46 protein-coding genes (2 of these 46 cut by a window edge) are annotated in these 57,671 nt (G+C 72.8%); 34 read left to right on the top strand and 12 right to left on the bottom strand.

Going from position 1 to position 57,671, the window contains the following annotated elements; genetic code table 11:
• On the bottom strand, positions 1-798 hold the beginning of the coding sequence (locus tag DWB77_RS14175; RefSeq protein ID WP_120721620.1) for an FtsX-like permease family protein. It extends 1,140 nt beyond the left edge of the window; 798 of the gene's 1,938 nt are visible here — the first part of the coding sequence; its start codon is at positions 796-798; its stop codon lies beyond the left edge, outside the window.
• The gene (locus DWB77_RS14170; protein ID WP_120721619.1) at positions 798-1,595 is read right to left on the bottom strand and encodes an ABC transporter ATP-binding protein; all 798 of its coding nucleotides are present in this window, start codon (positions 1,593-1,595) and stop codon (positions 798-800) included. Before DWB77_RS14170 ends, DWB77_RS14175 begins: the two co-directional genes overlap by 1 nt.
• 445 nt (positions 1,596-2,040) lie before the next feature.
• Between DWB77_RS14170 and DWB77_RS14165 the strand changes: the two genes are divergently transcribed.
• The 22 genes from DWB77_RS14165 (at position 2,041) to DWB77_RS14060 (ending at position 34,905) form a co-directional block, all read left to right on the top strand.
• Complete coding sequence (locus tag DWB77_RS14165; protein WP_120721618.1) at positions 2,041-2,301, top strand: acyl carrier protein; 261 nt, start codon at positions 2,041-2,043, stop codon at positions 2,299-2,301.
• Positions 2,302-2,338: 37 nt separating this feature from the next.
• Positions 2,339-3,577 carry a beta-ketoacyl-[acyl-carrier-protein] synthase family protein gene (locus DWB77_RS14160; RefSeq protein WP_120721617.1) on the top strand — a complete coding sequence of 413 codons (1,239 nt, stop codon included), beginning with the start codon at positions 2,339-2,341 and terminating at the stop codon, positions 3,575-3,577.
• The gene (locus tag DWB77_RS14155) at positions 3,574-4,377 is read left to right on the top strand and encodes an alpha/beta fold hydrolase (protein WP_120721616.1); all 804 of its coding nucleotides are present in this window, start codon (positions 3,574-3,576) and stop codon (positions 4,375-4,377) included. Before DWB77_RS14160 ends, DWB77_RS14155 begins: the two co-directional genes overlap by 4 nt.
• On the top strand, positions 4,374-5,339 hold the full coding sequence (locus DWB77_RS14150) for a hypothetical protein (protein ID WP_120721615.1): 966 nt from the start codon (positions 4,374-4,376) through the stop codon (positions 5,337-5,339). Before DWB77_RS14155 ends, DWB77_RS14150 begins: the two co-directional genes overlap by 4 nt.
• Positions 5,336-6,457 (top strand): beta-ketoacyl synthase N-terminal-like domain-containing protein, encoded by a 1,122-nt coding sequence (locus DWB77_RS14145; protein ID WP_120721614.1) that lies wholly within the window; start codon positions 5,336-5,338, stop codon positions 6,455-6,457. Before DWB77_RS14150 ends, DWB77_RS14145 begins: the two co-directional genes overlap by 4 nt.
• A 13-nt stretch (positions 6,458-6,470) precedes the next feature.
• On the top strand, positions 6,471-6,884 hold the full coding sequence (locus DWB77_RS14140; protein ID WP_120721613.1) for a hypothetical protein: 414 nt from the start codon (positions 6,471-6,473) through the stop codon (positions 6,882-6,884).
• A complete protein-coding gene (locus DWB77_RS14135; RefSeq protein ID WP_120721612.1) occupies positions 6,881-7,378 on the top strand; it encodes a 3-hydroxyacyl-ACP dehydratase FabZ family protein in 498 nt (165 codons plus the stop codon). The genes DWB77_RS14140 and DWB77_RS14135 overlap by 4 nt, the downstream gene beginning before the upstream one ends.
• Before the next feature lie 22 nt (positions 7,379-7,400).
• On the top strand, positions 7,401-8,147 hold the full coding sequence (gene fabG / locus DWB77_RS14130) for a 3-oxoacyl-[acyl-carrier-protein] reductase (protein WP_120727770.1): 747 nt from the start codon (positions 7,401-7,403) through the stop codon (positions 8,145-8,147).
• A gap of 1 nt (position 8,148) precedes the next feature.
• Complete coding sequence (locus DWB77_RS14125) at positions 8,149-8,859, top strand: 2-hydroxychromene-2-carboxylate isomerase (RefSeq protein ID WP_120721611.1); 711 nt, start codon at positions 8,149-8,151, stop codon at positions 8,857-8,859.
• Between the two features lie 215 nt (positions 8,860-9,074).
• The gene (locus tag DWB77_RS14120) at positions 9,075-9,809 is read left to right on the top strand and encodes a DUF4097 family beta strand repeat-containing protein (RefSeq protein WP_120721610.1); all 735 of its coding nucleotides are present in this window, start codon (positions 9,075-9,077) and stop codon (positions 9,807-9,809) included.
• Between the two features lie 145 nt (positions 9,810-9,954).
• Positions 9,955-10,884 (top strand): 3-oxoacyl-[acyl-carrier-protein] synthase III C-terminal domain-containing protein, encoded by a 930-nt coding sequence (locus tag DWB77_RS14115; protein ID WP_120721609.1) that lies wholly within the window; start codon positions 9,955-9,957, stop codon positions 10,882-10,884.
• A gap of 159 nt (positions 10,885-11,043) precedes the next feature.
• The gene (locus DWB77_RS14110) at positions 11,044-12,336 is read left to right on the top strand and encodes an ATP-grasp domain-containing protein (RefSeq protein ID WP_246033524.1); all 1,293 of its coding nucleotides are present in this window, start codon (positions 11,044-11,046) and stop codon (positions 12,334-12,336) included.
• Positions 12,333-13,664, top strand: coding sequence for a type III PLP-dependent enzyme (locus tag DWB77_RS14105; protein WP_120721608.1), 1,332 nt, complete (start codon positions 12,333-12,335; stop codon positions 13,662-13,664). Before DWB77_RS14110 ends, DWB77_RS14105 begins: the two co-directional genes overlap by 4 nt.
• A gap of 65 nt (positions 13,665-13,729) precedes the next feature.
• Entirely contained in the window at positions 13,730-13,999 is a 270-nt protein-coding gene (locus DWB77_RS14100) for an acyl carrier protein (RefSeq protein ID WP_120721607.1), read from the top strand.
• A gap of 2 nt (positions 14,000-14,001) precedes the next feature.
• Positions 14,002-14,880, top strand: coding sequence for a hypothetical protein (locus DWB77_RS14095; protein WP_120721606.1), 879 nt, complete (start codon positions 14,002-14,004; stop codon positions 14,878-14,880).
• A complete protein-coding gene (locus DWB77_RS14090) occupies positions 14,877-15,575 on the top strand; it encodes a DUF2786 domain-containing protein (protein ID WP_120721605.1) in 699 nt (232 codons plus the stop codon). Before DWB77_RS14095 ends, DWB77_RS14090 begins: the two co-directional genes overlap by 4 nt.
• Positions 15,572-16,753, top strand: coding sequence for an acyl-CoA dehydrogenase family protein (locus DWB77_RS14085; RefSeq protein ID WP_120721604.1), 1,182 nt, complete (start codon positions 15,572-15,574; stop codon positions 16,751-16,753). Before DWB77_RS14090 ends, DWB77_RS14085 begins: the two co-directional genes overlap by 4 nt.
• A 152-nt stretch (positions 16,754-16,905) precedes the next feature.
• Positions 16,906-31,560 carry a non-ribosomal peptide synthetase gene (locus tag DWB77_RS14080; protein ID WP_120721603.1) on the top strand — a complete coding sequence of 4,885 codons (14,655 nt, stop codon included), beginning with the start codon at positions 16,906-16,908 and terminating at the stop codon, positions 31,558-31,560.
• Positions 31,554-32,375: an ABC transporter permease gene (locus DWB77_RS14075; RefSeq protein ID WP_120721602.1), complete on the top strand. Its 822-nt coding sequence runs from the start codon at positions 31,554-31,556 to the stop codon at positions 32,373-32,375. Before DWB77_RS14080 ends, DWB77_RS14075 begins: the two co-directional genes overlap by 7 nt.
• Positions 32,376-32,460: 85 nt before the next feature.
• Entirely contained in the window at positions 32,461-33,693 is a 1,233-nt protein-coding gene (locus tag DWB77_RS14070) for a cytochrome P450 (RefSeq protein ID WP_246033523.1), read from the top strand.
• Positions 33,694-33,726: 33 nt separating this feature from the next.
• The gene (locus tag DWB77_RS14065) at positions 33,727-33,945 is read left to right on the top strand and encodes an MbtH family protein (RefSeq protein WP_120721600.1); all 219 of its coding nucleotides are present in this window, start codon (positions 33,727-33,729) and stop codon (positions 33,943-33,945) included.
• 24 nt (positions 33,946-33,969) lie between these two features.
• Positions 33,970-34,905, top strand: a complete 936-nt coding sequence (locus DWB77_RS14060) for an ATP-binding cassette domain-containing protein (protein WP_120727768.1) — start codon at positions 33,970-33,972, stop codon at positions 34,903-34,905.
• An 82-nt stretch (positions 34,906-34,987) separates the two neighbouring features.
• Here the strand turns inward: DWB77_RS14060 and trpD are convergent, their stop codons facing one another.
• Positions 34,988-36,091: an anthranilate phosphoribosyltransferase gene (gene trpD / locus DWB77_RS14055; RefSeq protein WP_120721599.1), complete on the bottom strand. Its 1,104-nt coding sequence runs from the start codon at positions 36,089-36,091 to the stop codon at positions 34,988-34,990.
• A 79-nt stretch (positions 36,092-36,170) separates the two neighbouring features.
• Between trpD and DWB77_RS14050 the strand changes: the two genes are divergently transcribed.
• Entirely contained in the window at positions 36,171-37,586 is a 1,416-nt protein-coding gene (locus DWB77_RS14050) for a PLP-dependent aminotransferase family protein (protein ID WP_120721598.1), read from the top strand.
• A 6-nt stretch (positions 37,587-37,592) separates the two neighbouring features.
• Here the strand turns inward: DWB77_RS14050 and DWB77_RS14045 are convergent, their stop codons facing one another.
• Both DWB77_RS14045 and DWB77_RS14040 read right to left on the bottom strand, forming a co-directional pair.
• The gene (locus DWB77_RS14045) at positions 37,593-38,195 is read right to left on the bottom strand and encodes an anthranilate synthase component II (protein ID WP_120721597.1); all 603 of its coding nucleotides are present in this window, start codon (positions 38,193-38,195) and stop codon (positions 37,593-37,595) included.
• Positions 38,192-39,703, bottom strand: coding sequence for an anthranilate synthase component I family protein (locus DWB77_RS14040; RefSeq protein ID WP_120727766.1), 1,512 nt, complete (start codon positions 39,701-39,703; stop codon positions 38,192-38,194). The genes DWB77_RS14045 and DWB77_RS14040 overlap by 4 nt, the downstream gene beginning before the upstream one ends.
• Positions 39,704-39,965: 262 nt before the next feature.
• Between DWB77_RS14040 and DWB77_RS14035 the strand changes: the two genes are divergently transcribed.
• Complete coding sequence (locus tag DWB77_RS14035) at positions 39,966-41,369, top strand: class II 3-deoxy-7-phosphoheptulonate synthase (protein ID WP_120721596.1); 1,404 nt, start codon at positions 39,966-39,968, stop codon at positions 41,367-41,369.
• Here DWB77_RS14035 and DWB77_RS14030 read toward each other — a convergent pair.
• The 3 genes from DWB77_RS14030 to DWB77_RS14020 all read right to left on the bottom strand — a co-directional run bounded on the left by DWB77_RS14030 (position 41,341) and on the right by DWB77_RS14020 (position 43,627).
• Complete coding sequence (locus tag DWB77_RS14030) at positions 41,341-42,069, bottom strand: thioesterase II family protein (RefSeq protein ID WP_120721595.1); 729 nt, start codon at positions 42,067-42,069, stop codon at positions 41,341-41,343. The two genes, DWB77_RS14035 and DWB77_RS14030, sit on opposite strands and share 29 nt — an antisense overlap.
• A gap of 191 nt (positions 42,070-42,260) precedes the next feature.
• Positions 42,261-42,458 (bottom strand): hypothetical protein, encoded by a 198-nt coding sequence (locus tag DWB77_RS14025; RefSeq protein WP_120721594.1) that lies wholly within the window; start codon positions 42,456-42,458, stop codon positions 42,261-42,263.
• Positions 42,459-42,622: 164 nt separating this feature from the next.
• Positions 42,623-43,627, bottom strand: coding sequence for an SMP-30/gluconolactonase/LRE family protein (locus DWB77_RS14020; RefSeq protein ID WP_246033521.1), 1,005 nt, complete (start codon positions 43,625-43,627; stop codon positions 42,623-42,625).
• 131 nt (positions 43,628-43,758) lie between these two features.
• On the opposite strand from DWB77_RS14020, the gene DWB77_RS14015 reads away from it, so the two are divergent.
• From DWB77_RS14015 to DWB77_RS13975, 9 genes are all read left to right on the top strand, one after another.
• Positions 43,759-44,205, top strand: a complete 447-nt coding sequence (locus tag DWB77_RS14015) for a MarR family winged helix-turn-helix transcriptional regulator (RefSeq protein WP_174248554.1) — start codon at positions 43,759-43,761, stop codon at positions 44,203-44,205.
• 43 nt (positions 44,206-44,248) lie between these two features.
• On the top strand, positions 44,249-45,097 hold the full coding sequence (locus DWB77_RS14010) for a carbon-nitrogen hydrolase family protein (protein WP_120721593.1): 849 nt from the start codon (positions 44,249-44,251) through the stop codon (positions 45,095-45,097).
• A gap of 144 nt (positions 45,098-45,241) precedes the next feature.
• Positions 45,242-46,531 carry a DUF4190 domain-containing protein gene (locus tag DWB77_RS14005; protein ID WP_162952528.1) on the top strand — a complete coding sequence of 430 codons (1,290 nt, stop codon included), beginning with the start codon at positions 45,242-45,244 and terminating at the stop codon, positions 46,529-46,531.
• A 156-nt stretch (positions 46,532-46,687) separates the two neighbouring features.
• On the top strand, positions 46,688-47,440 hold the full coding sequence (locus DWB77_RS14000; protein ID WP_120721591.1) for a GntR family transcriptional regulator: 753 nt from the start codon (positions 46,688-46,690) through the stop codon (positions 47,438-47,440).
• A 198-nt stretch (positions 47,441-47,638) separates the two neighbouring features.
• Positions 47,639-47,821 carry an SPOR domain-containing protein gene (locus tag DWB77_RS13995; RefSeq protein ID WP_120721590.1) on the top strand — a complete coding sequence of 61 codons (183 nt, stop codon included), beginning with the start codon at positions 47,639-47,641 and terminating at the stop codon, positions 47,819-47,821.
• An 84-nt stretch (positions 47,822-47,905) separates the two neighbouring features.
• Positions 47,906-48,307, top strand: a complete 402-nt coding sequence (locus DWB77_RS13990; protein WP_120721589.1) for a (deoxy)nucleoside triphosphate pyrophosphohydrolase — start codon at positions 47,906-47,908, stop codon at positions 48,305-48,307.
• Between the two features lie 136 nt (positions 48,308-48,443).
• The gene (locus DWB77_RS13985; RefSeq protein ID WP_120727761.1) at positions 48,444-48,848 is read left to right on the top strand and encodes an ATP-binding protein; all 405 of its coding nucleotides are present in this window, start codon (positions 48,444-48,446) and stop codon (positions 48,846-48,848) included.
• Positions 48,849-49,014: 166 nt separating this feature from the next.
• Positions 49,015-51,552: a SpoIIE family protein phosphatase gene (locus DWB77_RS13980; protein WP_120721588.1), complete on the top strand. Its 2,538-nt coding sequence runs from the start codon at positions 49,015-49,017 to the stop codon at positions 51,550-51,552.
• Positions 51,553-52,059: 507 nt separating this feature from the next.
• Positions 52,060-53,085, top strand: coding sequence for a glycosyl hydrolase family 18 protein (locus DWB77_RS13975; protein WP_120721587.1), 1,026 nt, complete (start codon positions 52,060-52,062; stop codon positions 53,083-53,085).
• A gap of 7 nt (positions 53,086-53,092) precedes the next feature.
• Here DWB77_RS13975 and DWB77_RS13970 read toward each other — a convergent pair whose 3' ends face one another.
• The 4 genes from DWB77_RS13970 to DWB77_RS13955 are packed head-to-tail and all read right to left on the bottom strand — an operon-like array spanning position 53,093 to position 56,946.
• On the bottom strand, positions 53,093-53,863 hold the full coding sequence (locus tag DWB77_RS13970) for a succinate dehydrogenase/fumarate reductase iron-sulfur subunit (RefSeq protein ID WP_120721586.1): 771 nt from the start codon (positions 53,861-53,863) through the stop codon (positions 53,093-53,095).
• A complete protein-coding gene (locus DWB77_RS13965) occupies positions 53,860-55,788 on the bottom strand; it encodes a fumarate reductase/succinate dehydrogenase flavoprotein subunit (protein ID WP_120721585.1) in 1,929 nt (642 codons plus the stop codon). Before DWB77_RS13965 ends, DWB77_RS13970 begins: the two co-directional genes overlap by 4 nt.
• A 15-nt stretch (positions 55,789-55,803) precedes the next feature.
• Complete coding sequence (locus DWB77_RS13960) at positions 55,804-56,634, bottom strand: hypothetical protein (protein ID WP_120721584.1); 831 nt, start codon at positions 56,632-56,634, stop codon at positions 55,804-55,806.
• Positions 56,635-56,652: 18 nt separating this feature from the next.
• Complete coding sequence (locus DWB77_RS13955; RefSeq protein ID WP_120721583.1) at positions 56,653-56,946, bottom strand: hypothetical protein; 294 nt, start codon at positions 56,944-56,946, stop codon at positions 56,653-56,655.
• A gap of 332 nt (positions 56,947-57,278) precedes the next feature.
• Here DWB77_RS13955 and DWB77_RS13950 point away from each other — a divergent pair, with 332 nt between their 5' ends.
• Positions 57,279-57,671, top strand: partial view of an ABC transporter family substrate-binding protein gene (locus tag DWB77_RS13950; protein WP_120721582.1) — the beginning only. Its footprint extends 1,947 nt past the window's final position; only the first 393 of its 2,340 coding nucleotides appear in the window; the start codon lies at positions 57,279-57,281; its stop codon lies off the right edge, out of view.

The following is a 57,671-nucleotide window of genomic DNA, read 5'->3' as shown; positions in this document are numbered from 1 at the left end:
GGCGATCCCGCCGAACACGGCGGACATCGAGATCAGCGGGGACGCCCCGCCCTCGGAGTCGGGGAACTCGACGGTGCCCCGGTCCTCGCCGGTCACCGCCGTCACGTCCAGGCCGCGCAGCGCCGGAGCCAGGCTCTGCTTCAACTCCTCGGCGGACACGCCCGGTTGGGGCTGCACCGCGATGGCGTCCACCCGGTCCGGGGCGCCGCGCACCTGGCGCGCCTGTGCGTCGGTGACGTACAGGGCGGTGTCGGTCCCGGTCGCGGGGCGCACCAGGCCGCTCACCCGCACGGACAGCGACGCCCCGGAGACCGTCATCCGCAGCCGGTCGCCGACGTCCACGCCGAGCCGGGTGGCGAGCCGCGCGTCCAGGGCGGCCTGCCCGGCCGCGCGCGGCTCGGTGCCCCGGGCGAGCGGGGCGGCCGCCAGTACGGCGGAGGACCAGCCGTGGCCGACGAGGTCGGCGCCGGGGTCCGTGCCCCGGCCCTCGTCGAGTGCGGTGGCCGGGAACGACACATCGCCCAGCGCCCGCCGGACGCCGGGCGTGGCCGCGATCCGGGTGACGAGCGAGGCGTCGAGACGGTCGTAGGCGAGGACGAGCTCGCCGTCGTAGGACCGGCCGCGGGCGACCACCACGGGCGCGGCGGCGAACCGCTGGGGCGGCACGTCGGCGCGTACCCCGGTCTCCATGAGGCCGCCGCAGGCCGCGAGGATCAACGCGCCGAAGAACAGGGCGACGAAGGAGGCGAGGAAGCCGCCCTTGCGGAACCTGAGGGTTGCCAGAGCCAGGTGGAACATCACAGGGCTCCCTTGAGCGAGCGGCTGCCGGCGTCGGGCAGGTCGCCCCAGGCGCCGAGGTGGGTCATGCGTTCGGCGATCGTGTCGGCACCGGCGCCGTGCAGCTCGTCGACGACCAGGCCGTCGGCGAGGAAGACGACGCGGTCGGCGTGGGAGGCGGCCACCGGGTCGTGGGTGACCACGATGGCCGTCTGGCCGCCGTCGCGCACGGCCGAGCGCAGCAGCCGCAGCACTTCGAGCGCGGTGCGGGTGTCCAGGGCGCCGGTGGGCTCGTCGCCGAAGATGACGGCGGGGTCGGTGATCAGGGCGCGCGCGATGGCGACGCGCTGCTGCTGGCCGCCGGAGAGCTCGCCGGGCCGGTGCCGCGCCCGGTCGGCGAGGCCCACCCGCTCCAGGGCGTGGGCCACCGCCCCGTGCGCGGGTGTGCGCCCCGCCAGCCGCAGCGGCAGGGTCACGTTGTCCTCGACGGTGAGCGCGGGCAGCAGGTTGAAGGCCTGGAAGATGAAGCCGATGCGGTCGCGGCGCAGCTTGGTGAGCGCGCGTTCGCCGAGCCCGGACAGGTCGAGGCCGTCGAGGGTGACGGTGCCGGACGTCGGCCGGTCCAGGCCCGCCGCGCACTGGAGCAGCGTGGTCTTGCCGGAGCCGGAGGGGCCCATCACGGCGGTGAAGGTGCCGCGGCGGAAGACGACCGAGACGCCGTCGAGGGCGACGGTGCGGGCGCGTTCGGTGCCGTAGGCGCGGCGGACCTCGCTCAGCACGACGACGTCGTCCGGGCCGTGGGGCCCTGTGCGGTTCATCAGATCGACTCCCTGGTCGGGGTGAGTACTGCGGGTCGTGAGGACCGCGGGCGGCGCTCCGAGCGACGCCGAAGAGGTCAACTCCGCTGTGGCGATGGATAGTTGGCCGGCCCGGGTTCTGGTGCGGCGAGCGTCGCCGCGTACCCGACCACACTGACGCCGTCGCTCATGAACAGGTTGACGGTGGTGGCGAGGAATCCACTTTCGGGTGAGACCGCGTCGGCCCGGGTGACGCGTGGGCGTCCGGGCGCCCACGATGACGCCGCCCGGCGCCGGGGACCAGGTGTTTCAGTCAGGCCTGAACAACGCCGGTCACCCGCGCGGGGACGGGGGGTCGGGGGACGGCTCCGGGAGTCAGCCGTCCGTCAGGTTCGCGTCAGCGTCGGCGACAAGACTTCTCGCCATCCAGCCGGTACCCCACCACCGCATTCCCATGGGAGGCGCAATGCCCAGCACGGTTGCCATCACCGACGAACAGCGCGCTCAGATCCGGGACATCGTCTGCGAGATCCTGGAGATCGAGCCCGCCGAGGTCACCGACACGAGCCTGTTCAAGGAGGACCACAACGCGGACTCGCTCGGGGCGATCGAGATCCTCTCGTCCCTGGAGCGCACCTTCCAGATCGAGATCGACCAGGCCGAACTCGTCCGCATGGTCAACCTCGACGGCGTGGTCGACGTGGTCAGGGAGAGCCTGTCCAAGTAGGCCCGGCCGCTCGGATGCCGAGAGAGAGGAGACACCGGTGAGCAGTGAGCGCCGGCAGCCACACCGGGTCGTGGTCACGGGCCTGGGCACGGTCACCAGCATCGGCACCGGGCCGGCCGAATTCCTGGCCGGGCTCAGGACCGGCCGCAGCGGCGTCAAGCCGATCACCTCGTTCGACACCACCGGCTACGCCCACGCCAACGGGTGCGAGATCGAGGGCTTCGACGCGGCGCGGTGGATCGAGCACATCGATCCCGGCGAGCTCGGCCGGGCCAGCCAGTTCTGTGTCGCGGCGGCGAGAATGGCCGTGGACGACGCGCACCTGGAGCTCACGGCCCTGCGGGCCCGCCGCGTCCTGGTGTCCGTCGGCACCACCGACGGCGAATCGCACGACCTCGACGTCCTGATGGAACGTCAACTGTGGGACGGGCCCGAAAGCTTGGACCCCGTCGCCGCACGGCGCTCCACCGCCGGGCTGCTGTCCAGCAGCGTCGTGAGGGAGCTGGAGCTGGAGGACGTGGAGGCGGTCACCATTCCGACCGCCTGCGCCGCCGGCAACTACGCCATCGGCTCCGGCTTCGACGCGATCCGCTCCGGCGAGGTGGACATCGCCCTGGCGGGCGGGGCCGACGCGGTGTGCCGCAAGACGTTCACCGGGTTCTACCGCCTGGGCACCATCGCCCCCGAGGTGTGCCAGCCCTTCGACGTAGACCGCAAGGGCATCCTCACCGGCGAGGGGGCGGGCATCCTGTTCATGGAGAGCCTGGAGTCCGCCCTCGCCCGCGGCGCCCGCATCTACGCCGAGGTGCTCGGCTACGGCCTCAACTGCGACGCCCACCACCCGGTCGCCCCCGACCAGGACAGCCTCGCCGCCTGTATCGAACTGGCGCACCGCAACGCCGGGGTCAAGCCCGAGGACATCGACTTCATCTCGGCGCACGGCACCGGCACCAAGGCCAACGACGTCACCGAGGCCGGAGCGATCCGCCAGGTGTTCGCGGAGCCGCCGCCCACCATCTCCATCAAGTCCATGCTCGGCCACACCATGGGCGCCGCCAGCGCGCTCGCCTCGGCGGCCTGCGCCCTGGCCATCACCGAGGGCTTCATCCCGCCCACCATCAACCACCGGGCGACCGACCCGGAGTGCGCGCTCGACCCCGTACCCAACGAGGCGCGCCAGGCCGATGTGCGCATCGTGCAGAACAACGCGCTGGCCTTCGCCGGGAACAACGCGGTGGTGATCCTCGGCAGATACGAGGGGGAGCCGGCCGCATGAGCCGGGTCACCGCCCGGCTGCGCAGGCCCGCCGAGTCCGGTGAGCCGGTCCGGGTCCTGCTGCTGCACGGCCTCGGCGGCAAGCCCTCCGTCTGGGATCCGCTGGTGGCCCGCTCGGACGGGCGCCTGGAGCTGTGGGACGCGCACCTGCCCTGGCGGGCCATGACCGACGGCGCCGACTGGGGCGCGCTGCCCGACCCGGGCCGCTGCGTGAGGGACCTGGTGGACGAGGGGTACGACGCGGTCGTCGCCCACTCCTACGCTGCCAACCTGATCACCGAGGCCCTCGCGGCCGGACAACCGGCGCCCCGCCGCACCGTACTGATCAGCCCGTTCTACCGGCCGAACCCCGAGGACTTCGACTGGTCGGTGATCTCCTACTACCTCAACGACTTCCACCGCGCCTTCGAGGAGGCGCTCGCGGTCGGAGAGACCGCCCGGTTCGCCCGGGCCCACCGGGACTGGATGGCGCGCCGGCTGCGCGACCGGATCGGCCCCTACGGCTGGATGCGGTTCTTCGAGTCGTATCTGCGCACCCCTTTCCTCGATCTGACGGCGGTACGCACCGAGCTGCTCGTCCTGTCCGGCGCGCAGGACATCGCCGCCCGCGCCGAGGACGGCCGCGCGCTGGCAGGCGCCGTCCGCGGCGCCCGGTTCGAACTCCTCGAAGAGTGCGGCCACTTTCCGATGGTGGAGGCCGCCGATCGCGTCACCCGCCTGGTGTGCGACTTCCTCGCCGCCGACCCCTGCCCGGCGCGGCACGCCGCCGCGGCCCCCGTTTCCCTCCTGGAGAAGCCATGAGCGTCAGCACCGCCGCGACGGACGGCACCACCCGCGTGGAGATACGCCCCCGCTACGAGGGGTCCAACATCTGCACCTGGATCGGCTTCAAGCACGTCAACTACATGGTGGAGGAGGCCGTCTACGACCACCTGCGCCAACTCGGCTTCCCTGCGGGGCAGTTGTACGAGCGGTACGGCCTCGGCGTGGACATCACCGACATCGACACCAAGATCCTCACCGCGTTCCACATCGACGACGTGGCGAGCGCCGTCGTCGCCCCCGCGCCGGACAAGGGCGACGGGATGCGGCTCACCGTCGAGATGACGGTGCGGCGCGACGGCGAGATACAGCGGGCCGTCGTGTCCAAGGTCGCCGTGCAGTTCCGGTTCGACCCGCGCGGCCACGAGGCGGAGCAGCCGCCCGCCGCCCTGGAAGGCGCGGTCGTGGACCGCCTCGGCGCGGGCGCGGAGCCCATCGCGCTGCGGCCCGGCGCGGACCCCCTGGAGCAGCTCACCGAGGGCCGCAACGCCTTCGGCTGGGCCTGGCGGATGCCGTACTTCTACTGCCACTTCACCGAGCGCGTGCAGATGTCCGGCTATCTGCGGCAGATGGAGGAGGTCGTCGACCTGTTCCTGGCCGACCGGGGCGTCTCCATCAAGACCCTGCTCGACGAGCAGGACTGGATCCCGGTCGTCCCGCACTCGCGGATCACCGTCCTGGACGAGGCCCGGATGGAGGAGACGCTCTACACCGTCTTCACCGTCGAGAACGTCTTCAAGCGCTTCACCTACACCGCCCGCATGGACACCTACGTCCTGCGCGACGGCGTCCTCGTGCCCACCACCACCGGCCGCATCACCCACGGCTGGGCCGTGATCGAGAACCGCCGCGACTGGAGCCTGGTCAACTTCGACGACCGGCTGCTCAACGCCCTCAACGGCAAGCCGGGGCAGACGGCGGCCCGCGGGACCACGGCATGACCGGCGCCGCCACCCTCGACGACCCGGGCCCCACGGTCCGGCCCGCACCCGCGGGCGACCTCGTCTTCTCCGCCTGGTCCGCGCTCTCTCCCTACGGCGCGGGCCGCGAGGCCTACCGCGCGGGCCTCGCCGCCGGCGCGAACGCCCAGGCCCCGCTCGACCCCTCGCACCATCCCGGTCCCTACCAACAGGCCGCCCTGGTACGGGAGTTCAGCCCCGCCGGCGCGCTCGGCAAGAAGGGCACCCGCACCATGGACCGGCTGACCGCGCTCGCCGTCGCGGCGTACGGACAGCTGCTCCAGGAGTGCGGGCCCGACGTCGTCGAGCACCCCGAACGGCTCGCCCTGGTGCTCGGCACCGGCCACGGCAGCGTCCAGAGCATCATGGACTTCACCCGGGACTCGCTGACCGGGGAGCGCCCCTACCTCGTCGACCCGGCGCGCTTCCCCAACACCGTGATGAACCGGATGGCCGGCCAGAGCGCCATCTGGCACGGCATCAAGGGCCCCAACACCACCGTCGCGGGCGGCTGGCTGACCGGTCTGCTCGCCCTCGGCTACGCCGCCCGCCTCCACCGGGGCGGCCACTGCGACCGCGTCCTGTGCGGAGCGGCGGAGGAGTACTCGACGCAGCGCGCCTGGCTGGAGTGGCACGCCGCCGCCGAAGCCGAGCGGCCCCCGCTCGGCGAGGGCGCGGTGGTCTGGCTCCTGGAGCCGGCCGCGAGCGCCTCGGCCGCGGGCCGCACCCCGCTCGCCCGGCTCCTGGGCACCCGCTTCCGCGCCTACCATCGTCCCGCTGCGGCGGCCGACGCCCTCACCACCTGTGTACGCGCCGTCCTGGACGACGCCGGAGTGGACGCGGCGAGCGTACGCGTCGTCGCGCCACTCGGCGCCGAGGGCGAGGAGGACGCCGTCCTGCGGGCCCTGCCCGAGGGCGCCGACCCCCGCCTGATCCGGTGCCGCCCGCTGCTCGGGGACGCCTCGGCGGCGGCCACCGCCTTCCAGACGGGGGCGGTCCTGGCCCTCGCCGAAGAGGGCGGGCTGCCCCCCGGTGCGACGGCCCTGGTCACCGGGATCGACCGGGACGGCACCGTCGGTTGCGCCCTGCTGGGCGGATGAGGAGGACACGTCCATGATGCTCGAAGAGGCCCTCACCATCGCCGAGTTGGAGCCCTCGTGGCCCCACGAACCCACCGCCCCGCGGCCCGCCGAGGAGACCGTGCGCGGCAGCGTCACCGTGGCCCACGGCGCCCCCTTCCTCCAGGGCCACTGCCCCGGCTTCCCGCTGGTGCCGGGATTCGCCCTGGTGCAGTACGTCCACGACCTGGTCCGCGCCCACGGCGTCGGCGACGGAGGGGGGTTCGTGCTCAAGAAGGCGCGTTTTCTGAGCCCGGTGCGGCCGGGCGAGGAACTCGTCATCGAGGCCCGGATCGAACGCGGTGACCACGGGGTGCGGGCCACCGCCTCCGTGAGCGCGGACGCCCGGCCCGCCGCCCGCATCGCCCTGCACTTCCCGCAGGACCGCCCCGACCAGGAGGACGAGTGAACCCCGAATTCCGCATCACCTCCGTCATCCCGCACCGCCACCCGGCGCTGCTGGTGGACCGGCTCGGGGAGGTGGAACCGGGCAAGCATCTGACCGCGTACAAGGCGGTCAGCGTCGCCGAACCCGCCTACCGGGGCCTGGCCCAGGGAGCGGCGCAGGAGTACGCGTACCCGGCGAGCATGATGCTGGAGTCCTGGGCGCAGGCCGCGCTGCTGCTGGCGTGCTGGGAGCGGCCCAACCCCGATGTGCGCACCGGGCAGGTCACGCTGGGCGCCGGGGTGCGCGACGCCCGCGTCCTGGGGTCCGTCTACCCGGGGTCGGTCCTGGTGCACGAGGTCACCCTGGTCCGCGACCTCGGCGACACCGTCGTCACCCGCGGCTCCAGCTCCGTGGACGGACGGCGGGTCCTGGAGGTCGAACAGCTCACGTTCGCGCTGCGCCCGGCCGCGGAGCTGGAGTCGCTCGCCGAGGCCGCCGTCCTCGCGAGCCCGTGAAGACAACCCACGAGAGGTCATGATGTCCGCAGACAAACCCCGCGTCGCACTGGTCACCGGGGGCTCCCGGGGGATCGGTCGCAGCGTGGTGCGCCGGCTCGCCGCCGACGGCTTCGCCGTGGCGTTCTGCTACCGCTCGCGCGACGAGGAGGCCCAGGCCGTCGCCAAGGAGGCCGAGGAGGCGGGCGCGAGGGTGTTCGCCCGACGCGTGGACGTGGCGGACGGGGCCCAGGCCCAGGAGTTCGTCCGCGCGACCGAGCGGGAGCTCGGGCCCGTCCACGCGCTGGTCTCCTCGGCCGGGATCGTCCGGGACAACCCGCTGATCATGCTCAACGACCAGGCGTGGCAGGACGTGTTGCGGGTCAACCTCGACGGGACGTACCACATCTGCCGTGCGGCGGTCTTCGGGATGCTGAAGCGCCGGGCCGGCACCGTGGTCACCATGTCCTCCGTCGCCGGGGTGTACGGCAACGCCACCCAGACCAACTACTCGGCGTCCAAGGCCGGGATCATCGGCTTCTCCAAGGCCCTGGCCAAGGAGGTGGCGCCGCGCGGCATCCGTGTCAACACGGTGGCGCCGGGCTTCATCGAGACCGACATGACGGCGGCCCTGGGCGAGGACAGCGCCGACAAGCTCGCCGAACGCATCCCGCTGGGCCGCTTCGGCCGCCCCGACGAGGTCGCCGACCTGGTGTCCTTCCTGGTGTCGGAGCGGGCCTCGTACATCACGGGCCAGGTGCTCGGGGTCGACGGAGGCCTGGTGATCTGATGTGAGAGCCGACCCGAAGACCCCGAGGTTCTACTTCTCGCTGCGCAGCCCCTACTCCTGGCTCGCCCACCGCGACCTGATGGCCCGCTACCCGGAGGTGGCGGCCGCCGTCGAGTGGCGGCCCTTCTTCGAGCCGGACGCGGTCAGCGAGCGCCTGTTGACCGAGGCCGGCGGCACCTTCCCGTACACCGCCATGTCGCGCGCCAAGCACCTCTATGTGCTCCAGGACGTGAACCGGCTCGCCAAGTCCCGTGAGATCGCGTTGAGTTGGCCGGTCGACCGCGACCCGGTGTGGGAGATCCCGCATCTGGCCTATCTGGTGGCCCGGCGCGAAGGGCGCGGCCCGCAGTACGTCGCCGCCGCCTACCGTGCGCGCTGGGAGGAGGGCCGCGACATCTGCGACCGCCGCGTCGTCGCCGACATCGGCGCCCAACTGGGTCTCGATCCGGCCGAGTTGGCCGGGGCGAGCGACGACCCGGCACTGCGGGCGGAAGGGGTGCGCGTCCTGCTCGACGTCTGCGCGGACGGGGTGTTCGGCGTGCCCTTCTTCGTGCACGGCTTCACCCGCTTCTGGGGCCTGGACCGGCTGCCGGACTTCGTCCGCCACCTGCGCGAGCGCGAGCTCACCGCTCCCGCCCTGCCGCAGCCCGTCGGCGCGGTCGGACTCGGCCGAAGAGCCGTCGACGACGGGCACGCGGGAGGCTGCGGATGACCGGACGCAGGACCGTCGTACGGCGGTGAGTTCGGACGGGGGGCAGTCCTCAGGGGGTATCCGGGGGCCTGCCCCATGTTCGTGTCCCGACACTCTGCGTTAGCGTCGTGACACGCGAGGTCCCGGGGCGAAACCGGGCCACGGTTTTCCCCACGCCCGAGCGGGCGCCACGCCCGCACGGGCCCAGCCGCTTCTCCAGAACTGGGAGACATTTCATGCGTCAGCAGCTCCGCGCCCTGGGCATTCTCACCTCGATCGGCATCGCGGCCGGCGCACTGGCCGCGTGCGGCTCGATCAACCAGCAGTCCTTCGAGGACGACAGCGCGCTCTCCGGAAAGATCACCGCCGTGCGCCTCGAGAACGGCTCGGGCGGTGTCACCGTCAACGGCACCGACGGCGGCTCGGCGTCCTTACACCGCAAGGTCCAGTACAACAACGGCGACACCAAGCCGTCCGGCGCCACCCACCGGATCGAGGACGGCGTCCTGATCCTCGGCGGCTGCTCCGGCTCCTGCTCGGTCAAGTACACCGTGCAGGTGCCCGCCGGGATCCCCGTCAGCGGCGACGTCTCCTCCGGGGAGATCGGCCTGCACAAGGTGGGCGCGGTGAACGTGTCGGCGTCCTCCGGCGACATCACCCTTGAGGACATCAGCGGCGCGGTCAAGGTGAAGACCACCAGCGGCGAGATCTCCGGACGGGGCCTTGCGGGCGGCGGCATCGACACCCGCACCGGCTCCGGCGACATCCACCTCACCCCCAGCGCCCCGCAGAACGTCCAGGTGACCGCAGGCAGCGGCGACGTCAGCCTCACCGTGCCGCCGGCCACCTACAAGGTGACCGTCAAGACGGGCAACGGCGACAAGGACATCAAGATCCCCAACGACCCCTCGGGCAAGTACGAGATCGGTCTGAAGACCGGCAGCGGGGACGTCAGCGTCAAGGGCTCCTGAACACCCCCCCCGGGTCCCAACCCCCGTGTCGGCACGGGGGGTTGGGGCATCGGCATGCCCGGCCCGGTCAGCTGCGCGTCAGCCGCTCGTCAGCGGGCCCGGCAAGTCTTGAGTGGCTGCAAACCACTCAAGGAGGGCCCGGCGCATGACCTCACTGGAAGCGGTGTCGAGTTACCTGCCGCCCACCATCTCCGTGGCCGACCTGCGGGAACCGCTGGGCCTCGACGACCAGCAGGTGCGCAGGTTCACCCGGCTCTACGGCCTCGACCAGATCTGCCAGGCCCCCGACCAGTCCGAGGCCGAGATGCTGCTCGCGGCGGTCGGCAAACTGGACGCCCTGGCCGGCCAGGAGGACCGGGTGCGCCATGTGATCCGGGCCAAGGGCCTGCGGACCACGGCGCCCTACCCGGTCAGCCCCTTGCAGCAGGTGCGCGAGGTGCTCGGACTGCGCAACGCCAACGTCTTCTCGGTGGCCGACCACGGCTGTGCGACCGGCCTTCTCGCCGTCGACGTGGCGGGCACCCTGCTGGCCGGCGACGACGACCCCGACGCACTGGCCCTGGTGCTGGCCGGGGACAAGACCTTCACCCCGTTCTCGCAGTGGGTCGCGGACGTCTCCATCATGGGCGAGGGCATGACGGCCCTGCTCGTCAGCGCCGACGGCCCACGCGACCGGGTGCTCGGCTACCACGCGCGCATCGTCGGCCGCGAGGACGGCGTCATCGACCTGGACCCCGAGGGCGCCAGGGAAGCCAAGCGCATCTACCAGGACGTCATGTCCGACGTCGTCCACAGCGCGCTCGCCGACGCCGAGCTCACCATCGCCGACGTCGACCTGATCCTGCCGCACAACGTCAACCGCGTCTCGTGGACGGTCGCCGCCAAAGAACTGGGCATCCCCGCCGAGCGCATCTTCCTCGACAACATCGCGCGCACCGGCCACTGCTTCTGCGCGGACCCCTTCATCAACTACCAGTCCGCCCGCGAACTGGGCCTGCTGCGGCCCGGAGCCACCTATGTGATGACCTCCGCGGGCCTCGGCCAGTCCTTCGCGGCGATGGTGCTCCAGCACTGACGGCCACGGCACCGAGCCTCGCGCGGCCCGCCGCCCGCGAGCTCCCCAGACCCCGAGAGGACGGCACATGACCGGCACTTCGCCCGGCTTCCGCGAGCGACTCGCGACGGCACTCACCGGGACGCCCGAGACCCCCTGGTCTTCCTCGGCAACTTCGAGGTGGAACAGCAGTGGGCGCGCGGCGAACACACCCTGCCCCGCCTGTCGGCCCCGGCGGCCGACGCGGTGGTCAACCACATGGACGAGTTCGCGCTGCTGCTCGGCGACGCGGCAGACCACGTGGTCCTCAAGTCCCGCCCGGACGACGACCACCTCGCCTTCCTCGCGGAGCTCGGGGTGCGGCTGCCGCACCTCCACGTGGCCACCGCGCAGGACCCGGCCCGCACCGTCACCGAGGACGCGCTCGCCGACCCCGCGCTGCTCGCCGACCTGTCGGGCCTGGCCGCCCAGGGCTGCCGCATCGCCGCCCACGGCGTCTCCGCACAGGAGGAGGTGCTGGCCGCGGCGACCGGCCTCGGCGTCGCCGCCCCCTCCGCCGTCACCTGCAAGGCGGTCAACAGCAAGGTCTACAGCCGGCGCGTCGCCGACGAGCTCGGACTGCGCCAGCCCCGCGGCTGGGCCTGTGCCACCCTCGCCGAACTGGGCGCCGCCTTCGCGGCCGCGGCCGGCGACGAGGGGCGGCGGTATGTGGTCAAGGAGGCGTTCGGCGTCTCCGGCAAGGGCATCGCCGTCCTGGAGAGCAGGCGACGCGGCGAGCGGATCCTCGCGATGGTCACCCGCCAGGCCGAGCGCACGGGCCACGACGCGGTCAGCTTCGTCGTCGAGGAGTGGGTGGCCAAACAGGGCGATCTGAACTACCAGTTCACCGTCGCCCGCGACGGCACCACACACTTCGACTTCGTGAAGGAACAGCTCACCGAGGGCGGTGTGCACAAGGGCCACCGGATGCCCGCCCGGCTCACCGCGGCCCAGCTCGACGAGGTGCGCGGCACCGCCGAACGGCTCGGCAAACGGCTCGCCGCCGACGGCTACTTCGGCGTGGTCGGCGTGGACGCCATGGTGGACCCCGACGGCGAGCTCTACCCCGTCGTGGAGATCAACGCCCGCAACAACATGTCCACGTACCAGGTGCGCCTCCAGGAACAGTTCGTCGCCGACCGGCAGATCGCCGTCGCCCGCCACTACCCGCTGCGGCTGGCCGCGCCCCTGCCGTTCGCGGCCGCCCACCGGCTCCTGGACGGGCTCCTCTTCGACCGCGCGCGCGGCACGGGCCTGCTCGTCAACAACTACGCCACCGTCAACGCGGGCTTCCCCACCGGCGGCCGGGCGCCCGAGGGCCCTGTCGCGGGCCGCCTCTACGGCGTGCTGGTGGCGGACTCCGACGACGCCGTCGAAGCCCTCGACACCCGGATAGCGGCCCGTCTCGCGGCCGGAAGGGACACCGTCGCATGACCATCACCACGGGAGCAGACGTGCGGGAGGGCCCGGCCACCGTGCAGGGCATCCCCGTCGCCGAACTCGCCCGGACCTACGGCACCCCGCTGTTCGTGTACGACGGGGACGCGCTCGCGGGCCGGATGCGGGCGCTGCGCGAGGCGTTCGACGAACGGTTGCAGATCTTCTACTCCCTCAAGGCCAACCCCAACATCGCCGTCTGCGCCCTGCTGCACGCGCACGGCGCGCGCGCCGAGGTCTCCTCGATGACGGAGCTGCTCACCGCGCGCCGCGCGGGCGTCGCCCCCGAGGACATCCTCTTCCTCGGGCCCGGCAAGAGCCGCGCCGAGCTGGCCGCCTGTCTCGACGAGAACATCGCCGCCGTCGTGTGCGAGTCGCTCCAGGAGCTGGCGTGGATCGACGAGCTGGCCCGCGAACGCGGGGTGCGCGCCCCGGTCGTGCTGCGCGTCAACCCGGCCTTCTCCATCAAGGGCTCGGGCCTCACCATGGGCGGCAAACCCCGCCAGTTCGGCATGGACGAGGCCCAACTCCTGGCGGAGAAGGGCCTGGTGGAGCGCTATGAGCACGTACACATCAGGGGTGTCCAGGTCTACATGGGCACCCGGATCCTGACCGAGGCCACCATCGTGCGCAACACCGAGCAGATCTTCGAGCTCGCCGAGCGCCTGTCGGCCACGCTCGGTTTCGCACTGGAGCTCGTGGACATCGGCGGCGGCCTCGGCGTCGCCTACTTCGACGGCGAACACGACCTCGACCTGACCGCCCTGGCCGGGGACCTCAACCCGGTGATCGCCCGGTTCGCCGACGCCCACCCCGGCACCCGTCTGGTCATGGAGCTCGGCCGCTATCTGACCGCCGAGTCCGGCACGTACGTGGTGCGCGTGCGCTATGTGAAGACCTCGCTCGGCGAGCGGTTCGCGGTCACCGACGGCGGCACCCACCACCACATGGCGGCCGTCGGCATCGGCTCCTTCGTGAAGCGGAACTTCCCCCTGCGCCTGCTCAGCGGCAGCCTCGACGGTACGGGGCCCGAGCCGACGGAGGCCTGGAACGTGACGGGGCCGCTGTGCACCCCCAACGACACGCTGGCCAAGAAGGCCCAGCTGCCGCCGCTGCGGCCCGGGGACCTGCTCGGCGTGGAGCGCTCCGGCGCGTACGGGCCGACCGCCTCACCCGTGCACTTCCTCAGCCACGGCTACCCCGCCGAAGTGCTCGTCGCCGACGGCCGGGCGCATCTGATCCGCGAGGCGGACCGGCCCGACGACCTGCTGCGCAAACAGCACCTGCCGGCCGCGGCCGCGTTCCGCCGGGCCGCCACCCACTGACCGGGCCCACCGCACGACCCCGGTGCCCTTCTGTCCCCCGTGCCCCCTTCGAAAGGACCACCGCCATGGCCGGACTGACCGCCACCGACCGCGACGTGATCGTCTCCGCGATCTCCGCCGCGCTCTCGGAGGTACTCGACTACGAGCTGCCCCAACTCACCGAGGATTCCCGCCTGTTCGACGAGCTCGGGCTCGACTCGACGGGCGTCTTCGAGATGCTGATGCGGCTCGAAGAGGCGCTGGACATCGAGTTCGACACGGACTCCCTGGAGATGGCGCACTTCACCAGCGTGCGGACGCTCGCCGACTTCATCGCCGCGGAAATGGGCTCCTGACGATGGCCGCACACCCCGCCGGGGCCTCGCCCGCGCGGCGGGCACCGGTCAGGTTCCCGCTGCGGCTCGACAGGATCGTGCACCGGAGCTTCTCCGCCGGGACCACGCGGATCGACGACCCGTTCTCGCGAAGGCACTTCGCCGATCTGAGTGCCCTGTACGGCGTCGAACCCCGGCCCGAGGTGGCGGACGCGGCGGGCAACACCTTCGCCGCCATGTCCGCCGCCCTCCTCGCCGACCTCACGCCGGAGCCCGCCGACATCGGCCTCGCCGTCGTCGCCCACGCCACCCCGGACCTGGACTGCCGACGCGCCGCGGTCACCTGTCTCTCCGAGATCATCCCCGGCCGGCCCCTGGTGTTCACCGTCGCGGACTGCGGCTCGGCGGCGCCGTTCGCCGCCCTGGAGCTCGCGGACGCCTACATCCGGCGCCACGGGCACCGCACCGCCGCGGTCTTCGTCCTGGACCAGGCGCGGCTGCCGTACGAGACCGGGCGCCACCTCGCGGGCGACGCGGGGGCGGCGCTGCTGTTCACGGCCGCCGGACGGGCCGGCTCGCTGGCGATGCGCCGGATGTCGGGGGTGGCCGCGGAGGACGTTCCGGCCGCGGTGCGCACCGCCCTGGACGAGTTGGAGTGCGATCCGGAGGTGCCGGCCGTCCTCAGCCCCGGCCTTCGGGCCGCGCGCGATCTGCCCGGGCACACCGGGCTCACGGTCTCCGCCCCGGACGGGTTCCCGGCCTCGGGCGTGTTCGGCGCGCTGGCCGCGGAGGTCGGCTGCGTCACGCCGGCCGAGGGGCGTGACGCCCGGCGCGTCCTGGTGGACCACGACCCGGACTCGGCGGAGCTGAGCGTCTGCCTGCTCGACCGGGGAGCGCCATGACCACCCTGGTGTCCGACACCGCCGCACTCCTGGAGCGCTGTCACGACGCGGCCCGGCACGAGGGCCCGGCCCCCGCGCTCGCCGCGCTGGCCGACGGCGTCCTGCCCGGTCTGCTGCCGTGCGGGCCCGGCGGGCACGCCGTCGTCGCCGCGCCGACCCACGCCGGGGCCCACGCGCTCTGGCTGGACGGCGCGCGGCGGCCCCTGGACCCGGCGCGTACGAAGATACGGGCCGAACTCGACCTGCCGGGCGGCCGCGTGGTCCTGCTCGACACCGGGCACGCGGCGCCGGCGGACCGCGACGCGGGCGCCGGCGCCGAACCACGGGAGGTGTACGGCCTGGGGCTCGTATGGCTGCGCCTCGGGCTCGCCCAGGCGCTGCGCGCCGCCTGCTTCACCCGCCTCGCGCACCGGCGCGTCGGGGACTCCACCCTGCTCCAGCAGCAACTGGTGAAGGGCACGGTCGCCGACGTTCTGGCCGAACACCTGGAGATCCAGGCCGTGTTGAGCGGGGCGCGCCCCGGGGACCTTTCGCCCGGGATGCTCGACCATCTGCACGGGCGGATCACCGCCGCCGACCGGGAGCAGGTGCGGCTGCTGGGCGCGGCGGGCTATCTCACCGACAGCCCCGGTCTGACCGCCTATGTGTCGGAGCTGCTGGCCGAGGCGTACGCCGCGGCGAAGGAGGCACCGTGACCCACCTCGACGACCGTCTCCTCATCCTGCGCGGCCAGATCCGCGAATGGGGCGCCCAGGTGCGTCCGCTCGCCCTGGAGATCGACCGCGACCCGGAGGCCGTCCGCCACCACTTCGCGCTGCCCGCCGTGCGCCACCTCGCCACGATGGGCGTCCCCGAGGAGTACGGCCACGAACCCGAGAAGATCGGCGGCCACCGCTTCTACGGGGTCTCCGCCCTCGAACGGGCCGTCGTCATGGAGGAGTTGGCCTGCGCCGACGTCGGCACCCTGGTCGCCTCGCCCGGGCCGCTGCTGGCCGGCGTAGCCGTCGGCCTGTGCGCCGACGACCGGCAAAAACGCTGGTTCTACGGGCGGGTGCTCGCCGAGCCGCTGTGGACCTGCTTCGCCCTGACCGAACCGGAGGGCGGCTCGGACGCGGCGGCGATGCGCACCTCGCTGACCTCCACACCGGACGGGGGCGCCCTGCTGAGCGGCGAGAAGCGCTACGTCGGCAACGCCTGCCGCGCCCAGCTGGGCGTGGTGTTCGCGCGGGCCAGGCCCGGGCCGCTCGGCATCACGGCCGTGCTCGTCGACACCGCCGAGCCCGGCTTCGACGCCCGGCCGCTCGACATGATCGGGCTGCGCGGCGCCCGGATCAGCTCGGTCGTCATGGACCGGATGCCGATCCCCGAGGACCGCTTCCTCGGCCGCCATCTCACCGCGACCCGGCGCGGGGTGTGGGCGTTCGTGCAGACCTTCAACGTGCTGCGACCCGGTGTCGCGGCCATCGCCGTCGGCATCGCCCGCGCCGCCCTCGAATACGTCGCCGAGCACCGCTCCACGCTGAGCGGCGCCGAGCGCGAGCGCTACGAGGAGTTGGTCCGGCGCGTGGACGCCACCCGCCACCTGGTGCACCACGCGGCGGCCGCCGTGGACGCCCGCGGCACCGACGGCCATCTGGCCTCGGCCGCCAAACTGCGGGCCGCCCGGCTCGCCGAGGACGTCACCCTCGCGGCCGCCGCGTTCTTCGGGCCCGGGGCGCGCCTGTCCCACCCCTTCCTGGACAAGCTGGCCCGCGACGCCCGGGCGATGGAGTTCCTCGAAGGCACCGGCAACATGCAGCGGCTCAACCTCTTCCAGGGGCTGCTCGGCGGAAAGGTCGACCGCGACCGCCGCCGCGTCCCGGCCGACGCCTGAGCCGTCCGCTCCTTGCGCGCGTCAGCGGTGAGTCAGTCCGTCGTCAGGCCGCCCGACCAGGATGAACCCATCGTTTACGGCCCGCACCCGGCCCGGCCCCGCACCCCCTGCCCGATGGTGACCGCCGGCCCGACCTCTCCTGGGAGCCTGTGATGACTTCGACTCATGGCACCGTGCTGCCGCTGACCGCGGGCCAGGTGGAGATCTGGCTCGACGCACAGGGCGCCGGGCGCAACAACGCGTACAACTCCGCCGGTTACCTCGATCTGCGCGGCCCCCTGGACCGCAGGCGCTTGCGCGCCGCGCTGCGGCGCCTGTTCGAGGAGGCCCAGTGCCTGCGGGCCCGCTTCACCGACATCGACGGTGAGCCGCGCCAGCACATCGAGCAGCTCGACGAACTCCCCTTGTACGAACAGGACTTGAGGCGTTCCGAGGACCCGCGGGGCGCCGCGCTCGCCTGGATGTCCGCGGACCTGGACGTGCCCTTCGGCCTCGACGACTTCCCGCTGATGCGCACCGCGCTCCTGACCGTCGGCGACGAACGCTCCTACTTCTATCTCTGCGTCCACCACCTGCTGTGCGACGGTTTCAGTCAGACCGTCCTGTGGCGCCGGCTCGCCGAGCTGTACGAGGCGGACCCGGACGGCGCCGTGCCGGGCCGGGCGCTGCCCCCGCTGAGCGAGCTGACCGACGCCGAGAGCGCCTACCGGGAGTCCACCGGCGCCCGGCGCGACCAGGCGTTCTGGCGGGGCCGCTTCCCCGAGCCGCCCGAACTCGTCACCCTGTCCCGCCGGCCGGAGTCCCACGGGCTGCCGACCGGCTTCCTGCGCGTCTCCGCCGCGCTGTCCGCCGGGGCCGCGCGCCGGCTGCGCGACAGCGCACGCCGCGCCGACGTCACGCTGCCCACCGCGGCCGTGGCCGCGGTGGCCGTGCACACCCAGCGCACCGCGGGCACCGAGGAGGTCCTGCTGACGTTGGCCGCCTCCGCCCGGATGAGCGCCCGGCAGCGGGCCGTGCCCGGCATGATGGCCAACTACCTGCCGCTGCGGGTGCCCGTACGCCCCACCCTGACCAAGGCCGAACTGCTGCGCCGGGCCTCCCGGGAACTGGCCCAGGTGCTCAAGCACCAACGGCACCGGGTGAGCGCGATCCGCCGCGACATGGGGCTGCGCGCGGAGGACCGCAGACCGTTCGGCCCCTTCGTCAACCTCCTGCCCCAGCAGGCCTCCTTGGCGCTCGGCCCCTGCACCGCCGAGGTGAACAACCTGTCCACCGGGCTCGTCGACGACCTGATGATCACCGTCGTGGAGCGTGCCGACGACGGCATCGAACTCCACCTCAACGCCAACCCCGACCGCTACACGCCCGAGGAGGCGCGCGCCCACCTCGACCAACTCGCCGCCCTCACCGAGGAGTTCGCGGCCGCCGCCGACGACGAGCCGATCGGACGGGTGGGCACGGCCGGGGACACCGAGGAGGCCTGGCTGCGGACCGGCACCGGCCCGGTGCGCGCCGCGGACTTCGCCTGCGTCGTGGAGCGTGTCCGCGCCCAGGCCGCCCGGCGGCCCGAGGCGATCGCCGTCGAGGAGGACGGCGAGCGCCTCACCTACGCCGCCCTCGTGGGCCGGGCCAGCGCCCTGTCGCGCACGCTTCCCCGCACCGGTCTGGTCGGCGTTCTCGCGGCGCCCGGCGCCGGGTTCGTGACCGCGGTGCTCGCCGTCATGGGCGCAGGGGCCGCCTACGTACCCCTGGACCCGCACGCCCCCGTCGCCCGCACCACGGCGCTGCTCGCCGACAACGGCATCGACCATCTGCTGGCCGACGCCGAACACCGCGCCCTCGCCGAACGGGCCGCCTCCGCCGTGGGCCGGCCCGTGCGCCTGGTCACCCCCGACGGCTCCGAGGACCGGGCCGACGCCCTCGCCCCGCTCGCGGGAGACCCACAGGACCTGGCGTACGTCATCTTCACCTCCGGCTCCACCGGCAAGCCGAAGGGTGCCATGGTGCACCGGGCCGGCATGGTCAACCACCTGCTCGCCAAGGTCGACGACCTCGACCTCGGGGAACACGACACGCTGGTGCAGAACGCCCCGGTGACCTTCGACATCTCCGTCTGGCAGATGCTCGCGCCGCTCGTCGTGGGCGGCCGGGTGCGGGCCGTCGACCGGTACACCGCCGCCGACCCCGACCTGCTTTTCCCGCTGGCCGCCGCCGACGGCGTCACCGTCCTCGAAGTCGTCCCCTCGCTGCTGCGCGCCGCCCTGGACGTCTGGGACTTCGACGGCACCGAGATCCCCCTGCCGGGGCTGCGCCACCTCATGGTCACCGGCGAGGCACTCCCCGCCGACCTGTGCGCGCGCTGGCTCGCCCGCTACCCGGGTACTCCGCTGGTCAACGCGTACGGCCCCACCGAGTGCTCCGACGACGTGACCCACGCGCACATCGCGCAGGCCCCGCCCCAGGACCGCCCGGTGCCGATCGGCATCCCGGTCCGCAACACCCGCCTGTACGTACTCGGCGACGACCTGCGCCCCGTCCCGCACGGCACGCCCGGCGAGCTGTACGTCGCCGGGACCGGGGTGGGCCGGGGCTATCTGGGCGCCGCCGGCCGCACGGCGGCGACCTTCGTCGCCGACCCGTTCGGCGCGCCGGGCTCCCGCATGTACCGCACCGGCGACCGCGTCCGCTGGGACGAGAACGGCCAACTGACGTTCCTGGAACGCCGCGACGACCAGGTCAAGGTGCGCGGCCACCGCATCGAACTCGGCGAGATCGAGGCCGCGTTGCGCGGCCACCCCGCCGTGGCCGACGCGGCGGTCAAGGTCACCGACGACCCCAACGGCGGCAAGCAGCTCGTGGGGTACGCCGTCGGTCGCGACGGGGAGGCCCTCGACCTCGGCGCGGTCCGCGCCCATCTGAAGCAGACCCTGCCCTCCTACATGGTCCCCCAGCACCTGGTCGCCCTCGACCGTCTGCCGCTGACCGCGCACGGCAAGGTCGACCGCAAGGCGCTGCCGCTGCCCCGGCCGGACGCCGGCCCCGACAGCGTGGCCGCCGTGGCGGGCGCCCCGCGCTCACGCGAGGAGGAGATCCTCTGCGCCGTCTTCGCCGAGATCCTCGGCCTGCCCTCGGTCGGCGTCGACGACAACTTCTTCGCCCTGGGCGGCGACAGCATCAGCACCATCCTGGCGGTCAGCCGCGCCCGCAAGGCGGGCCTCTCGCTCACCCCGCTCCTGATCAGAGGACACGGCACGCCCCGCGCGATCGCCGCCCTGGCGACACCCGGGACCCCGGGCCCGGCCGCCGACGGTGGCGACGGGACCGGCGAGGTCGAACTCGCCCCGATCGCCGCCCAGTTGAGGGAGGACCTCGGGGCCCTGGACGAGCGTTCACGCCAGTACAGCCAGTACGTCGTGCTCACCACCCCCGCGGGCCTCGACCTCGACACGCTGCGCTCCGCGGCCGCCGCCGTCCTCGACCGGCACCCCGCCCTGCGGACGCGTCTTTCCGTCCCCGCCCCCGGGCTGTGGTCCCTGACCGCCCTGGAGCAGGGCGCGGTGGCCGCCGCCGACGTGGTGCACCGCCTCGACGTCTCCGCCCTGGCCGACGACCCGGCCGCGCTCGCCGCCGCCGTCCGCGACCAGATCGACCTCGCGCGCACCCGGCTCGCCCCCGAACGGGCCCTGGTGACCCAACTCGTGCTGCTCGACGCGGGGCCCGGGCGCCCCGGCCGGCTGGTGTGGCTGACCCACCACCTGTGCGTGGACGGCGTCTCGTGGCGCATCCTGGTGCCCGACCTCGCCGCCGCCGTCGCCGGAGCCGCACTCGACCCGGTGCCCACCTCCTACCGCCGGTGGACCCGGCTCCTGGGCGAACAGGCACGGACCGCCGAGCGGCTCGCCGAATTCCCGCTCTGGGCCGAGCAGTTGACGGGCGCCGCCACCCCGGTCGGATCCGGCCCGCTGGACCCGGCGCGGGACACCTACGGCAACGCCCACCGGCTCCGCCTGGAACTGCCCGCCGACACCACCGCCACCCTGCTGTCCGGCGCCCGGGACGGCGAGGTCAACGACCTGCTCCTGGCGGCCCTGGCGATCGCCGTCGACGACTGGCGGCGACGCCACGGCGACACCTCGCCCGCCGGAACCCTGGTCGAGCTGGAGGGCCACGGCCGCGAACAGTTCACCGACGACGTCGACCTCTCCCGTACGGTCGGCTGGTTCACCAGCGTCTACCCCGTCCTGCTCGCCCTCGGCGACACCGTCGACCGGGACGAGCCGTGGGCGGGCGGGCCCGGCGCGGGCGCCGCCGTGCGCGAGGTGCGCCGACTGCTGCGCCGGCTGCCCGACCACGGCCTCGGCTTCGGACTGCTGCGCCACCTCAACCCCCAGACCCTGCCCGCCCTGGCCCGCCACGGCACCCCGGCGATCGGCTTCAACTACCTCGGCCGGTTCCGCACCGACGAGCCGGCCGGCGACTGGTCCCTGGTCACCGACGACGGTGTCGTCGGCACCGGCACCCACCCCCGCATGCCGCTGCGGCACACCCTGGCCGTCACCCCGGTCACCGAGGACCGGGCGGACGGCCCCCACCTGGTCGCCGACTGGATCTGGGCGCCCGACGTGTTCGCCGACGACGACGCGCACGACATCGCCCACACCTGGTTCCGGGCGCTCGACGCCCTCGTACGCCACCGGGAGAGCGCGGCGGACGCCCCCGAGGTGCTGCCGCTCTCCCCGCTCCAGAAGGGCCTGCTCTTCCAGGCCGAACTGGACAAGCAGCACACCGACTCGTATCTGATGCAGGTCGTCCTCGACATCGAGGGGCTCTTCGACGCGGACACCTTCCGCGCCGCCGCCGACGCGCTGCTGGCCCGCCACGCGGGCCTGCGCGTCTGCTTCCCCACCACGCCCGGACAGGAGGAGCACCTCCAGACCGTGGCGCCGCACGCCCGCACCCCGTGGGCCGAGGCCGACCTCACCGCCCTGGGCGACGAGGCGGAGCGCACCGCCGAGATCGAGCGGCTGACCGACGCCGACTGGGAGCGGGGCTTCGACCTCGCCGCCGCCCCGCTGCTGCGGTTCACCGTGCTGCGGCTGCCCGGCGAGCGCGTACGCCTGCTGTGGACGCTGCACCACCTGCTGGTCGACGGCTGGTCGATGGGCGTCCTGGCCCGGGAGCTGTTCACCCTGTACGCGGCCGGAGGCGACCCCCGCGCGCTGCCGCCCGCCCCGCCGTACCGCGACTACTTCGACTGGCTCGCCGGGCAGGACCTGCCGGCGGCCCGGGACGCCTGGCGCGCCGCGCTGGAGGGGGTCACCGAACCCACCCGCCTCGGCACCGGCGACGGGGGCGACGCCTCCCGGCTCCCCGAGTCGGCGGTGTTCGAGCTGACCGAGGACCTCACCACGCGCCTCACGGCCTTCGCCCGCGAGCACAGTGTCACGCTCAACACCGTCCTCCAGGCGTGCTGGGCGGTCGTCCTCGGCCGGCGCACCGGCCGCTCCGACGTCGTGTTCGGCGCCGTCAGCTCGGCTCGGCCGCCCGAACTGCCGGGCGTGGACGGCATGGTGGGCCTCTTCATGAACATGCTGCCGGTACGGGTCACCCTCGACCCCGCGCAGCCCTTCGCCGACCTGGTCCGTCAGGTGCAGGCCCGCGGCACCGACCTCATGGAGCACCACCACCTCGGCCTGTCCGAGGTGCAGCGCGTCGCCGGCGTCGCCGACCTGATCGACACCGTGCTCAGCTTCCAGAACCAGCCCAGGGCCGACCTCACCGAACTGGGCGCGCTCGTACCCGAACTGCGCCTGACCAACGGCACCACCCGCCTCGCCGCCGAGCGCGGCCTCGCGGTCCTGGTGTACCCGGGCCGGCGCCTCGGCCTCAGCGTCCAGTACCGGCCCGCCGGATACGCCAAGGAGGCCGTCGAGGCGGCCCTCGACCAACTGGTCCAGGCCGTGCAGTCCCTGCTCGACAGCCCCGAGACCCCGCTCGGCGGCCTCGCGCTGCACCAGGAAGCCGAGTTCGGGCGCATCGTCGGCGCATGGGGCGGCCACGCCTCGGACACCCCGCGCCCGGTGATCCCCGACCTCTTCGCCTCCCATGTGGCGCGTGACCGGGACGCGATCGCCGTGATCGACGGGGACGACGAGCTCACCTACGGCCAACTCGACGCGCGTGCCAACCAGTTGGCGCGGCTGCTCATCGCCTGCGGGGCGGGGCCCGAGGGGATCGTCGCGCTCGCCCTCGCGGACCCCGTCGAGATGACGGTGGCCGTGTTCGCCGTCCTCAAGGCGGGCGCCGCCTATCTGCCGGTCGACCCCAAATACCCGGCGGACCGCATCGCGTTCATGCTCGCCGACAGCGCCCCCTCGCTCCTGGTCACCACGGCCGCACTGGCCGACCGGCTGCCCGAGCCCGGCTGCGGGACGCTCCTCCTCGACCTGCCCACCACCGCCGCCGAACTCGCCGCGCTCCCGGACCACGCGCCCGTGGACGCCGACCGGACCACCGCGCTCGACCCCCGCCACCCCGCGTACGTCATCTACACCTCGGGCTCCACCGGCCGCCCCAAGGGCGTCAGCGTGGATCACGCCGGGTTCGCCGCGATGGTGGCGAGTCTCGTCAGCAAGTTCGGCGTCGACTCCGGCACCCGGGTGCTGAAGTTCGCCTCGTTCAGCTTCGACGCCTCGGTGTGGGAGCTGAGCCTGTCCCTGCTGGCCGGCGGCACCCTCGTCATCGCCGACGAGGAGTGCCGGGTGCCGGGCCGCCCGCTGGTGGAGCTGATGCACCGCCACCGGGTGAACCTCGCCGGGCTGCCGCCCGTCGTCGTCGGCGCCCTGCCCGAGGAGTGCACGCTGCCCGACGACCTCACCCTGATCGTCGCGGGTGAGGCCTGCCCGCCGCACGTCATGGAGCGCTGGTCCCACCAGGTCCGGATGTTCAACGGCTACGGCCCCACCGAGGCCGTGCTCGCCTCCACCGTCAGCGACCCGCTGCACGGCGCGGGGCACCCGCCCATCGGCCGCCCCACCGAGGCCCACCGCGTGTACGTCCTCGACGAGGCGCTGCGCCCGGTCCCGGCCGGGGTGACGGGAGAGCTCTACGTCGGCGGCAACCTCGCCCGCGGCTATCTGCACCGGCCGGGCCTCACCGCCCAGCGCTTCGTCGCCGACCCCTACGGCCCGGCGGGTGCCCGCATGTACCGCACCGGCGACCTCGCCCAGTGGCTCCCGGACGGCCAGCTCCACTACACCGGACGCGCCGACGACCAGGTGCAACTGCGCGGATTCCGCATCGAACTCGGCGAGGTGGAGGCAGAACTTGCCGCGCAGCCCGAGGTGCGCCAGGCCGCCGCCCTGGTGCGGGGCGAGGACGAGCGCGGGGACCGGCTGGTGGCCTATGTGGTCGCGACCGAGCCGGGCGGCGCGGAGGCGGACCTGCTGCGCGAGCGGCTCGCCCGGTCGCTGCCCGAGTACATGGTGCCCGCGGTGATCGTCTTCCTCGACGAACTCCCGCTCACCCCGCAGGGCAAGCTGGACCGCCGCGCGCTGCCGGCCGCCGAGGAGGAGGCGCGTGCCCCGCGCGGCCGCGGCCCGCGAACCCCCGTCGAGGACATCCTCTGCGGCATCTTCGCCGACGTCCTCGGCAAGGACGCCGTCGGCATCGACGACGACTTCTTCGCCGTCGGCGGCGACTCGCTGCTCGGCACCCGGGTCGTCAGCCGGATCCGTACCGCCCTCTCCGTCGAGCTCCCCATCCGCACCCTGTTCGAGCAGCGCACCGTGGCCGGCGTCGCCGAGCAGCTCGGCACCGAGGAAGCGGTCCGCCCGCCCCTGCGCCGCACCGAGCGCGCCGACGGCGAACCCCTGCCGGTGTCGTTCACCCAGACCCGGCTGTGGTTCCTCAACCGGCTCGACCCGGACTCCGCGGCCGAGAACGTCTCCTTCGTGGCCCGCCTCTCGGGTCCGCTCGACGTGGTGGCCCTGGATGCGGCCCTTGGTGATGTGGTGGCGCGGCACGAGAGTCTGCGGACGGTGTTCCCGGAGGTGGACGGCGAGCCGCGCCAGGTCGTCCTCGACGCCGGGGTGTGGAGCGGACCGCGGGTCCGCGAGGTCGCGCCCGAGCAGCTCGCCGACGTCTGCCGCACCGAGGCCCGCCGCGGCTTCGACCTCACCTCCCAGGTCCCGCTGCGGGCCTTCCTCTACCGCACGGAACCCGGCACCCATGTGCTGCACCTCGTCGTGCACCACATCGCCTGGGACGGCTGGTCCGTCGCACCCCTCCTGCGCGATCTGTCGCGGGCGTATGGGGTGCGGTGTGGTGGGGGTGTGGGGGAGTGGCCGGGGTTGCCGGTGCAGTACGCGGATTTCGCGGTGTGGCAGCGGGAGTTGTTGGGGGAGGAGGGGGACGTGTCGAGTGTGGTGGCGCGTCAACTCGACTACTGGAAGGCACAGTTGGCGGGTGTGCCGGGGGAGCTGGTGTTGCCGTTTGATCGGGTGCGTCCGGTGGTGACGTCGCACCGTGGTGGTGTGGTGGCGTTCCGGGTGGGTTCGGTGGCGCATCGGGGTTTGGTGCGGTTGGCGCGTGAGTCGGGTGCGTCGTTGTTCATGGTGTTGCAGGCGGGGTTGGCGGCGTTGTTGTCGCGGTTGGGTGCGGGGGTGGATGTGCCGTTGGGTTCGCCGGTGGCGGGTCGTTTGGATGCGGCGTTGGATGAGTTGGTGGGGTGCTTCACCAATACGTTGGTGTTGCGGACGGATGTGTCGGGTGATCCGTCGTTCCGTGAGTTGGTGGGTCGGGCGCGGGAGACGGCGCTTGCGGCTTATGCGCATCAGGATGTGCCGTTCGAGCGGTTGGTGGAGGTTCTCGACCCGGAGCGGTCGATGGGGCGCAACCCGCTGTTCCAGGTGATGCTGATCCTCCAGAACAACGAACGCGCCGCACTCGAACTCCCCGGCCTCCAGGCCCAGTACGAGCCCCCGGCTGTCGAGGAGGTCAGCTTCGACCTGAACTTCTTCCTGCTGGAACAGCACGGCGCCGACGGAGCCCCCGCCGGGCTCGACGGATTCGTGGAGTACAGCAGGGAGCTGTTCGACGAGTCCACGGTCGCCTCGATGGCCGAGCGTCTGGTGCGACTGCTCGAACAGATCGCTCTGGAACCGGAGGTGAACGTCGGCGCGATCGAGGTGCTGTCCGAGGACGAGCGCCGGCGCACCCTCGTCGAGTCGAGCGGAACCCGGGCCGGCGACACCGCCACCACCGTGCCGACCCGCTTCGAGGCCCAGGTGGAGCGGACGCCGGACGCGGTGGCGGTGGTCTCCGGCGGTACGGAGCTGACCTACCGGGAGGTGAACGAGCGGGCCAACCGGCTCGCCCGGGAGCTGATCGCCCGGGGGGCCGGGCCCGAGCGTCTGGTGGCGCTCGCGCTGCCCCGTACCGAGACGATGGTGGTGGCCCTGCTCGCGGTCCTGAAGTCCGGCGCCGCCTATCTGCCCATCGACCCCGCGCTCACGACCGACGGCCTCACGACCGACGGCCTCACGTTCACGGCCGACCCCGCCCGCCCGGGCATCCCCGCGCTCCTGGTGACCGACGCGGCCACCGCCGGGACGCTCCCGGACGCCGGGGTCCCGCGCCTGGTCCTGGACGACCCCACGACGGCGGCGGCGCTGGCCGCCCACCGCGCGGACGACCCCGTCGACGCCGACCGGGCCGCGCCGCTGCGGCCGGGACACCTCGCGCATGTGCTGGCGGGTCCGGACTCCACGGCGGTCGCCGCAGAGCACGGCGCGCTGGTCAACCGGCTCACCTGGTACGCCGAGGAGTTCCCGGAGCACCGCACGGCGGCCGTCCTGGCCACCTCGTCACCGACCGGCATCGACGGTGTCGCCGAACTGCTCGCGCCGCTGCTCTCCGGCGGCTCGACCGTGGTCGTCGAACCGGAGGACACCCACAACGCCGTCGACCTCGCGGACACCGTCATCCGGCACGGCATCGCACGCCTCACCGTGGCCCCCGGTCACCTGGGCGCGCTCGCCGACAGCGACGACCTGCCCCGCATGACCGGTGCCACCGTCTGGATGTGCGGCGACCAGCCGCTGGACCCGGCCACCGTCGAGCGCTTCCGCACCAGCCTGCCCTCGGCGCGTCTGGTCACCTTCTACGGATCGGCGGCGGCCGACGGCATCTCGCTGCACGGGGAGCGTCCCGACGACGACGCGGGCCTCCCGATCGGGCACCCCATGGGCGGCACCGGCGCCCTGGTCCTCGACGAAAGCCTGCGCCCGGTGCCGACCGGCGTCACCGGCGAGCTGTATCTGACGGGCGCGGGTCTGGCCCGGGGCTACGCGGGCCGGCCGGACCTGACCGCGACGCGGTTCGTGGCCTGCCCGTTCGGGCCCGCCGGAGCCCGGATGTACCGCACCGGCGACCGGGCACGCTGGACGCCGGACGGCGGACTCGTCCTCACGGGACGCGCGGAAGACAGCCAACTGCCGGTTGCTACGCCCGAGTTGGCGGATGCCCCCACGGTCCCGCGTAAGCCCATGGATCCGGTGGAGGAAGCCCTGTGCGGGCTCTTCGCCCAGGTCCTCGGGGTGCGGTCGGTCGGCGTCGACGACAGCTTCTTCGACCTCGGCGGCCACTCCCTGCTCGCCACCAAGCTGGTCAGCCGGGCCCGCGCCGCGCTGCGCACCGCCCTGTCCGTACGGGACGTCTTCGAGGCGCCCACCGTCGCCGAACTCGCCCTGCGCGCCCGGACCGGCGGCCGGACCAGGCCCGCCCTCACCCCGGCACCCCGCACGGCCACCCTCCCGCTCTCCTCCGCACAGCGCCGGCTGTGGTTCCTCAACCGCCTCGACCCGGACTCCGCCGCCTACAACATGCCGCTCGCCGTGCGCCTCTCGGGTCCGCTCGACGTGGTGGCCCTGGACGCGGCCCTTGGTGATGTGGTGGCGCGGCACGAGAGTCTGCGCACGGTCTTCCCGGAGGTGGACGGCGAGCCGCGCCAAGTCGTCCTCGACGCCGGTGAGATGTGGAGCGGGCTGCGCGTCCAGGAGGTGACCGAGGAGCGGCTCGCCGAACTGATGCGGGCCGAGACGGACCGCGGCTTCGACCTGACCTCCCGGATCCCCCTGCGCGCCTTCCTCTACCGCACGGCGCCCGACGAGCACGTCCTGCTCCTGCTGCTGCACCACATCGCGGCCGACGGCTGGTCGCTCGCCCCGCTGGCCCGCGATCTGTCGCGGGCGTATGGGGTGCGGTGTGGTGGGGGTGTGGGGGAGTGGCCGGGGTTGCCGGTGCAGTACGCGGATTTCGCGGTGTGGCAGCGGGAGTTGTTGGGGGACGAGGGGGATGCGTCGAGTGTGGTGGCGCGTCAACTCGACTATTGGACTGAGCAGTTGGCGGGTGTGCCGGGGGAGTTGGTGTTGCCCTTCGATCGGGTGCGTCCGGTGGTGACGTCGCACCGGGGTGGTGTGGTGGCGTTCCGGGTGGGTTCGGTGGCGCATCGGGGTTTGGTGCGGTTGGCGCGTGAGTCGGGTGCGTCGTTGTTCATGGTGTTGCAGGCGGGGTTGGCGGCGTTGTTGTCGCGGTTGGGTGCGGGGGTGGATGTGCCGTTGGGTTCGCCGGTGGCGGGTCGTTTGGATGCGGCGTTGGATGAGTTGGTGGGGTGCTTCACCAATACGTTGGTGTTGCGGACGGATGTGTCGGGTGATCCGTCGTTCCGTGAGTTGGTGGGTCGGGCGCGGGAGACGGCGCTTGCGGCTTATGCGCATCAGGATGTGCCGTTCGAGCGGTTGGTGGAGGTTCTCGACCCGGAGCGGTCGATGGGGCGTAACCCGCTGTTCCAGGTGATGCTGATCCTCCAGAACAACGAACGCGCCGAACTCCGGATGCCGGGCCTGCGCGCCGTGCCGGAACACATCACCGCCGACGCCGCCAAGCTCGACCTCACGTTCAACATCATGGAGGACGGCGCCGACGGCGGGCTCGACGGATTCGTGGAGTACAGCGCGGACGTCTTCGACGCCTCCACCGCCACCTCCCTGGCCGAGCGTCTGGTGCGGCTGCTCGAACAGGTCGCGCTGGAGCCGGAGTTGAACGTCGGCGCGATCGAGGTGCTGTCCGAGGACGAGCGCCGGCGCGCGCTCGTCGAGTGGAACGACACCGCGATGCCGCTGCCCGCGACCACCCTGCCGCAGGAGTTCCAGCGCCAGGTGGAGCGGACGCCGGACGCGGTGGCGGTGGTGTCCGGCGGTACGGAGCTGACCTACCGGGAGGTGAACGAGCGGGCCAACCGGCTCGCCCGGGAGCTGATCGCCCGGGGGGCCGGGCCCGAGCGTCTGGTGGCGCTCGCGCTGCCCCGCAGCGAGACGATGGTGGTGGCCCTGCTCGCGGTCCTGAAGTCCGGCGCCGCCTATCTGCCCATCGACCCCGCCCACCCGGGCGAGCGCATCGCACTGATCCTCGGCGACGCGAACCCCGCGCTGTTCGTCACCGACTCGGCGACCGCCGGGGCCCTGCCCGAGACGGGTGTGCCGCGCCTGGTCCTGGACGAGCCGGCGACGCTCACCGCGCTGGCCGTCCGCAGCGCCGCCGACCCGCTCGACGGCGAGCGGAGCGCGCCCCTGCGGCCCGCCCACCCCGCCTATGTGCTGTACACCTCGGGCTCCACGGGACGGCCCAAGGGCGTCCTGATCGAGCACCGCAACCTGATGAACTTCCTGCTCTCCATGGGCGAACGCTTCACCCTGGACCCGGCCGACCGGCTGCTCGCCGTCACCACCTGGTCCTTCGACATCGCGGGCCTGGAGCTCTACCTCCCGCTGCTGTCCGGGGCCGGTGTCGTCATCGGCGGCGACGGCGTCGTCCTGGACCCGGCGGCCCTGACCGCGCTCATCCAACGGGCCGGCGTCACCGTCATGCAGGCGACCCCCGCCCTGTGGCAGGAGCTCGTCCTTCGCGACCCCGAGGCCGTCCGGGGGCTGCGCGTCCTGGTCGGCGGCGAAGCGCTCCCGCAGTCCCTCGCCGACACCCTGACCGCGCACGCCGCCGAGGTCACCAACCTCTACGGCCCGACCGAGACCACCATCTGGTCGACCGCCACCCACCTCGCCGCGGGCGACCCCGTCACGCTGGGCCGGCCCGTGTGGAACACCGGCGTCCTGGTCCTGGACGAGGCGCTGCGGCCCGTGCCGGTCGGCGTCGGGGGCGAGCTGTATCTGACGGGCGCGGGTCTGGCCCGGGGTTATGTGGGCCGGCCGGACCTGACCGCGACGCGGTTCCTGGCCTGCCCGTTCGGGCCCGCCGGAACTCGGATGTACCGCACCGGCGACGTGGTGCGGTGGACGGCCGAAGGGCGGCTGGTGTTCAAGGGCCGCGCCGACGACCAGATCAAGGTACGCGGCTTCCGCGTCGAGCCCGGCGAGATCGAGGCCGTGCTCCTCGCCCACCCCACGGTGGGCCGGGCCGTGGTGGTCGCCCGCTCCGACGGCGGGCGCGGCGGCGTCCTGGTGGCGTACGTCGTCGCGGCCGGGCCTGCGGGTGTGGACGCGGACGTCCTGCGGGAGTTCGTGGGCCGCTCCCTGCCCCCGTACATGGTGCCGGTGGTCGTGGAGCTTGACGCACTGCCGCTGTCGCCGAGCGGAAAGGTCGACCGACGGGCGCTGCCCGCCCCCGACTTCACGGCGGGCGCCTCCTCGCGGGCACCGCAGGACCCCGTCGAGGAGGCGCTGTGCGGTCTGTTCGCGCAGGTCCTCGGAGTCGACCGGGTCGGCGTCGACGACAGCTTCTTCGACCTCGGCGGCCACTCCCTGCTCGCCGTCCGCCTGGTCAGCCGCGCCCAGACCGCGGGCCTGCGGTTCACCGTCGCCGATGTGGTGCTGCACCGCACGGTGGCCGAACTCGCCGTCCGCACCGAGAAGGCGGCCCCGGTCGCGGACGGTCTGCTCGACCCGTTCGCCCCCGTCCTGCCGATCCGTCCCGGCGGCGACGCCCCGCCGGTCTTCCTCGTCCACAGCGGGCTCGGCTTCAGCCTTCCCTACGTCGGGCTCGCCGGACACCTCGACCGGCGCCATCCGCTCTACGGACTCCAGTCCACGGCGGCCGGCGGCGCGAGCCCCATGCCGAGCGACATCAAGGCGGTGGCTGCCGAGTACATCGGGCACATCAAGGAGCTGCGGCCGCACGGCCCCTACCGGCTGCTCGGCTGGTCCTACGGCGGCGTACTCGCCCACGAGATCGCCGTACAGCTCCAACAGGGCGGCGACCAGGTCGACTTCCTCGCCAACCTCGACGGCTATCCCGGCCGGACCGTACGGGAGGAAGGCGGCCAGGACGACCGCGAACTGCTGCTGCGGGCCCTTGAGGCACTGGGGCGCAGCCGCGAGGAGTTCGCCGGGCGGACGGTGACGCCGACCGAAGTCCTCGACGCGCTGCGGCGGATGAACCACCCGCTGGCCGAACTCGGCGAACAGGGCGTACCGCGTCTGCTGCGCCTGGCCCGCACCCACGGCGAGCTGATGGACCGCTTCACCGCGGGCCGCTTCGCCGGCGACATGCATCTGCTGCTTGCCACCCGCGAGTACGCGCCGGACGAGGCCGACGAGCTCACCGGCCGATGGGAGGCCCATGTGGAGGGCGAGCTGCGCGTCCACCGGATCGACTGCGGCCACGAATACCTGATGCACCCCGGACCGCAGGCCGTCGTCGGACGCGTCCTGGATGCCGCCCTGGACCGGCTCGACCACACCCCGGCCGCCCCGTCGGCCCACAACGCACCCGAGGAGGGCGAGCGGTCATGGTGACGCTGGTGGAGACAGGCAGGCCCGCGGCGCCCCTGGCGCTGGTCGTGGAGTCGCTGGCCGTGGCGGGCCGCCGGCTGCGCCGGCTGCGCCGGGCCCCCGGCCGGCTGGTCGGCATCATCATGAACCCGCTGGTGTCGATGATCGTGCTCGGCTACCTCTTCCGGGGATCCCTCTCCGTCACCGGAGGCGGCGGCTACCAGGAGTACATCTTCGCCGGGGTCGCGGCCCAGGCCGGGCTCGCCGGGATCGGACCGACCGCCGTGGCCGTCGCCGAGGATCTGCGCGGCGGGCTCGTCGCCCGGTTCCGCTCGCTGCCGATCTCCCGGCCGGCCGTCCTCATCGGGCACACGCTGGGCGATCTCGCCGTCGGGCTGATCGGCCTCGCCGTGGTGACGCTGCTCGGCGTGCTGTTCGGCTGGCGGCCCGACAACGGGCTGCTCCCGGTCCTCGCCGGGTTCGCCCTGCTCGCCCTGTTCATGTACGCGATGCTCTGGGTCGGCGTTCTGCTGGGCCTGTTCTCCCGCAACCTGGAGACCATCAACGTGGTCGCGGGCCTGGTGACCGTGTTGTTCTCGTTCCTCTCCAACGCCTTCCAGTCCGTGGACCGCCTGCCCTCGGGGCTGCGCGCCCTGGCCGAGTGGAACCCGGTCAGCGCCGTGGTCACCCGGACCCGTGAACTCTGGGGCAACCCCACCTCCACCGGCGGAAGCTTCCCCTCGGAACACGCCTCGCTCGCGCTCGCGGTCTCCCTCGGCACGGTGTTCGTCCTCACCGTCGTCCTGAGCCTGCGGCGCTACCGCACGGCCGCCCGGTGAGCCGGGACCGCGCCACCCCATGAGCCCGTTCGGCCTCAACTCGCCCGTGCCGCAAGGCAATTGACCAACGCCAAGGGGAGACGTCATGGCAGCACAGGCCATGTCCATCGCACCTGACCTGGACCGCATCGACCTCACCGACCCGGGGACCTTCGCCGGCACCGACCTGCGGGCCATGTGGGCCCGGTTCCGCGCCGAGCGGCCCGTCCATCTGCATCCGGCGACCGCGGGAGCGCCCCCGTTCTGGGTGCTCTCCCGGCATGCCGACGTCCTCGCCGTGTACCGCGACAACAAGCGGTTCACCTCCGAGCGCGGCAACGTCCTGGCCACCCTGCTCCAGGGCCAGGACTCGGCGTCCGGCAAGATGCTCGCCGTCACCGACGGACCGCGCCACCGCGACATCCGCAACCTGATGCTCAAGTCGTTCTCGCCGCGGGTCCTGGCGCCCGTCGTGGAAGGGGTGCGGCGGCGCACCGACGCGCTGCTCGACGAGGCCCTGGAGCGCGGCTCCTTCGACTTCGTCACCGACCTCGCCGACCACATCCCGATCAACACCATCGGCGACCTCATGGGCATCCCGGAGAAGGACCGCGAACAGCTCGTCCACTGGAACACCCAGACCCTGTCCCGGACCTCCTCGGAGCACGGCGCCGAGGAGGAGTGGCTGGCCCGCAACGAGATCCTGCTGTACTTCTCCGCGCTCGCCGCCGAGCGCCGCCGCCACCCCGGCGACGACGTGCTCAGCGCCCTGGCCACCGGCCTCGTCGACGGCCGCCCGCTGAGCGAGGACGAGATCGTCTTCAACTGCTACAGCCTGATCCTGGGCGGCGACGAGTCGAGCCGGATGTCGTCGGTCGGCGCCGTGCTGGCCCTGGCCGAACACCCCGAGCAGTGGCAGGCGTTGCGCGAAGACGTCGACCTGGAGACGGCCACCGAGGAAGTGCTGCGCTGGACCACCCCCGCCATGCACTTCGGCCGCCGCGCGCTGACCGACGTCGAGCTGCGGGGCCGCACCATCGCCGCCGGCGACGTGGTGACCCTGTGGAACAGCTCCGCCAACTTCGACGAGGACGCCTTCGTCGAGCCCGAGCGCTTCGACCTGGCGCGCACCCCCAACAAACACGTGGCCTTCGGGCACGGCCCGCACTTCTGCCTCGGCGCGTTCCTGGGCCGCACCCACGTCTCGGCGATGCTCGCCGCGCTGCGGACCAAGGTCGGCTCCATCGAGATCCTCGACGACCCCGAGACCCTCTACTCCAACTTCGTGTACGGCTACACCAGCCTGCCGGTCCGGCTCGGCCGGGCCCCCCGCGGCTGACGGCCCCCACCCCGAGAGAACGGAAGCGACGACATGGCGAACCCCTTCGACGACCAGGACGGCACCTTCCGCGTTCTGGTGAACGACGAGGCGCAGTACAGCATGTGGCCCGCCTTCGCGGCGGTCCCCGACGGCTGGACGGTGGTCCTCGAAGCGAGCCCGTACGCCACCGCCCTCGCCCATGTGGAGGAGCACTGGACGGACATGCGCCCGCGCGCTCTGCGGGAGCGGACCCAAGACCCGGCGCGCTGAGGGAACGGGGCGGCTGACGTGGAGATGGCCATCCGGGCGGAGGGCATCCGCAAGAAGTACCGGGGCGTCGAGGCGCTCTCGGGAATCGACCTGAACGTCCGGGCCGGCACCGTGCTCGGCCTACTCGGACCGAACGGGGCGGGCAAGACGACCACGGTGCAGGTGCTCACCACCCTGGTGCCGCCGGACGGCGGCCACGCCGAGGTGGCCGGCTACGACGTGGTGACCAGGCCCGCCGAGGTGCGCCGGCGGATCGGCCTCGCCGGGCAGTACGCCGCCGTGGACGAGGTGCTCACCGGGCACGAGAACCTGGTGCTCCTCGGAAGGCTGCTGCACCTCGGCCGCCGGGCCGCGCGGCGCCGGGCCGACGAGCTCCTGGAGCGCTTCGACCTGGCGGGCGCCGCGCACCGCCCCACCCACACCTACTCCGGAGGCATGCGCCGCCGCCTCGACCTGGCGAGCTGTCTGGTCACCTCGCCGCCCGTGCTGTTCCTGGACGAGCCCACCACGGGCCTCGACCCGGTGAGCCGGATCGCGCTGTGGGGTCTGGTCCGCGAGCTCGTGGACGGCGGAGTGACCCTGCTCCTGACGACCCAGTACCTGGAGGAGGCCGACCTTTTGGCCGACCAGATCGTGGTCGTGGACCGCGGCCGGGTCATCGCCGACGGCACGCCCGAGGAACTCAAGCGCAAAGTGGGCGGCGACCGCCTGGAGTTGACGGTTGCCTCACCGGGCGATGTCGGCGCGGTGCTCACCGCGCTCGGCCCCGCGCTCACGACCGCGCCGGTGGTGGACACCGAGAAGGGCCGGGTGTCCATCCTCCTCGACGACGGGCTCGGCGATGTCGCGGACGTGGCGGTCGCGCTGCGCGCGGCGGGCATCACGGTGTCCGACTTCGCGCTGCGCCGACCGACCCTCGACGACGTCTTCGCCGAGCTCACGGGAGGCCCGGCGGCATGAACACCCGAGGCGGGCCCGTCGGCGTCGACGCGCGCGACCTACTGGTGGCGGCGGGCCGGTGCGCGCCCGCCGCCTGACCCGCTCAGCCCTCGGCCGCGTACTTGGCGGTCACCGTCGTCCAGCGTTCCAGGAGGGCCGCCGCGGCGCCCGAGTCGAGCGCCTCGGCGCCCCGGGCCACGCCCTCGGCGAGCCGCTCCGCGACCGGGCGTCCGCTCGGGCGCAGAGCCGCGAGCCCCGCCGCCGCCGACAGCAGCACGGCATCCCTGACCGGTCCCCGAGCCCCGGCGAAGACCTCCCGGGCCACCCGCGCGTTGTGCGCCCGGTCCCCGCCGCGCAGGGCGCCGGGGGAGGCGTACGCGATGCCGAGGTCGCGCGGGTCGAACGTCTCGCGCCGCACCTCGGACCCGATGACCGACCAGATGGTGGAGGTAGTGGTGACCGTCAGCTCGTCCATCCCGTCGTCGCCCCGGAAGACCAGCGCCGACACCTCGCGGCGGGCCAGCACCTCGGCGAGCAGCGGCGCGAGCCGCGCGTCCGCGACGCCCACGGCCTGCGCGGTCGGGTCGGCCGGATGGGCGATCGGGCCCAACGCGTTGAAGACGGTACGGATGCCCAGTTCACGGCGGGGCGCGGCGGCGTGCCGCATCGCCGGGTGGAACAGCGAGGCGAAGCAGAAGGTGATGCCGGTCTCCTCGGCGACGGTGGCGACCACCTCGGGCTTCAGGTCGAGGGCCACCCCCAGCTCCTCCAGGACGTCGGCGGAGCCGCAGGCGGAGGAGGCCGAACGGTTGCCGTGCTTGACCACCCGGGCTCCCGCGGTGGCCGCCACGACCGCCGACATGGTGGACACGTTGACACTGTTCGAGCCGTCGCCCCCCGTCCCGACGATGTCGAGGGTGGGCCCGGGGACCTCCAGCGCAACCGCGTGCCGACGCATGGAGTCCACCAGGCCCTCGATCTCGCCGACGCTCTCGCCCTTGGCGCGCAGCGCCACCACAAAAGCGGCCAGGCGCGCCGGACCGACGCTTCCCGACATCACCTGGTCCATGGCCCAGGCGCATTCCTCGGTGCTCAAATCCCTTCGTTCCAGAAGCGAGTTCAGCAATTCCGGCCAGGTACGGCCCTGCGGCTCGGCAGTCACGGGGAATCTCCTCGAACGGCGCCAGTGGACGGGTGCACAAACCATTCTGTGCGGCGCGCACAGCGCCCTCCAGACCACTGGCCGACCACCCATACGGTCCAATTGGTGAAGGGGGGCGGGGCCGATGGCCCTGCACATGGCGGTGGAAGTGGTCCGGGATTCGTCGCACTCCCTGACCTCGCAGATCCAGGAATTCATCAAACGCGAAATAGCCCAGGGAATTCTGCACCCCGGCACCCGGCTGCCGTCCAGCCGCCGGCTCGCCGACGACCTGGACGTGTCCCGCAGCGTGGTCGTGGAGGCGTACGGCCAACTCGTCGCCGAGGGTTATCTGGAGGCGCTCCAGGGCGCGGGCACCCGTGTCGTGCGCCATCTCGGCGGTGAGCAGCCCGTGGTCCCCGCGCTCCTCGAAGAACCCGGCCGGGGCGGGCCGCGCGAGGGGGCGGCCCACCCGGTCCGCTGGGACCTCAGGCCCAGCGGCGGCAACCTGCCGGCCTTCCCGCGGCGCGAGTGGCTCGGCTGCTACCAGCGGGTCCTGCACCGGGCGGGCCCCGCCGAACACGACTACCCCTCGCTCGCGGGCGAGGCCGACCTGAGGCTCGAACTCGCCCGCTGCCTCGGCCGGTTGAGGGGGGTGCGCACCTCGCCCGCCCAGCTGATGGTGGTCGCGGGCTTCGCCCAGACGCTCGGTCTGATGTGCGCGGTGCTGCCGGTGATCGGCATCGACGCGCTCGCCGTCGAGGACCCGGGCCACCCGGGGCAGCGGCAGTTCGTGCGCGAGAGCGGGCTGCGGGCCGTGCCCGTGCCCGTCGACGCCGAGGGCATCGACGTCGCGGCCCTCGCCGCGTCGGGCGCCCGCGCCGTCCTGGTCACCCCCGGCCACCAGTTCCCGACCGGAGTCACGCTCTCCGCGCGCCGCCGCGAGGCCCTGGCCCGCTGGGCCCGCGATGTGGACGGCTGGATCATCGAGGACGACTACGACGGCGGCCTGTGGTACGAACACGGCCCCCGGCCACTCGCGTTGCAGCGCACCGACCCCGAGCGGGTCGTCTACGCCGGAACCGCGAGCAAGTCCCTCGCGCCGGGGCTGCGCCTCGGCTGGCTTGCGGCGCCCGCGCCCATGCTCGACCTCCTGCTGCGGGCCCGTGCCCGACAGGACCTCGGCACCGAGACCCTCACCCAGCTCGCCTTCGCCGAACTCCTGCGCACCGGCCTCTTCGACCGCCATCTGCGCCGCCTCAACTCCCTGGGCCGCAGCCGCCGGGAGGCCCTGGAGGAGGCGGTGCGCAGACATCTGCCCGGGGCCGCCGTGCTCGGCCGGGGCGCCGGCCTGCACGCCTATCTCCAGCTGCCCCGGGGCACCGACGAGGCGGCCCTGGTGGCCCGGGCCGGGCGCCGCCGCGTACTGGTGCGCGGCGCCGCGCCCTTCCACGCGGGACCCGGGCGCAGCGCCCCGGCCCTGGTGGTCGGCCACGCCCATCTGCCGCGCACCGGGGTCGCCGAGGCCGTGCGGGAGCTGGCGGCCGCGGCCCGCCGATGAGCCGGTTCAGGCCCGCGCGAGGGGCCGCTCGGAGCGCCAACGGGCGGCGCCGACAAGGAAGTTGTCCAGCATGGCGAGGCCGCCGGTGGTGGTGATGGACTCCGGGTGGAACTGCACGCCCTCGACCGGCAGGGTGCGGTGGCGCAGACCCATCACATAGCCGTGGTCGACGGCGACGGCCGTGGACACCAGCTCCTCGGGCAGCGGCTCCGCGACGATCAGCGAGTGGTAGCGGGTCACCTCCAGGGTGTGCCCGAGCCCCTCGAAGAGGCCGCCGCCGTCGTGCCGCACCGTGCTGGTGCGGCCGTGCATCACCTGGTCGGCGACCTCGATCCGGCCGCCGTGGGCCAGCGCGATCGCCTGGTGCCCCAGGCACACCCCGAGCAGCGGGACCCGCCCGGCGAACCGGTGTACCAGCTCCACATGGCCGGAGCGCGCCGGGTGTCCGGGGCCGGGCCCGAGCACCACCGCGTCCGGCTCGCGGGCGGCGAGCTCGTCGGGGCTGAGCGCGTGGGACCGTACGACCTCGGTGTCCGCGCCGAGGGTGCGCACGTACTGGTCGATGATGTGCACGAAACTGTCGTAGGCGTCGATCAACAGCACCTTCATGACGACAGCTCCTCACCGGTGAGCGCCCAGTAGGCGGCCCCCATCTTCGCCAGCGTCTCGCGCCACTCCGACTCGGGCTCCGACTGGGCCACCATGCCGGCCGAACTCTGGGTGGAGTACGTCAGGCCGTCGTACTCGACGGTGCGGATGGTCAGCGCCAGCTCGCTCCAGCCCCGCACGTCCACCAGGCCCACCGCGCCCGCGTAACCGCCCCGGGACTCCTGCTCCAGGGTGTCGATGATCTCCATCGCGCGGACCTTGGGGGCGCCCGTCATGGTGCCCGCCGGGAAGGTGGCGCGCAGCGCCTGCCAGGTGTCGACGCCCTCCTCCAGAGTGCCCGAGACCGTCGAGACGAGGTGGAAGACATGGGAGTACGTCTCCACCGCCATCAGCCGGTCCACCGGCTGGGTGCTGGGCCGGGTCACCCGCCCGATGTCGTTGCGGCACAGGTCGACCAGCATGATGTGCTCGGCCTGCTCCTTGGTGCTGGCGCGCATCTCCTTGACGCGGCGCTCGTTCTCCTCGTCGTCCGGGCCGCGCCGGGCGGTGCCGGCGATCGGCCGCATCGTGATCTCGTCGCCCTCGATCCGGTAGAACAGCTCGGGGCTCGCACCGATGAGGGTGCGCCCGGCGCGCGGCATCAGATACATGTACGGCGAGGGGTTGCGGGCTCGCAGCCGCCGGTAGACGTCCACCGGCTCCAACGCGGTCGTCACGTCGATGCGGTGGCCGATCTGGATCTGGTAGACGTCGCCGACCCTGATGTGCTCGAGGCACCGCTCGGCCCAGCCGAGGAAGGTCTCGCGGCTCACGTTGTCGCACACCGAGTTCGGCGCGGGCGCCTCGGGCACCGCGACCTCCTCGCCGTCGCGCCGCGCGCCCCAGGCGAAGCCCGCGGCGAGACAGACGTCCGCGCTGCGCGGCACGTCCACGAACGCCCGGCTCTCGGCGGCCAGTTGACGCACCGAGCCGTCGACCAGGTCGTACCAGACGGTGTCCCGGAAGAGCGTGAGTGTGATGTCCGGGCCGCCCGCCACCTTGGTGCGCCGGGGCAGCGTCTCCATGTGCCAGGCCGACTCGTAGGCGAACGTCGCCAGGAACCCGAAGGCGTACGACGTCGACGGGATGTCCGTCGCGACCTCGAACAGCTCCTGCGCCCCGGCCGTCACGTCCCACATCTGCTCGGCGCGGGCGAAGGTCAGCCGGTGCACCCCGCCCTCGACGGTGTGGTCCGCCATCCCGGCCGCCGCGGCCCGCCCGGCCAGCGCCCCGGCGATCCGCGCGGCGCCGTCGATCTCCAGGAAGCCGTCGTACACCCGGATCTCCGCGAGCCGCCCCGATCCGACGACGGCCCAGCGGCGGTCCGGATCGGCGCCGTCCACGCTCTCGAAAAGGAAGAGGTCGTCGGCGGCCAGGCTTTCCCGCAGCCGGACATAGAGATCGAGAGGGTCATGACGCGGCAGTGCCGTATCGGTGACCCGCACACCGATCGTGCTGAATTCCGGCATGGTGAACTCCTCCTGCATTCGGGACCCTGGGGGCTTTTCGCCGAAGCGGACCACTCGGCCACACCCAGCACATCAGCGGACCATCGGCGCTGCCAGACCAATTGGCGGCGCCCGGTACGGACCACTCGGGATTCGCTTGACCCCGATGGCCCGATGGGGCTGACCTGATATCGGCCCGGTTCCGGCGGGCCGTCCCGATCGTTTTCCCGTTCTCCGCTCGTCAGCCGCTCTCCCTCCTTTGTCCGCCCTTTCGGAGGCAGTCATGAGAAACAGCATCTGGGACCCCGCACCGCAGGCGTCCACCGACAGTGCCGCCGAATCCTGGCGCGGCCGGCCCGCGGCGCAGCAGCCCGACTGGCCCGACGCCGCCGAACTGCGCGCCGTCACCACCCAGTTGGAGAAGGCGCCGCCGCTGGTCTTCGCCGCCGAATGCGATCTGCTGCGCCGACGGATGGCGGCGGTCGCCCGGGGTGAGGCGGTCCTGCTGCAAGGGGGCGACTGCGCCGAGACGTTCGCGGGGACCACGAGCGACGCCATCCACGCCAAGCTCAAGACGCTGTTGCAGATGGCCGTCGTGCTGACCCATGCCACCGCCCTGCCCGTCGTCAAGATCGGCCGGATGGCCGGGCAGTACGCCAAGCCGCGCTCCCAGAACCAGGAGGCGCGCGACGGCGTGACCCTGCCCTCCTACCGGGGCGACGCGGTCAACGGCCCGGCGTTCACCGCCGACTCCCGCCGCCCCGACCCGGCGCGCCTTCGGACCATGTACGAGGCCTCGACCACCACCCTCAACCTGGTGCGCGCCCTGACCACCGGAGGCTTCGCGGACCTCGGTCAAGTGCACGCCTGGAACCGGGGGTTCGTGGCCGACTCGCACGTGGGTGAGCAGTACGAGGAGCTCGCCGACGAGATCGACCGCAGCCTCGCCTTCATGAAGGCGTGCGGGGTGGACACCCGGGAGCTGGGCACGGCCGAGTTCTTCGTCGGCCACGAGGGACTGCTCCTGGACTACGAGGCGGCCCTGACCCGCACCGAGGCCGAGTCGGGCCGCTCGTACGCCACCAGCGCTCACCTCCTGTGGATCGGCGAGCGCACCCGGGACCTGGACGGGGCGCACGTCGAGTACTTCTCCCGCATCGCCAACCCCATCGCGGTCAAGCTCGGCCCGAGCGCGGGACCCGACACGGTCCTCGGTCTGCTCGACCGCCTCGACCCGGAGCGCGAGGCCGGCCGGCTGACCTTCGTGGTGCGGGCGGGCGCCGAACGGATCCGGGACGTTCTGCCCACCCTGGTGGAGAAGGTGCAGGCGGAGGGGGCCCAGGTCTGCTGGGTCAGCGACCCGATGCACGGCAACACGATCACCGCCGCGAGCGGCCACAAGACCCGCCGGTTCGACGCGATCCTGGACGAGGTGCGCGGCTTCGTCGAGGTGCACGACGCGCTCGGCAGCCACCCCGGCGGCATCCATGTGGAGCTCACCGGCGACGACGTCACCGAGTGCGTGGGCGGCGGCAACGCGGTGCTCGCCGAAGAGCTGCACCACCGCTACGAGACGGCGTGCGACCCCCGGCTCAACCACACCCAGTCCCTGGACCTGGCGTTCCGGCTGGCCCGGATGTACCGCGAGCGGGGCCGGGTCAACACCCCGCCGCGGAGCCCTCGATGATGCCGAACGGCGGGTGGTGGGCCAGATAGAAGTGGTCCCCGGGCAGCGTCCGCACCGCGAAGGCGCCCCGGGTCGTCTCCCGCCAGGCGGACGCCTGGTCGAGGGTCACCCGGGGGTCGTCCTCGCCGACCAGCGCGGTGAGCGCGCACTCCAGCGGGGCCCGCGGCGCCGGCGCGTACGAGGAGAGCATCCGGAAGTCGGCCCCGATGTAGGGCAGGACGAACTCCACGAAGGCCGGGTTGTCGAGGAGTTCGGCGTCCGTGCCGCCGAGTTCGACCAGGGTCGCCGCGATGGAGGCGTCGTCCCAGCGCGCGTCCGGATCGGGCCGCATCAGATGCGGGGCCCGCGCCCCCGAGGCGAAGAGGTGGTGCGGGGCCAGGCGGTCGTCCGCGAGGGCCACGGCCGTCTCGTACGCGACGACCGCACCCATGCTGTGCCCGAAGAAGACGGTGGGCCGGTCGTCCTCGCGCATCAAGTCGGCGGCCTCGCGGGCTATTTCACGCGCCATCGGGATGAGCCGGCCCGCGGGCTCCTCCGCCATCCGCTCCGCCCGCCCGGGGTAGCACACCGCGTGCACCTCGAACCCGTCGAGCGCCTTGCCCCACTGCTGAAAGAAGTACGGCGACCCCCCGGCGTGCGGGAAGCAGACGACCCGCCGGGCCGCGAAGGGCCTCGGCGCGACGCGTTGTATCCAGACCATCGGGCCCCCAAGACCTGTGGCGCGTGCGGTCGCATACGCGCCGTCCATGATCCGATGCGGAGCTGACCGGGACCTGACCGGGGGCTGACGGGACTCTGACACAGGGCGCTCGGGCGCGTGGCGGGGGCGCGTGAAAGCGGCGCATCCGGTGCCGCGGATGCGCCGCTCACGTCTGGTCCGAGCGCGACGCGTCAGACGTCGTAGTCCTGGTCGAAGCGGTCCTGCTCCTCCTGCTGGGCGCGCCGGGTCTCTTCCTGGTCCCTGTCCTGGCCGGTCTCCTGGCCCGGACGGGCGCGGTCCCGCGCCTCGTCCTTCTTCGACCCCATCGCCTGGCCGGCTCGGTCCGCGAGATCCTGCGCCTTGTCCTGGAACTGGTCCTTGATGCCCATCCGGGTTCACTCCTACGGGGTGTGAGGGGCTGGGGGCCGGGGCTTCTCCCGCGGCTCCGCCGAGCCTCGACCAGCCTGGCACGGAGGGACATTCGCCGCATTTTCGGGCGTTACGGTCCGTGTTCGTCGGGCCCGGACGGCTCGGTGTCCGGGCTCGCCGGCGCTCAGAAACCGCGGACGTACGCCACGGTGAACGGCGTCCGCGGGGTGCCCGGGCCCATCGGGCCGCCCTTGTCGAACTGGGAGCGGACCACCAGGGCGCGGCCCCCGGTGTGCACCACGGTGGTGGGGATCTGGAGGGAGTCGTCCGTGATCCGGCGTTCGAGCCGCGCCGACGCACCGTCCGGGGAGAGGTGCCAGCGGGTGAGGGTGTTGCTCTTGTTGTGCACCGCCCACAGGGTTCCGTGGGCCAGCTCCAGGCCGTCCCCGTTCACCAAGTCGCCACCGTGGAGCGCCACTTGACGTACCGAACCGTCGTGGAGGTCGATGCGGTAGAGGCCGCCGCCGGTCATGTCGACGGTGAGCAGGAAGCGGCCCGCCGGGTCGGCGACGATGCCGTTGAGGGTCAAGCTGCCCGACGGGTGGGCGGGGACCGTGCCGGACAGGTCGTGGGCGACCCTCAGCTCGGCCCGGCGGCCGTGCGCCTCGGCGCGGGCCAGCTCGGCCGGGGTGACCCGGTAGACGACGGGCCTGGTGCTGTCGGTGACGTACGCGGTGCCGTCGGGCCCGATGGCCAGGTCGTTGAGGAAGTGGGCGTCGGTGGGGGCGTCGAAGCGGGCCAGCAGGGCGCGGGTCCGCGTGTCGTACACGGTGACGGCGGCCGTGGAGTCGATCACCCACAGCCGGCCCGCCCGGTCGACCTTCAGGCCGTTGGCTGTGTGCCGTCCGTCGACGCCCTCGGGCAGGAAGACCTGGGCGGCGCGGTGGCCGGGGAGGGCCCGGTAGATCGCGCCGGTCGTGTACGAGCCGACGTAGACGTCACCGGTGCGGGGGTCGGCGGCGATGCCCTCCGGGTAGGCACCCTCGCCGGGCAGCCGGAACGCGGTGGAGACCTGCGCGGCCCCGGCCGGCGCCGCCTGGGCCGTGCCGGTGAGGGGCAGGACGGCCAGCACGGCAGCGGCGGCGGTCAGGACGGCGGGGAGGGTGCGGCGCTGGATCGAACGGGACACGGTGGTGCCTCTCGGTCGGTGAAGCGAGTCGAATGGTCGAACGGGTATGAACGTAGGTTAGAGCTCTAACATTCGTCAACGGTCTTACCCTCGAATCGCTGCTCATCGTTGAAGGGTCGTAGCATGCGGAGATGACCTCCCTGCCCGCGGCCGAGCGGCTCGGCGCGCACCTCAAGCGGGCCGAGCAGGCCCTCAACGCGACCAAGCACGCGGTGCTCAAGCCCGCCGGGCTGACCGTGGCGCAGTACGCGGCGCTGCTGCACCTGGAGGAGAGCCCGGGCATCTCCGCGGCGGCGCTCGCCCGGCTGTGCGGGGTCACGCCGCCCACCATGAACACGGTCCTGAAGAACCTCCAGGAGCGCGGCCTGATCGAGCGCACCCCGCACACCTGGCACCGCAACGTCCTGGAGACCCGGCTCACCGAGGCCGGCCGCACCGTCATGGCGGACGCGGACGCGCGGGCGGTACGGGTCGAGCGGGCGCTGGCCGCCGAGTTCACCGACGCCGAACGGGAGGCCCTCATCGGCCTGTTGGGGCGCTGCGTCACCCTCCTGGAACAGGCCAGGCCGAGCGCCTGACCGGCGCCGGTCGCCGCGCGGACGCGCGATAGGGTCGAGGCCCGTGACCACCTTCGCCCTCCCCGAGGCGCCCCTTCGCGTCGCCGCCGCCCAGACCCGGTCCGTCCCCGGCGAGGTCGAGGCCAACGCCGCTGCCGCGGCCCGCACGGTGCGCGCGGCCACGGCTCGCGGCGCGCGGGTCGTGGTGTTCCCGGAGAAGTTCCTCAGCGGCTACGAGCCCGAACTGATCCGCGCGGACCCCGAGCGCTGTGCCGTACGCCCCGACGACTCCCGGCTCGCCCCGATCATCGGGGCCTGCCGGGACAGCGGGGTCACCGCCGTGGTCGGAGCGGCGGTGCGGGACGGCGGCGGCCTGTATGTGTCCGCGCTCGTCCTGGACGCGACCGGCTTCGCGGGACGCTACGACAAGCAGAACCTGTTCCAGCAGGAGCGGACGCTCTACCGGCCCGGAACGGCGGGCGCAACGCTCCAAGTGGGCGACTGGCGGCTCGGGTTGGGGGTCTGCTACGACTCCGGGTTCCCCGAGCACGCCCGCGCCGCGGCGCTCGACGGCTGCCACGCCTATGTGGTGGGCGCCCTGTTCGGCGAGGGCAACGGACACCACGAGTCCCGGATCTGGTTCCCGGCACGGGCGTTCGACAACACCATGTACGCGGTGCTCGCCAACCACGTCGGCGTGACCGGCGGTTGGCGCGCCTGCGGCGCCAGCGCGGTGTGGGGACCGGACGGGCGTCCGGTCGCCGAAGGCGGCCCCACCGACGAGGAGCTCGTCCTCGCCGACCTCCTCCCCGAGCGTCTGCGCGCGGCCCGCGAGGCGGAGCCGATGCTGCGCGACCTGCACCCCATGGCGGGCCGGCCGCGCACCCTGTTCGGGCCGGCCGCGACGGGCTGAGCCGGGGCCCGCCTCCGGGGCGGCGACGGCGGTCCGGGGAGGGGCCCATCCGGCGCGAGCCCGACGGCCGTTGCCCCGCGCGCACCCGCGTACGATGCGCATTCGCGCAACCGTTCGCACCGCCCGACGAGGAGCACCGCACCCGTGGAGATACCGCCGCCGCCCGCACCCGGGCAGCAGCCCCCCCAGCCGCAGCCGGGGCAGGGGTACGGCTCGCCCGCGCCGCACCACGCGCCGGGGGCACAGCCGGGTCCCTACTCGGGGCAGCCGATGAACACCGGCCAGCCGATGAACACCGGCCCCTGGTACCCGTATCCGGCCGCGCCGCAGCGCCCGCCGGTGAACGGCCTCGCGATCGGATCCCTCGTCGCGGGCATCGTGGGCTGCTGCATACCCCCGCTCGGTCTGATCCTGGGCGCGGTCGCGCTCGGGCAGATCAAGAAGAAGGGGCAGCGCGGCAAGGGCCTGGCCGTCACCGGCGTCGTGCTCTCGACGATCACCACGGTGCTGCTGGCCGTCACGATCGCGTCCGGCGGATTCGCCGACGGCTGGCGCGACTTCAAGGACGGCTGGAACGACTCCGTCGCCAACACCCGCGACACCGTCGACTTGCGCAAGGGCGACTGCTTCGACGTGCCGGGCGGCAAGCTGGAGCGCGAGGTGGCCTCGGTACGGATCGTGAGTTGCGCCGGCAAGCACGACGTCGAGGTCTCCGGATCGTTCCGTCTGAACAACACCTCCTACCCGGGCCAGAGCGCCATCGCGGCCCAGGCCGACACCAAGTGCCGGCAGCTGGGGCAGGCGTACGCCATGGACCGGTGGAAGGTGCCGGCCGAGGCGGAGACCTACTACTACACGCCGAGTTCGCGGAGCTGGGCGCAGGGCGACCACTCCGTCACCTGTGCCTTCGCCGCGGAGCACGGCAAGCTCACCGGCTCGGTCCGCAACGACGCCAGAACGCTCGACGCGGACCAGATGGCGTTCCTCGACGCCCTGAACGCCCTGGACCGCGTGATGGGCGAGGCCCCCGACGAGGACCGGGTCGAGGACGACCTGCCCGGGTTCAACAAGTGGGCGATCAAGGTCTCCGGCACCATGGACGCCTATGTCGGCATCCTGAGCAAGCACCCCTGGCCGTCCCGGGTCTCCGGCTCCGTACAGCCGTACATCGACGGCATGAGGACCGCGCAGAAGGAGTGGTTGAAGGCGGCTTCCGCCCTGGACGCGGACGGCTACTACCTGCACTCCGGGGCGGCGGACGCCGCGATGAAGCAGTCGGTCGAGATCGCCGCGCGCGGCGCCCTCGGCCTCGCCACCACTCCGCCCTCCACCGATGACCGCTCCGGCGGGGGCGGCACGGGCGGGGGCTCCGGCGGCAGTTCCGGCGGAAGCTCCGGTGGCAGTTCCGGAAGCGATGGTTCCAAAAGCGTCTGAGAGGGGCTCGGGAGGGGCAGAACGTACCCGCTGTACCGCGGGTACGCGCTGGGTAAGGGCGCTTCATCACTTCGGGTGATTGTTTGGCCTTTGCTTGCGGTCGCCAACCCACGGTTGCCACGCTGTTGCGGTCTGTCAACCTGATGGGAGTGGCCCGTGACTTTCGGTGAGCAGCCGGCCTATCTGCGTGTAGCCAGCGATCTGAGGCAGAAGATCGTGAGTGGTTCGCTGCCGCCGCACACCCGACTTCCCTCGCAGGCCAGGATCCGTGAGGAGTACGGGGTTTCGGACACCGTGGCCCTGGAGGCCCGCAAGGTGCTGATGGCCGAGGGCCTGGTCGAGGGCCGCTCGGGCTCCGGCACCTATGTCCGCGAGCGCCCGGTGCCGCGCCGGGTGGCCCGCTCCGGTTACCGCCCGACCAAGGGCGCGAGCCCGTTCCGGCAGGAGCAGGCCGAGGAGGACGCGCGCGGCACCTGGGAGTCGCGCAGCGAGCAGGAGGAGGCCAGCGCCGAGATCGCCAAACGGCTCGGCATCCGCCCCGGCGACCGGGTGATGCGCACCCGGTACGGATTCCGTGACGCGGGCGAGCAGATGATGCTCTCCACCTCGTGGGAGCCGCTGGCGGTCACCGGCCGCAGCCCGGTGATGCTGCCCGAGGAGGGCCCGCTGGGCGGTTGCGGCGTGGTCGAGCGGATGGCCGCGATCGACATCGTGGTGGACAACGTGGTCGAGGAGGTCGGCGCGCGCCCGGGGCTCGCGGAGGAACTCCTGGCGCTCGGCGGGGTCCCCGGCCATGTCGTCCTCGTCATCGAGCGGACGTACTACGCCTCGGGGCTCGCGGTCGAGACGGCCGACGTGGTCGTCCCGGCCGACCGCTACCGCGTCGCCTATCACCTGCCGGTCAAATAGCGGTCCCGGCCGACGGGACCAAAGGGGCGCGCCCACGGGGTGCGCCCCTTTTCGTATGTGCCGCCGTTGACCGAATTCGTATCTCTTTGTGTAAATCCATATCCGCTGAGTAAAGGTCAGGCGTAGGCTCGGGCATATGCGGATTGCGGTTTCCTGGGGACGGTTACTGACCTGCACGCCGATGCCGGGAGGGATGCGATGAACGACAGTGGCGCTGTGCTCAGCTGGCTGGTGATTCGTCAGGACGACAACGGCAACCAGTACCGCGTGGGCAAGTACGCCACCCAGGCCGAGGCCCAGCGCATCGCGGACAGCCTCGACGAGCGCGGCCACAAGCAGCTCTACTGGGTCGAGCGCATCGGCGCCCCCGCCCAGCAGTAGCCCCGCCCGGGCAGTAGCCGCCCGGCAGTAGCCCCGCCCGGCGGAATGCGGGCCCTCGGCGGCCCGCGCGTTACGCTCCGGCGCATGAACCAGACCGTGGTGGTGGCCGGGGCCGTGTACGACCGGGGGCGTCTGCTCGCCGCGCGGCGCAGCGCCCCGCCGGAGCTGGCCGGAGGCTGGGAGCTCCCCGGGGGCAAGGTGGAACCCGGCGAGAGCCCGCAGCAGGCCCTCGTACGTGAACTCCGCGAGGAACTCGGCATCGAGACCGAACCGCTGACCCGCATCGCGGGGGAGTGGCCGCTGGGGCCCGGCCTCGTCCTGCACGCCTGGACGGCTCGGCTGCTCCACGGCGAGGCCCGTCCGCTCCAGGACCACGACGCACTGCGCTGGCTCGCGCCCGAGGAGGCCGACGCCGTCGACTGGCTCCCCCAGGACCGCCCCGCCGTCGCCGAGGCCATGCGCATCCTCGCGGCCTGCCGTCCCTGACCTCCGCACAGTCGACGCCATGCCCGTTCCAGGGGGCGACAAGTGCCGCCATACGCCCCACTTGGGGATAGGGCGTACCAAATTCCGGGTATGTGCCTATTAATCGTTTTCAAACCCCCCGAACCATCGGATGCGGGTGATCGGCGTGATCGACACCTCGGGCGAGTGCGCCGAGTGGACCTTCCCTGCTGAACCGGGGGCCGTACGGACCGCCAGGCACGCCGTGCGAGGCGCCCTGCGCGACTGGGACCTGGACGCCGGGGCCGTGGACGTGGCGGTTCTCCTGGTCAGCGAGTTGGTGACCAACTCCCTGCGCTACGCCTCGGGGCCCATCGGGGTCCGGCTCGACCGGCTCGACGACGGCACGCTGTTGGTGGAGGTCTCCGATCCGCTTCCGGATCCCCCCATCGAACGCACCGCCGGAATCGAGGACGAAGGGGGCCGGGGCATCCAGCTCGTGGCCTGTTCCGCCCGGCGCTGGGGGACCCGCCGCGGCAGAACGGGCAAGACCGTGTGGTTCGAGCTCGCTCTGCATGGTTAGAAGGAGGGAGGGACGGACGATCACAACCGCGAACGGGAACCCGCCGAGAACGGCTGGAAAAGAACGAGACCGGGATGTGATCGTGAACGCCGTGTCGGTTGGGGCCGTAGTGCTGAATACTGCGGTCAAGGCCGGTCCGGTGCGGTGAGCTGGAGGGGACGGTCGTGTGAGCGAGATACCTGAGACGGCTGGCGATGTCGTGTGGCAGAGCAGCCCGCCTGGCTCGATCTATGACTACATCCGCGTCGCCTCGTTCTCGATCGGGCCGGACGGACTGATCGAGCAGTGGAGCCTGCGGGCCGAGGAGCAGTTCGGCCTGGCCGCGGCCACGGTCATCGGCCGCGACCCCGTCGAGGCCTTCATGCCCCCCGAGCTGCGCCCGCGCGGCCACCGCCGGGTCGCCGAGATCCTGGACGGCAAGGAGTGGACGGGCGTCGTCCCGTTCCGGATGCCGTCGCCCGAGGGCGGCGAACGCGCCCAAGGTCTCGCCGAGCTCTACGTCATGCCGAGCCGGACGGCCACCGACGAACGTGCCGCCCTCTGTATCGTCGTGGACGTACGCGCCCTGCGCGGCATCGAGACCGACCTGGCCGCCTCGCAGGCAATTTTTGGTCAATCTCCCTATGGCTTCCTGCTGTTCGGTACGGACCTCACCGTGCTGCGGGCCAACCGGCGTTTCGCCACCGTCTTCGGCGGCGCCCCCGAGGAACACCGCGGCCACACCGTCCACGACTACCTCAGCCGCCCCGAGGCCGACCGGATGGCCGCCGCGCTGCGCCGGGTCCTGGAGACCGGGGAGTCCGTCACCGATCTGCAAATCGTGGGCTCGGCGCCAGGCGGCTCCGACCACCGGCACTGGTCGATCAACCTCTACCGGGTGCACAGCGGCACCGGGCGGCCCATCGGCGTCGCGGGCCTGGGCACCGATGTGACCCGCCGTCACAACGCGGCCAGGGAAGCCGCCGACGCCCGCCGCAACCTCGCCCTCCTCAACGAGGCGGGCGCCCGCATGGGCAACTCCCTCGACCTGGAGACCACCGCCCGCGAACTCCTCGACATCACCGTCCCCGGCTTCTGCGACCTGGCCTCCGTCGACCTCTACCAGGCCCTGCTGGCGGGCGACGACCCCACGACCGGCAGCACCGACGGACGCGGCGAACTGCGCCGGGTCGCCTTCGCCAGCGCCGTCTCGGACGGCCCGCCCGCCGACGGCGAGGCCGAGGTGGGGGTGGGCGACGTCCACCGCTACCGGTTCCACTCCCCGTACGCGAGCGCCCTGCGCACCGCCCGGGTGCACACCGTGCGGGGCGCCGACGGCAGCCTCGTCCACACCACCCTCGCCGTCCCGATGGTCGCCCACGACACCGTCGTCGGCCTGGTGCAGTTCGCCCGGGCCAAGGGCAGCGAACCCTTCGGCGAACGCGACCGGGCGCTCGCCACCGAGCTCGCCTCGCGCGCCGCCGTCTGCATCGACAACGCCCGCCTCTACCGCAGGGAGCACGAGCGCGCGCTGATCCTCCAGCGCTCCCTGCTGCCGCCCGGCGACCCCGAGGCCGCCGGGCTCGACATCGCCTGCCGCTACCTTCCCGGCAGCGCCGAGTCCGAGGTCGGCGGCGACTGGTTCGACGTCATCGAGCTGCCGGGCCACCGCACCGCGCTCGTCATCGGCGACGTCATGGGGCGGGGGCTGCGCGCGGCCGTCGCCATGGGTGAACTGCGCACCGCCGTACGGACGTTGGCGCTGCTCGACCTCGAACCGGCGGAGGTCCTCTCGCACCTGGACGAGATCGCCCGGGGTCTTGGCGCGCCCGGCGGCAGCCAGCCCGCCTCCCGGGTCGCCCACAAGTCCCGCGACGCCGACCTGTCCGAGGTGTACCTCGCGACCTGTGTGTACGCGGTCTACGACCCGGTCACCCGGCGCTGTACGTTCGCCAACGCCGGGCACCTGCCGCCCCTCCTGGTCGAGCCCGGCGACGACCCGGGTGAGCCCGCGATGCTCCTCGACGTGCCGCCGGGGTTGCCGCTCGGGGTCGGCGGCGAACCCTTCGAGGAGGTCGAGGTCGACCTGCCCGAGGGGGCGCTGCTCGCCCTGTACACCGACGGCCTCGTCGAGTCCCGCGACCATCCGCTCGACGAAGGGCTCAACGCCTTCCGCAAGACCCTCACCGACCCCGACCGGCCCCTGGAGGACGTCTGCGACCAGGTGCTCGGCTCGCTCGACACCCGGCACGGCGAGGACGACATCGCGCTCCTCCTCGCCCGCATCCAGGGCCTGCCGGTGGACGCGGTCGGCGACTGGCGGCTGCCGCGCGAGCCCCGCTCGGTGGGCCGGGCCCGCGAACTCGCCCGTACGCAGCTGCTCGCCTGGGACCTCGGTGACCTCGTCGACACGACCGAGCTCCTGGTCAGCGAGCTCGTCACCAACGCGCTGCGCTACGGGGACGGGGAGATCCGGCTTCGGCTCCTGCGTGACCGCACGCTGGTGTGCGAGGTGTGGGACGCGGGGCTCGTCCAGCCGCGGCGGCGGCGGGCCCGCGACACGGATGAGGGTGGGCGGGGGCTTCAGCTTGTCGGGCTGCTCAGTGCGGCGTGGGGGGCGCGGCGGACGCCTCGGGGCAAGACGGTGTGGTTCGAGCTTGCCCTTCCGGACGGGTCAGCTCCGCCGGCCGAGCTGACGGAGGAACAACTCCTCAGCATGTTCTAACCCCGCCCGGCCCGACGCGGCTCCCCCTCGCCGGTGCGCACGCGACGTTCGCGCAGTTCCCCGCGCCCCTGGAAACCCGCTTTCGTCTGCGGCCCGCAGGTGGCTGGCCGCGCAGTTCCCCGCGCCCCTAAACCCTCTCGATCCTGCGGACCGTGCGGGCTTCTCGCGCAGTTCCCCGCGCCCCTAAACCCTCTCGATCCTGCGGACCGTGCTCGCTTCTCGCGCAGTTCCTCGCGCCCCTGGGTGGGCTGGTGGTGGGGGGCTGCCGTTGGTGCGGGGGACTGTTCGGTGGGCCGGCGGCGGTGCTGTTGGGGGCGCGGGGAACTGCGCGACCAGCCACCCGTGGCCTGCGGACGAAGGCGGGTTTTGGGGGCGCGGGGAACTGCGCGAGCGGCCACCCGCGGTCCGCGGACGAAGGCGGGGTTAGGGGCGCGGGGAACTGCGCGAGGGGGCAGGTGGGGGGGACGTAGCCTAGGGGGTGGACCTGGGGAGGGCATGGTGGGGCGGATGCGGCGGTGGTGGCAGGGCCGAGGGGGGCGCTGGACGAGGCGGAGCCTGACCGCGGGCACCCTCACCCTGGCCCTCCTGATCGCCGGCACCGGAGCCGCCCTGCGCGCCCAGTACGCCGGCGTCCCCGGCGAGGACACCAGAACCCGCGGCCGCGACGCGTACTGGCTCGGTCACGCCTGGGTCGACGGCCGCAAGACCGAGAAGGACCTCGACGCCTTCGCCGCCAAGGTGCGCGGCAGCGGCATCAAGGACCTGTTCGTCCACACCGGCCCGCTCGACCACGACGGCACCCTGCCCGCCGCCCGCTACCCGAGGGCCGCCTGGCTCGTGGCCGGCGTGCACCGCAGGCTGCCCGACGTCCGCGTACAGGCGTGGCTGGGCGACCAGTTGGCCAGTGAGGGCCCCGTCGGGCTGCGGCTCGGCGACGGCGCGACCCGCGCCGCCGTGGTCACCACCGCCCGCCAGGTTCTGGACCGCGCCCGCTTCGACGGCGTCCACTTCGATCTGGAGCCGCTGCCCTCGGGCGACCGGAACTACCTCGCCCTGCTCGACGCACTGCACGCACTGACCCGGCCGCGCGGCGCCCTGCTGTCCGTCGCCGCGCACCAGATAGACCCGCTGCCCGCCCTGCACGCGGCCGCGAGCGGACTCACCGGCCACGGCAAGTGGTGGTCGCAGGCGTACTTCGCCCAGGTCACCCGCCGCGTCGACCAGATCGCCGTGATGTCGTACGACACCGCCATGCCCGTGCAGAGCCTGTACGGCGGCTACGTCGCGCGCCAGACCGCCCTCGCCCTCCAGGTCACGCCCAAGGACACCGACCTGCTCATGGGGCTGCCGTTCTACGACGACGAGAGCATGAGCCACCACGGCTCGGCCGAGACCGTCGAGGCGGCCGTGCGCGGCGCCCGTCTGGGCCTGGCCCGCACCGACCGCCACCGCCGGACCTTCGGCCTCGCCCTGTACGTCGACTTCGCCGAGCGCGACGAGGACTGGGGGGCCTACCGCAGGGGCTGGAGCTAGGACACCGTCAGGAGTCCCGGCGCCGGATCCGGCTGCCCAGCCACACCAGGGGGTCGTACTTGCGGTCCACCGCCCGCTCCTTCAGCGGGATCAGCGCATTGTCCGTGATCTTGATGTGCTCGGGGCACACCTCCGTACAGCACTTGGTGATGTTGCAGTAGCCGAGCCCGTGCTCGTCCTGCGCGGTCCGCTTGCGGTCGAGGCCCTCGTCCCCGGCCGCGTCCAGCGGGTGCATGTCCAGCTCGGCCACCCGCATCAAGAAGCGCGGGCCCGCGAACGCCGCCTTGTTCTCCTCGTGGTCACGCACCACATGGCAGGTGTCCTGGCACAGGAAGCACTCGATGCACTTGCGGAACTCCTGCGAGCGCTCCACGTCGATCTGCGCCATCCGGTACTCGCCGGGGGCCACCCCCTTGGGCGGCACGAACGCCGGGACCTCGCGCGCCTTCGTGTAGTTGAAGGACACGTCCGTCACGAGGTCGCGTACAACGGGGAAGGCCCGCAAGGGAGTTACGGTGATGACCTCCGCCGGATCGAACACCGACATCCGCGTCATGCACAAAAGGCGTGGCCGCCCGTTGATCTCCGCGCTGCACGAACCGCACTTGCCCGCCTTGCAGTTCCAGCGCACCGCGAGATCGGGGGCCTGGGTGGCCTGGAGGCGGTGGATGACGTCGAGGACCACCTCGCCGTCGTTCACCGCGACCGTGAAGTCGGTGAGCTCACCGCCCCCGGTGTCGCCCCGCCAGACCCGGAAGCTCCCCTCGTACGTACTCAACTCTTCAGCTCCTCTTCGGCGAGGTACTTGACCAGCTCCTCCTTCTCGAAGAGGGAGAGCAGATCGGCACGGACGGGGTCGGTCTCCTCGCGGGCGAGCCTGATCTGGCCGCGCTCCGACTCGGGTGGCGCGAGCCCCTCGGTGGGGTCGGCGAGGTGGCAGAGCAGGTTCACCCGGCGCCAGGCGCGGTCCATCCCCGGCCAGTCCTCGCGGGTGTGGCCGCCGCGGCTCTCGGTGCGTTCCAGCGCGGCCCGCGCCACGCACTCGCTCACCAGGAGCATGTTGCGCAGGTCGAGCGCGAGGTGCCAGCCCGGGTTGAACTGGCGGTGCCCCTCCACCCCGGCCCGCCGGGCCCGCGCGCGCAGTTCGGCGAGCCTGCTCAGCGCCTGACGCATCTCGCCCTCCCGGCGGATGATGCCGACCAGGTCGTTCATGGCCTGCTGGAGCTCCTGGTGCAGGGTGTACGGGTTCTCGACGGGCGAGCCGTCCTCGGGGGCCTCGGCGCTGAAGGGGCGAAGGGCCTCCGCGGCCGCCGTGTCGATCTGGATCTCGTCCACCGCGGGGCGCGCGGCGAGCGAGGCAGCGTACTCGGCGGCGTGCAGCCCGGCCCGCCGGCCGAACACCAGGAGGTCGGAGAGCGAGTTCCCGCCGAGCCGGTTGGAACCGTGCATGCCGCCCGCGACCTCACCGGCCGCGAACAGGCCGGGCACCCCTCGGGCCGCGGCGGTGTCGGAGTCGACCGCGATGCCGCCCATGACGTAGTGGCAGGTGGGGCCGACCTCCATCGCCTCGGCCGTGATGTCGACGTCCGCCAGCTCCTTGAACTGGTGGTACATGGACGGCAGTCGGCGCCGGATCACCTCGGCCGGCATCCGGGTGGAGACGTCGAGGAAGACGCCGCCGTGCGGAGTGCCGCGGCCCGCCTTCACCTCGGCGTTGATGGCGCGCGCGACCTCGTCGCGGGGGAGCAGCTCGGGCGGGCGCCGGTTGTGGTCGGGGTCCTCGTACCAGCGGTCGCCCTCGGCCTCGGACTCCGCGTACTTCTCCTTGAAGACGTCCGGCACGTAGTCGAACATGAACCGCTTGCCCTCGGAGTTCCGCAGCACCCCGCCGTCGCCCCGGACCGACTCGGTGACCAGGATGCCCTTGACCGACGGCGGCCAGACCATGCCGGTGGGATGGAACTGCACGAACTCCATGTTCAGCAGCGGCGCCCCGGCGAGCAGCGCCAGCGCGTGTCCGTCGCCGGTGTACTCCCAGGAGTTGGAGGTCACCTTGAACGACTTGCCGATGCCGCCGGTGGCGAGGACCACCGAGGGCGCCTCCAGGACGAAGAACCGGCCGCTCTCGCGCTCGTAGCAGAACGCGCCCGAGATGCGGTCGTCGTCCTTCAACACCCTTGTCACGGTGCATTCCTGAAAGACCTTCAGGCGTGCCTCGTAATCCCCGAACTCCCTCTTGTCCTCCTGCTGAAGGCTCACGATCTTCTGCTGGAGGGTGCGGATGAGTTCGAGGCCGGTGCGGTCGCCGACGTGCGCGAGACGCGGATACTCGTGGCCGCCGAAGTTGCGCTGGGAGATCCGGCCGTCGGCGGTACGGTCGAACAGGGCGCCCCAGGCCTCCAACTCCCATACCCGCGCGGGTGCTTCACGCGCGTGCAGCTCGGCCATCCGCCACTGGTTGAGGAACTTTCCGCCGCGCATCGTGTCGCGGAAGTGGACCTGCCAGCTGTCCTTGGAGTTGACGTTGCCCATGGAGGCCGCGATGCCGCCCTCGGCCATGACGGTGTGCGCCTTGCCGAAGAGGGACTTGCAGATCACCGCCGTACGGGCCCCGCGCTCCCGTGCCTCGATCGCGGCCCGCAGACCGGCGCCACCCGCGCCGACCACGACGACGTCCCACTGCTGCCGTTCCAGCTGAGTCATTCAGGCTGCCTTCATTCAGAAGAACCTCGGATCGTCGAACGCCCCCGTGGCGAGCAGATACACATAGAAGTCGGCGAGCGCCACACTGATCAACGACGTCCAGGCAAGCAGCATGTGACGCTCATTCAGCTTGCCGACCCAGCCCCAGAGCCGGTAGCGCACCGGGTGCTTGGAGAAGTGCCGCAGCCGGCCGCCGACGATGTGCCGACAGGAGTGGCAGGACAGCGTGTACGTCCAGATCAGCGCGATGTTGACCAGGAACACCAGGCTGCCGAGCCCCATGTGGCCCCACCGGTAGTGCTCGTCGCGGAAGGCGAGCGCCGTGTCGTAGGTGAGGATCCCGGCGACCAGGACCGCGAAGTAGAAGAAGTACCGGTGGAGGTTCTGGAGGATGAGCGGGAAGCGGGTCTCGCCCGAGTACTTCGTGTGCGGCTCGGCCACCGCGCAGGCGGGCGGCGAGGCCCAGAAACCCCGGTAGTACGCCTTGCGGTAGTAGTAGCAGGTGAGCCGGAAGCCGAGCGGGAAGACCAGGATGAGCAGCGCGGGGGACAGACCCCACCAGCTGCCGAAGACGTCCGCGTTCGGGCCGTGCCGCATGGGCGCGCAGTTGTCGGCGAGGCACGGCGAGTAGAACGGCGAGACATAGGGCGCGTGGTAGTAGTCCGCGTTCGCGAACGCCCGCCACGTCGAGTAGACGACGAAGGCGAACAGCCCCGCGGCGGTCACCGCCGGCGCCAGCCACCAGCGGTCGGTGCGCAGATGGCGGGGTGCGATCGCGGCGCGCGAGGCGTCATGGACGCCGGTGCGCCGCCCCGCCGGGCGAGAGGGTTCCGTGCCTGTGGCCAAGAGTGGCTCCCGTGGAGGTCAGGGGGTGCGCCGGCCGCGGGACCGGGTGCTCCCGAGCCCTTCGTCGTCGGAGTCGGTCCAGAGCGAGGCGTCGTACGGGGCGTCGGGGATGGTGACCAGGTCGGGCCGGGCCGTGGCTCCCGGCGGCGCCGCCTCGCGGAGCAGGGCGAGGCTCTCGCGCAGATGGCCGGCGTCGGTCCGTACCCGCCGGATGTCCAGGCCGTGTCCGACCTCTTTCTCCAGGCGCCCGACGGTTCGTACGAGCTCGTCCAGGCAGCGCTCGGCCGCCGTCAACTCGTCGTGCAGGGACATGACGTGACTGCCTTTCGCCGGAGCGGGTGGCAATGCTCATGCGCCTGAGAGTGTCGCGCCTCACATGCGCGGTTGTGAAGGTGCGTGCACGGGGTTGTGGGGTTGCGGATTCCCGGCGCGCCCCGTGGGAGCCCCACTCGGTGCGCGGCGGCTGTCCGGCGGCCGCCGATGACCGGGTCCGAGGGGCGCGTTCGGCCGCACGGGTGGGGTTCGGGGCCCGCTGCGCCGTGTCGCCGCCCTGGGAGGGGGCCCGTCCTCTTCAGTGACTGGGATACGTGTGATCATCGCGAAATGGCATCAAATCCCATAAATCTGACGAAGAGGTACAAGCCATGTCCCACGTCGGTGACCCGAACGGGAGGGCGCCCCGGATCGTCGCGGCGATCCGGACCGCGGCCTCGCTCCGGTCGCGCTCCATCGCCCTGTTGACCACCGGAGTGCTCACGCTCCCCGTGCTGACCGGCTGCGGCTCCGCCGACGGCGGGACCGCCGCGGGCGCCGCGCCCCAGGACATCGGGGCCGCGGCCCGGGAGCGCGTCGCCGACGGGGGCACCCTGAAGTGGGCCGTCGACGCGATGCCCGAGACGCTCAACACCTTCCAGGCAGACGCCGACGCCACGACCCAGCGGGTCGCCCAGGCGGTGCTGCCCGCCCTGTTCACGCTGGACGAGCACGGCCGCCCGCAGCGCAACGCCGACTATCTGGAGTCCGCCGAGGTCGTCCAG

The sequence above is a fragment of the Streptomyces hundungensis genome (assembly GCF_003627815.1).
Classification (GTDB): Bacteria; Actinomycetota; Actinomycetes; order Streptomycetales; family Streptomycetaceae; genus Streptomyces; species Streptomyces hundungensis_A.
The sequence above is the reverse complement of the archived record's forward strand: the minus strand, read 5'-3'. Positions and strand labels throughout refer to the sequence as shown.

Coding starts and splice junctions, on each gene's coding strand:
- DWB77_RS14170 (WP_120721619.1), bottom strand. CDS start 1,595: ATGAACCGCACAGGGCCCCACGGCCCGGACGACGTCGTCGTGCTGAGC.
- DWB77_RS14165 (WP_120721618.1), top strand. CDS start 2,041: ATGCCCAGCACGGTTGCCATCACCGACGAACAGCGCGCTCAGATCCGG.
- DWB77_RS14155 (WP_120721616.1), top strand. CDS start 3,574: ATGAGCCGGGTCACCGCCCGGCTGCGCAGGCCCGCCGAGTCCGGTGAG.
- DWB77_RS14150 (WP_120721615.1), top strand. CDS start 4,374: ATGAGCGTCAGCACCGCCGCGACGGACGGCACCACCCGCGTGGAGATA.
- DWB77_RS14145 (WP_120721614.1), top strand. CDS start 5,336: ATGACCGGCGCCGCCACCCTCGACGACCCGGGCCCCACGGTCCGGCCC.
- DWB77_RS14140 (WP_120721613.1), top strand. CDS start 6,471: ATGATGCTCGAAGAGGCCCTCACCATCGCCGAGTTGGAGCCCTCGTGG.
- fabG (WP_120727770.1), top strand. CDS start 7,401: ATGTCCGCAGACAAACCCCGCGTCGCACTGGTCACCGGGGGCTCCCGG.
- DWB77_RS14120 (WP_120721610.1), top strand. CDS start 9,075: ATGCGTCAGCAGCTCCGCGCCCTGGGCATTCTCACCTCGATCGGCATC.
- DWB77_RS14115 (WP_120721609.1), top strand. CDS start 9,955: ATGACCTCACTGGAAGCGGTGTCGAGTTACCTGCCGCCCACCATCTCC.
- DWB77_RS14105 (WP_120721608.1), top strand. CDS start 12,333: ATGACCATCACCACGGGAGCAGACGTGCGGGAGGGCCCGGCCACCGTG.
- DWB77_RS14100 (WP_120721607.1), top strand. CDS start 13,730: ATGGCCGGACTGACCGCCACCGACCGCGACGTGATCGTCTCCGCGATC.
- DWB77_RS14095 (WP_120721606.1), top strand. CDS start 14,002: ATGGCCGCACACCCCGCCGGGGCCTCGCCCGCGCGGCGGGCACCGGTC.
- DWB77_RS14090 (WP_120721605.1), top strand. CDS start 14,877: ATGACCACCCTGGTGTCCGACACCGCCGCACTCCTGGAGCGCTGTCAC.
- DWB77_RS14080 (WP_120721603.1), top strand. CDS start 16,906: ATGACTTCGACTCATGGCACCGTGCTGCCGCTGACCGCGGGCCAGGTG.
- DWB77_RS14075 (WP_120721602.1), top strand. CDS start 31,554: ATGGTGACGCTGGTGGAGACAGGCAGGCCCGCGGCGCCCCTGGCGCTG.
- DWB77_RS14070 (WP_246033523.1), top strand. CDS start 32,461: ATGGCAGCACAGGCCATGTCCATCGCACCTGACCTGGACCGCATCGAC.
- DWB77_RS14065 (WP_120721600.1), top strand. CDS start 33,727: ATGGCGAACCCCTTCGACGACCAGGACGGCACCTTCCGCGTTCTGGTG.
- DWB77_RS14060 (WP_120727768.1), top strand. CDS start 33,970: ATGGCCATCCGGGCGGAGGGCATCCGCAAGAAGTACCGGGGCGTCGAG.
- trpD (WP_120721599.1), bottom strand. CDS start 36,091: ATGGTTTGTGCACCCGTCCACTGGCGCCGTTCGAGGAGATTCCCCGTG.
- DWB77_RS14050 (WP_120721598.1), top strand. CDS start 36,171: ATGGCCCTGCACATGGCGGTGGAAGTGGTCCGGGATTCGTCGCACTCC.
- DWB77_RS14045 (WP_120721597.1), bottom strand. CDS start 38,195: ATGAAGGTGCTGTTGATCGACGCCTACGACAGTTTCGTGCACATCATC.
- DWB77_RS14040 (WP_120727766.1), bottom strand. CDS start 39,703: ATGCCGGAATTCAGCACGATCGGTGTGCGGGTCACCGATACGGCACTG.
- DWB77_RS14035 (WP_120721596.1), top strand. CDS start 39,966: ATGAGAAACAGCATCTGGGACCCCGCACCGCAGGCGTCCACCGACAGT.
- DWB77_RS14030 (WP_120721595.1), bottom strand. CDS start 42,069: ATGGTCTGGATACAACGCGTCGCGCCGAGGCCCTTCGCGGCCCGGCGG.
- DWB77_RS14025 (WP_120721594.1), bottom strand. CDS start 42,458: ATGGGCATCAAGGACCAGTTCCAGGACAAGGCGCAGGATCTCGCGGAC.
- DWB77_RS14015 (WP_174248554.1), top strand. CDS start 43,759: ATGACCTCCCTGCCCGCGGCCGAGCGGCTCGGCGCGCACCTCAAGCGG.
- DWB77_RS13995 (WP_120721590.1), top strand. CDS start 47,639: ATGAACGACAGTGGCGCTGTGCTCAGCTGGCTGGTGATTCGTCAGGAC.
- DWB77_RS13990 (WP_120721589.1), top strand. CDS start 47,906: ATGAACCAGACCGTGGTGGTGGCCGGGGCCGTGTACGACCGGGGGCGT.
- DWB77_RS13975 (WP_120721587.1), top strand. CDS start 52,060: ATGCGGCGGTGGTGGCAGGGCCGAGGGGGGCGCTGGACGAGGCGGAGC.
- DWB77_RS13965 (WP_120721585.1), bottom strand. CDS start 55,788: ATGACTCAGCTGGAACGGCAGCAGTGGGACGTCGTCGTGGTCGGCGCG.
- DWB77_RS13955 (WP_120721583.1), bottom strand. CDS start 56,946: ATGTCCCTGCACGACGAGTTGACGGCGGCCGAGCGCTGCCTGGACGAG.